We start from the raw sequence: 56,170 nt of genomic DNA on the forward strand, positions 1-56,170 counted from the left end.
CGGTGCGCTCCACCAACCGGTGCAGGGCCGAGAACAGGCCGGGGACCTCGGCGGCACGCTCGCCGACGAGGATCACGGACCCTTCGGCCGTCAGTGCCGCGTCGACGTCCTGCGCGTGCTGCGCGATGCCGTCGATCGCCGCGGCTTCGCTGCCCGGCGCGCAGGCCAGCAGCTCACCGAAGGTCTTGCGGACCGAGGAGGTGGTCCACTGTCCCAAGTGGACGACGCGGGTGCGGTTCTTGCGGGCCGCCTTGCGCAGCCGCAGGAACACGATCGGCGCCTCGTCCTCCGGCTCGAACGCCACGCACAGCACGGTGCGCGCCCGCTCGATCTCGCCGAAGGTGACGCCGCTTTCCGGCGTCGTCCCGACCACGTGCGACGCGAGGAAGCTCAGTTCCTCGGCCGAATGCGGGCGGGACCGGAAGTCGATGTCGTTGGTGCCCAAGGCGATCCGCGCGAACTTCGAGTACGCGTAGGCGTCCTCGACGGTCAGCCGGCCACCGGTGAGCACCGCTGCGCCCTTGCCGTCACGCGCCGCGGCCAGTCCGGCGGCGGCCGCACGCAGCGCGTCGGTCCAGGAAGCCTCTTCCAGGACGCCGTCGGCGTTGCGGACCAGCGGACGGCGGATGCGGTCGTCGGCGGAGGCGTAGCGGAAGCCGAACCGGCCCTTGTCGCAGATCCACTCTTCGTTGACCTCGGGGTCGTCGCCCGCGAGCTTGCGCATGACCTTGCCGCGGCGGAAGTCCGTCCGCTCGGCGCAGCCGGACGAGCAGTGCTCGCACACGCTCGGCGAGGACACCAGGTCGAACGGCCGCGAGCGGAACCGGTACGCGGCCGACGTCAGCGCGCCGACCGGGCAGATCTGGATGACGTTGCCGGAGAAGTACGACTGGAACGGGTCACCGGAGGTCGTCCGGGAGGCCATGTCCAGCACGTCGGCCGTCTCGGCGGTGCCGATCTGCTGGTGGGCGCCGCGTTCGAGCAGTTCGATGAACGGGTCGCCGGCGATCTCACGGGAGAACCGGGTGCAGCGCTGGCAGAGCACGCAGCGCTCCCGGTCCAGCAGCACCTGCGAGGAGATCGGCAGCGGCTTCGCGAACGTCCGCTTCGTGTCGACGAAGCGGGACTCCGCGCGGCCGTGCGCGAGCGCCTGGTTCTGCAGCGGGCACTCGCCGCCCTTGTCGCAGATCGGGCAGTCCAGCGGGTGGTTGATGAGCAGCAGCTCCATCACACCCTGCTGGGCCTTGTCCGCGACGGCCGAGGTCAGCTGGGTCTTCACGACCATGCCGTCGGCGACCGTCATGGTGCACGAGGCCTGCGGCTTCGGCATCGGACGGCCGCCCATTTCGACCTCGACGAGGCACTGGCGACAGGCGCCTGCCGGGTCGAGCAGCGGGTGGTCGCAGAAGCGCGGGATGACCGTGCCGAGCCGTTCGGCGGTGCGGATCAGCAGCTCGCCCTTGGGCGCGATGACCGTTTCACCGTCGATGACCAGCTTGACGTGGCCCTCGGGAACCGGAGTGTCCTCAGTGGACGTCCCGGGCTTGTCGGGTGCGATCGTCATGCCTGCGCCCCCACCAGTTCCTGCTCCTGCTTCGGAGCCTTGTTCTTTTCACACAGCGCCAGGAATTCATCCCGGAAGTACTTGATCCCGCTCTGGATCGGCGAGACCGCGCCGTCACCGAGGGCGCAGAACGAGCGGCCGAGGATGTTGTCGCAGACGTCGAGGAGGGTGTCGATGTCCTCTTCGGTGCCGTTGCCCTCGACCATGCGCTCCAGGATCTGCGCCAGCCAGTAGGTGCCCTCGCGGCACGGCGTGCACTTGCCGCAGGACTCGTGCTCGTAGAACTGCGTCCACTTCATCACGGCCCACGGCACGGAAACGGTCTCGTTGAAGACCTGCACGGCCGTCGTGCCCAGCATCGACCCGGCTTCCGCCGCGCCTTCGAAGTCCAGCGGGACATCGAGGTGTTCCTTGGTGAACATCGGCGTGGAAGAACCACCCGGCGTCCAGAACTTCAGCGGGACGCCGTCCTTCATGCCGCCCGCCATGTCGAGCAGCTCGCGCAGCGTGGTGCCGAGCGGGCACTCGTACTGGCCGGGCTTCTCGACGTGACCGGAGATCGAGTAGATCTTCGGGCCGGGCGACTTCTCGCGGCCCATCTGGCGGAACCAGTCCGAGCCACCGTTGATGATGTACGGCGCGCTGGCGATGGTCTCGACGTTGTTGACCGTGGTCGGCGCGGCGTAGAGACCCGCGGCGGCCGGGAACGGCGGCTTGAGCCGCGGCTGGCCGCGACGGCCTTCCAGCGAGTCCAGCAGCGCCGTCTCCTCGCCACAGATGTACGCCCCGGCGCCCGCGTGCACGGTGATGTCGAGGTCGAATCCGGAGTCGAGGATGTTCTTGCCGAGGTAACCCGCTTCGTAGGCCTCGCGCACGGCCGCGTTGAGACGGCGGATGCAGTGCAGCGCCTCGCCGCGGACGTAGATGAAGCAGTGGTGGGACCGCATCGCGTACGAGGCGATGATGCAACCCTCGATGAGCGAGTGCGGGTCCGCCATCATCAGCGGGATGTCCTTGCAGGTACCCGGCTCGCCCTCGTCGGCGTTGATGACGAGGTAGTGCGGCTTGTCCTCGTTCGGGGGCATGAAGGACCACTTGATGCCCGCTGGGAAGCCCGCGCCGCCCCGGCCGCGGAGGCCGGAATCCTTGACCAGCTGGACGATCTGCTCGGGAGTGCCCTTGAGCGCCTTGCGGATCGCGGTGTAGCCCTCAAGGGCCTCGTAGGACTGGATCGTCCAGGAGTTGGGCGAAAGCCAGCGCTTCGTGAGGACCGGAGTGATGGGGTCTGCCATTACTTCTTCTCCCCTGTTTTAGAGGGCACAGCAGGCAGTGGGACGTCCTTCAGCGCGGGCGCGGTCCAGCCGCGGTCTTGCGCGACCTGCGCTCCCCGCAGGGTTTCGACGGCCTGCGAAGGACCATCGACGTCCGTGCGGTACTGCTGCGCGTCCTCCGGGAAGAACCCGGCGAGCTGCAGTTCGGCACCCTTGAAGTTCGTCAGCGGCGCGCCACGCGTCGGAGCCGGCTTCTTGCCCGCCTGCAACGCGTCGACCAGCGCGACGGCCTTGTCCTCGGTCTGGTTGTCGAAGAACTCGTAGTTGACCTGGATCACCGGGGCGAGGTCGCAGGCCGCGAGACATTCGGCGTGTTCGAGGGTGATCGAGCCCGGCTCGTTCGGCGTCCCCGCGGTCTCGTTGTGTCCCAACGGCTTCTCGTCGGAACCGAGATGCGTCTGGAGCTTCTTGTAGATCGCGTCGCCGCCCATGGCCGCGCACAGCGTGTTGGTGCAGACGCTCACCAGGTGCTCGCCGCACGGGCGGCGCTTGTACATGGTGTAGAACGTCGCGACCGCGCTGACCTCGGCGTCGGACAGGTCCAGCTGCGAAGCGCAGAAGGAGATGCCCTCCTGGCTCACGTAACCCTGCACCGACTGCACGAGGTGCAGCAGCGGCAGCAGCGCCGAGCGCGACTGCGGGTAGCGCGAGATCAGGTTCTGCGCCTTGGCGTGGATGTCGGCGTCGAAGATGTCTTCGGGCTTCGCGTTCTCAAGGATCCCTTCCGCGAGGGCGGGATCCGGCGAGATCGCGATGACGTCGACGTCACCACCGGCGGCGGCGTGGGTCTGCTCCGCCTGACGGGTGCCCGGTTCGGGCGTCGGCGTCTTTTCGGGCTGGTTGCTCAACGGTCCACTCCCCCCATGACGGGGTCGATCGAAGCGATGGCGGCGATGACGTCCGCCACCAGGCCGCCTTCGGCCATCGCGGGCATCGACTGCAGGTTGATGAAACTCGGTTCGCGCACGTGGACCCGCAGCGGCCTGGTGCCGCCGTCGGACACGAGGTGCGCGCCGAGCTCGCCGCGCGGCGATTCCACCGTCGAGTAGGCCTGACCCGCCGGGACCTTGAAGCCCTCGGTGACCAGCTTGAAGTGGTGGATCAGCGATTCCATCGACTGGCCCATGATCTTGCGGACGTGCTCGAGCGAGTTGCCCATGCCGTCGCTGCCGATCGAGAGCTGCGCCGGCCAGGCGACCTTCTTGTCCTCGACCATGACCGGGCCCGGTTCGAGCTTCTTCAGGCACTGCTTGATGATCCGCAGGCTCTGGTGCATCTCCTCGACGCGGATCAGGTACCGCGCCCAGCAGTCCGCGTCGGTCGAGGTCGGGATGTCGAACTCGAACTCGTCGTAGCGGGAGTACGGCTCCGTCTTGCGCAGGTCCCACGGGAGACCGGCACTGCGCAGCACCGGACCGGTGACCCCGAGCGCGAGGCAGGCGTCCACCGGCAGGTAGCCGACGCCCTTGAGCCGGTTGCGCCAGATCGGCTGACCGGTGAAGAGCTTGTCGTACAAGGGAAGCCGCTCGTCCATCGTCTTGACGAACGCGCTGACCACCTCGTGGTAGTCGGCGGGCATGTCCTGCGCGAGACCGCCGGGGCGGATGAACGCGTGGTTCATCCGGAGACCGGTGAGGTGCTCCAGCAGGTGCAGGACCTCTTCGCGCTCACGGAACCCGAGCGTCATCGCCGTGGTGGCACCGAGTTCCATCCCGCCGGTGGCGATGTAGACCAGATGCGAGCCGATGCGGTTGATCTCCAGCAGCATCACGCGCAGCAGTTCGGCGCGGCGCGGGGCCTGGATGCCGAGCAGCTTCTCGACCGCGAGGCAGTACGCCAGTTCCGTGGAGAGCGGCGCGAGGTAGTCCATGCGCGTCACGAACGTGACGCCCTGGGTCCACGTGCGGTACTCGCAGTTCTTCTCGATCCCGGTGTGCAGGTAGCCGATGACCGAGCGGAGCTGGGTGACGGTCTCGCCCTCCATCTCCAGCACGAGCCGGAGCACGCCGTGCGTCGACGGGTGCTGCGGGCCCATGTTGATGACCATGCGCTCGTCGTGGCGCGAGTCCTCGATGACGTCTTCCCAGTCACCGCCGGAAACGGAGTAGACGCGGCCTTCGGTGGTGTCCCGGGAATCGGCTTCGGGGACTTCGGTTGCTTCTTCGTGAATGCTCACGAGTAAGACCTCCGCTGATCCGGCGGCGGGATCTCCGCGCCCTTGTATTCGACCGGGATCCCGCCGAGCGGGTAGTCCTTGCGCTGGGGGTGGCCGTCCCAGTCGTCCGGCATGAGGATGCGGGTCAGTGCCGGGTGACCGTCGTAGACGATGCCGAACATGTCCCAGGCTTCCCGCTCCTGCCAGTCGGCCGTCGGGTAGAGCCCGACCAGCGACGGGACGTGCGGGTCCTCGATGTCGAGGGTGACCTCGATGCGGATCCGGCGGCGGTAGGTCATCGACGTGAAGTGGTAGACCGAGTGCAGCCGCTGCGGGACGTCGACGCCGTAGTCCACGCCGGACAGCGAGCTGAGCAGCTCGAACCGGAGACCTTCGTCGTCGCGCAGGGTCCGCGCGATCTCGACGAGGTGCTCGCGGGCGACGTAGAAGGTGATCTCGCCGCGGTCGACCGTCGTCTGCAGGATCGCGTTCGCCGGAACCTTGTTGTCCGCCAAGGCCGCGTAGAACTCGTCGGCGAACTCGTCGAACCAGCCGCCGTACGGGCGCTCCGCCGGAGGCGGGCTGTACGCCGGGAGCCGGACACCGCCGTAGCCGGAGGTGTCACCGGTGCCGTGCACGCCGAACATGCCCTGGCGCTCTTTACCGGTGACGACCGGCTCGGCCGGGCGGACGCCCTGCGGCTCGAGGCCGCCTTCGGGCCGGTCGGCGCTGGACTGCTCGCCGCCGGTTTCCGGGGTTTCTGGGGTCTCTTCAGGCACGTCGCTCACTTCTTCGCGTACTTGATCGAGGAGGCGATCAGCTCGGTGCGCTCACCGCTGGCGGCGCGGATCGCGGCCCGGCGGGCGTTGATCGGCTCGTCCTGGATCTTGGCGTGCAGCTTCAGGATCGCGTCGAGCAGCATTTCCGGGCGCGGCGGGCAACCGGGGAGGTACATGTCGACCGGGACGATGTGGTCGACACCCTGCACCACGGCGTAGTTGTTGAACATCCCGCCGGAGGAGGCGCAGACGCCCATCGCCAGCACCCACTTGGGCTCGGCCATCTGGTCGTAGATCTGGCGGAGCACCGGCGCCATCTTCTGCGTGACACGGCCGGCGACGATCATCAGATCCGCCTGGCGCGGCGTCGCGCTGAAGCGCTCCATGCCGAATCGCGCGATGTCGTAACGGGAACCGCCGACGGTCATCATCTCGATCGCGCAGCACGCGAGACCGAAGGTGGCAGGCCACATCGAGTTCTTGCGCGCCCAGTTGACCAGGCCCTCAAGACTCGCGAGAAGGATGCCGTTGGGGAGTTTTTCTTCGAGGCCCATGCTTCTCTAGTTCCAATCCAGGCCGCCGCGACGCCACACGTAGGCGTACGCGAAACCGACCGTCGCGATGAACAGCACGATCTCCACCAGGCCGAACATGCCCAGCGCGTCCGCGGAGACCGCGAACGGGTAGAGGAAGACCATCTCGATGTCGAACAGGATGAACAGCATCGCGGTGATGTAGTACGCGACCGGCATCCGGCCGCCGCCGACGACCGGCTGCGGCGACGGTTCGATACCGCATTCGTAGGCCGCGAGCTTCGCCTTGTTGGCCCGGCTCGGGCCGACCAGCGGGCCGAGCAGCACCGACAGCACCGCGAATCCGAGAGCGAGGACGAACAGCAGGACCAAGGGGAGGTACATATCCAGGTTGGGCACCGAAGGGGTGCCGGCCTGGGTCAGCACGGGCAACATCAGCACGGGGTTTTCGCCATCCTTTCCGCGCCGCTGCGGTTTTCGAGTCGGGGTTCACCGCTTCCCTGGTCGGCACCCTAAGTCACCTGGGTCACACCGCCGAGGGTTAGGCAACCCTTACGGGCCGTGCATGACGACCCCCTTGCTTGTGAAATAGTTCACAAGCCTCCCGTCGAGGATGTGAAGCGATTCACAAAGCATGGCCCGAGTGTAGGACGTGACTCACATTCTTGTCCCTAGGCCCCGTGCTATAAGGCTGCCCTAACTTGACCGCACGGCCAGTACGGTTACTTCCTCCGTGCGGTACCGGTGACCTGCGACGTCGTTCCCAAGATCGACTGCGATGAGGGTTTTGACCGGTTGTGTCCTGTGACCGATACCACTGTGGAGGGTGCTCCAGCGCTGGTCCAGACGTGTGGAGACCAGCGCCATCAGTCGCCTGATCGCGGCCGTCTCCAAGCGTGTGAAGGCCTCTTTCCTTCGGCTGAGCCGAGGGAAAGAGGCCTTCACACGCTTGAGTGTGGGTGAGTCGGTGCCTGCCGTCGATGGCCCCGCGGGATGTTGCGAAAGCCACTTTCGCAACCCTCAACGTTGCGAAAGTGGCTTTCGCAACCCCTCGTCCGGGAGAGAGCAGTCGCAAGTAGGTGACTACTTGCGCCGACGGGTCAGCGAGGCGTGGGGGTGGCTCGCGCCAGCGCGGCGATGAGGCGGTCGACGCCGTCCCCGCCCTTGGCGTCGTAGCAGCCCGAGAGTCCCTTGTAGACCAGCGGAAGGATCGAGTTGATCCGCAGCCCGTACTTCGTCGCGGCGTGCATGATCTTCGGCTTCCCGATCAGCTTCGCGAAGACGTTGCCGAGCCGGTAGTAGCCGCCCATCAGCTCCCCGACAGCGCGCGGGTAGCCCTCCAGCGCACGCTCGCGCGAAGGCCCTTCGCGCCGCGCCAGGGCCTGGACGACGAACTCCGACGCCAGCTGCGCGGACTCCATCGCGGCCGAGATGCCCTCGCCGTTGAACGGGCTGACCATGCCGCCGGCGTCGCCGAGGAGCAGCAGGCCGTCGCGATAGTGTGGGGTGCGGTTGAAGCCCATCGGGAGTCCGGCGCCGCCGACCTTGCCGATGGCGTTCTCCTCGCGGTAGCCCCATTCCTCGGGCGTCCCGTCGAGCCACTGGCGCAGCAGCGCGCGGTAGTCGGTGCTGCGGAACGCGGCCGACGTCGACAGCATGCCGAGGCCGACGTTCACCGTGCCGTCGCCGAGCGGGAACGCCCAGCCGTAGCCGGGCAGCAGCTTCGGGTCGCGTGGGTCCGAGCGGTCCCACAGCTCCAGGTGGCCCTCGATGAACGGGTCGTCGTGGCGCGGGCTCTTGTAGTACTGCCGCACCGCGACACCCATCGGGCGCTTCTCGTTCTTCTGGATGCCGACGCTCAGCGCGAGCCGCGCGGAGACGCCGTCGCAGGCCAAGACCAGCGGAGCGCGGTAGCTCACCGGTGTCTTCTCCGGGCCGACCTTCGCCTCGACGCCGATCACGCGGCCTGTCGGGCTGGTGATCGCACCGGTGACGGTGGTGCGCTCGTACAGCCGCGCGCCCGCCTTGACCGCGGTCTTCGCGAGCAGGTCGTCGAAGTCCTGACGAGTACGCGAAACGCCGTACGGCGGGTAGCTGGTCAGGTCCGGCCAGTCGAGTTCGAGCGTCAGCTCGCCGGTGAGGATGCGCAGACCGCGGCTGTGCACCCAGCCCGCGTCCTCGCTGGTGTCGATGCCGAGGTCGATCAACTGCTTGACGCCGCGTGGGGTCAAGCCGTCGCCGCACACCTTCTCGCGCGGGAACTCGGTCTTCTCCAGCAGCAGCACGTCGACGCCCGCGCGGGCGAGGTACGTGGCGGCGGTGGAGCCGGCCGGTCCGGCACCGACGACGATGACTTCGGCGTCGTGGTCAGCGTTGCGACGGGTGGTCATGCTTACGAATCTACAGTCGAGCGAAGCTCGTCCGTTGAGGGTGGCGGCGGGGAGGGAGGCGGAGTTACGGATGGCTTCTTCGCGCGGTGGATGGCGACGACGCCGAACGTGAGGTTCAGCCACTCCACCTCGGTCCACCCGGCGCTCGCGATGATCTCGCCGAGCGTGCGCTGATCCGGCCACGCGAGCATGGATTCGGCCAGGTAGGAGTACGCCTCGGGGTTCGTCGAGGTCCGGCTGCCGACCCAGGTGAGCAGCCGCAGGATGAACTTCCGGTGCAGGAACCGGATCGGCGGGAATGTGGGCGTCGACACTTCGCAGACGACCAGGCGCCCGCCCGGTTTGACCACACGCGCGATCTCGGTGAGCGCGGCCTTGGTGTCGACGAAGTTCCGCAGCGCGAGCGAGATGGTGACCGCGTCGAAGCTGCCGTCGGCGAACGGCAGCTTCAACGCGTCGGCGGCGACCATCGGCACGCCGCGGTGCTTACCCGCCTTGAGCATGCCGACCGAGAAGTCCGCGGCGAGACACCAGGCTCCGTTGCGCGCGTACTCGACGGTGGACACGCCGGTGCCCGCCGCCAGGTCCAGCACCTTCTCGCCGCGTTTGGCGTCCAGCACCCGTGCGGTGGTGGTGCGCCAGCGGCGGTCGAAGCCGAAGGTCATGAACGAATTCGCGCGGTCGTAGCCGTCCGCGACGTCGTCGAACATGGCGGCGACTTCGTGCGGATCCTTGTCAAGACTCGCTCGGGACATGCTCGAACTTTAACCCCGAGCTCCTGAGACACGTCGGCCAAGCGGGAGCAAAGCGGCGCGCCGTAGGGTCACCTGGCCCGGTGAAGCAACGCCGGGGCTCGGTGCGCACCGGCCCCCGCGACCTCGCCGGAGAGGATCCGCCGCTCCAGGAACCGCAGTTCCGGCCCCGGTTCGAGGCCGAGCTGACCGATCGAGACCCGGCGAGCGCGCCGGTAGGCCGCCAGCGCGTCGGACGTGCGCCCGGCCCGCCAGAGAGCGTCCATCAGGAGGTACTGGGCACGCTGCCGCAGCGGATGCCGCCGCACCAGATCCGCGAGTTCGACGGCCGCGCTCGCATACCGTCCGAGGTCGAGTTCCGCCTGGTAGAGCTCTTCGAGCAGGACCAGCCGGTGCTCCGAAAGCCGCATCGTCTCGTCCGAGAGCAGCGGGACGTCCAGACCTTCGTACGGCGCGCCTTGCCAATGCGTGAGCGCCTGCCGGATCAGCGACGCGCGCTGCGCGGGATCCGCGGACCTCAAGGCCTGGCTGCCCAGCGTCTCGAAGGTCTCGACGTCGAGTTCGCCGGGGTGGACCTCCAGGCGGTAGCCGCCGTTGTCGAACCCGAGCCGTTCGCCCTCGGGCAGGGTCTGCCGCAGCTTGTGGACGTGCCAGTGCAGCTTCGGCACGGCCCTCGGCTCCCAGCGGCTTTCCCACAGGGCTTCGGTGAGCACGTCCACCGGAACGAAAGTGTTCGCCCGGACCAGGAGCACCCCGAGCAGTGTTCTTCTCATCCGTCCGCGCAGCGGGACCGACCGCGGACCGGAAGAGATGGTGAACGTCCCCAGTACTTCGAACCTCACGTGCCGTCCTCTCGCTCGATGGCTGAGGGGACGATGAATGCCGGTTGTACAAAAGTGATACAAATGATCTTGGGGTAATCAGACGAGCGCGGAGAGCATTCCCTGAACCGACTTCGGCCAGGCGAATTCCTCGGCCCGCGCCCGTGCGGCCGCACGCCTCGCGTCCTCCGGACCGTCCAGCAGTCCGGTGACGGCGCCCGCGAACGCCGTCGCGTGATCGTCGACGGCAGCACCGCAGCCCGGGCCCACGATCTCCCGCAGCGCGGACGACGCCGAGACCACCACCGGCGTCCCGGAAGCGAGCGCCTCCAACGCGGCCAGCCCGAACGTCTCGTGCGGTCCGGGCGCGAGGGAGACGTCGGCGCTGGCCAGCAGGCGTGCGACGTCGCCGCGACCGGCGAGGAAGCCGAGGAAGGTCACCGGAAGCCCGCGCGCCCGTCGTTCCAGCGCCCGGCGGCGAGGGCCGTCGCCGGCGATCACGAGCCGCACGCGATGCCCGGCCTCGGTCAGCTCGGCGACCGTGTCCACGCTGCGCTCGACGTGCTTCTCCGGCGATAACCGTCCACAGTGGACGATCAGCGCGTCGGCGTTCCCGGACAGCGTGTGCCGCCACCCGTCGTCACGCCGGGCCGGGGTGAACGTCGCGAGGTCGACGCCGAGCGGGACGCGGCGCACGTTCGGCGCGGCGATCCGGTCGAATTCCGCGCGGGCGAACGCCGTCGTGCAGACGACCGTGTCGTAGTGCCGTGCCATCCGCCGGTTCGCGGCGTCGGCGACGCGGCGCGCGAACGGCTCCGGCATCAGGAACTGCTCCAACAGCCTGTCGAGCCGCTCATGCGAGATCACCATGCTGGGCACGCCGTTGCGCTGGGCCCAGACGCCCATTCCGCGCAGCGTGAGCCGGTCGGACACTTCCAGTCTGTCCGGTTCCAGCCGTCTCAGGACCGCGCGGACCCGGTGCGGGTCGACGGCGCGATAGCCGCCCGTACCCGGGATCTGCGGTGCCGGAAGGGAAAACCGGCGGACTCCCGACGGCAACGTCTCGTCCGCGTAGTGCCGTCCAGGCACCACGAGGGTCACCTGATGTCCGCTCGCCACATAGCCCGCGCCGAGGTGGTGCAGCGCCGTCCGCAATCCGCCCGAGCGCGGCCCGTAGAAGTTGGCCAGCTGGACTATATGCATTCGAGCCCGCCTGGTGCCCGGACCGTTCCCAGCCGCTGCATCTTCAGGCCGCGCGAGCGACTTTGCCCTGGACGGCCTCGTAGTGGCCGACCAGTTCCCGGCAGACCGCGGGCCAGGTCCGGCCCAGCACCACCTTGCGTGCCTTCTCCCCCAGCCTGGCGCGCAACGCGTCGTCGCGGAGGTCGTGCACCTTGTCCACCAGCGTCGTCGCGAATCCGGCCCGGTCGGCGGGCAGCAGGAAGCCGGTGCGGCCGGGCAGGACGAGGTCCTTCGGGCCGCCCGCGTTCGGCGCGAGCACCGGCAGCCCGGAGGCCATCGCCTCCTGGATGGCCTGGCAGAACGTCTCGTGCGGTCCTGTGTGGACAAAGACGTCGAGACTCGCGTACGCGGCGGAAAGCTCTTCGCCGTATCGGGCGCCGAGGAACGCCGCTCCCGGGATGCGTTCGCGCAGCATCGGCAGTTCCGGGCCGTCGCCGACGACGACCACGCGGATCCCGTCGATCCCGGCCAGCGCCGTCAGCCGTTCGACCTCTTTTTCGGGCGCCAGCCTGCCGACGAAACCGACCAGCAGCTCACCGTTCGGCGCGAGCTCGGCCCGCAATGCCGGACTCGCGTGCACCGGCGAGAACCGGTCGATGTCGACGCCGCGCGCCCAGCGGTGCACCCGCGGGATCCCGTGCAGTTTCAGCTGTTCCACCGAATCCGACGACGGCGCGAGCGTCCGGTCGGCCCGCGAATGCAGGCGGCGCACCCAGCGCCAGGCCGCGCGGGCCGCGATACCGAAGCCGTACGCGGCGGCGAAACCGGCGATGTCGGTCTGATACACCGCGACACACGGCACACGCAGCCGTCTGGCCGCGGCGAGCCCGCGGGCACCGACCACGAACGGCGACGCGAGGTGGACCACGTCCGGCCCGAAATCGGCGAGGGCGGTCAGCACGGTCCGGGTCGGCACGCCGACCGGGAGCGAGTTCACGCCGGGGAAGTCGAGGGCGGGAATACGCACGACCGGGGCGCCGAGGTACTCCCCGGGACCCGGTCCCGGGGCGATGATCAGCACGTCGTGCGCGCGTTCGCGGAGGTGTTCCACGACGCGGAGCACGGAGTTGGTCACGCCGTTCACCTGGGGCAGGAAACTTTCGGTGACTATCGCGACTCGCACGGCCTCACTGTCGCATCCGGTTGTGACGCCCACGCCAACAAAAACAGAACAGACGACATGTCATCTCATGGTCGTGTTCCGGAAACCAGTTTCGGCCACACTAGGCAGGCATGACCCTCCTGTCGTCAAGGCCGCCGCAGCCCGTCGAGCCCGGGTTGCTGTCGAGGGCCCTCGAAGTGGCCGGGCGGCTGGCCAACGACGCGACCGACGTGATCACCGCGACCGCCGGACGAGGCGCGCACCCCGATCTGAAGGACTCACCCTTCGATTGGGTCACCGACACCGACCGCATCCTCGAACGCCACACCCGCCGCGTGCTGACCGCGGAATTCCCCGGCATCCCCGTCGTCGGCGGTGAATTCGGCGCCGACCACGGGGCCGACGTCGCCGAATACCGCTGGGTCGTCGACCCCGTCGACGGCACCGCGAACTACGTCGCCGGCGTCCCCTGGTGCGCGTACAGCCTCGCGTTGATCGACGCTTCGGGACCGGTGGTCGGCGTCGTCGCCGACCCGTACCGCGCCCAGATCTACGCCGCCGCCCGCGGCCGCGGCGCCCGCGCCAACGGCAAACCGATCCGGCTGACCGACCGCTGCGGGACGGCCGGGGCGATCGTCTGCACCGAACTCACCCGCAAGGGCGTCTGGCCCGGAATGGGCGACTTCATCGAACGCGCCGCCGCCGCGCACGCCGGAGTGCGGGTGCTGGGCTCGGCGGCGCTGTCGATCGCGCAGGTCGCGCTGGGCCACGCGGCCGCCGCGGTGCTGCACAGCTACCGCGAATGGGACGTCGCCGGCTCGGTCGCGCTGGCCATCGAGGCGGGAGCCGTGGTGCTGGACCGGCACGGCGAAGACACGGCACTGCCCGTCGACGCGCTTCTGGTGGCGGCTCCGGGCGTGGCCGACGAGATCCTGGGGTGGTGGCAGACGTCCGTCGGCTGAGTTCACCTTCTGATCACGCGTGACGTCCGTCCGATCACGCGTGCCGTCCGTCTAGTCACGCGTGACGTCCGTCCAGGCACAAGAGCCATACGTGCGGAAACGGCGAACTCGCGTGATCAGACGGACGGCACGCGTGTCTGGATGGACGACTCGCGTGATCAGACGGACGACTCGGCGCGCGAGCGGGCGTTCAGCCGCCGGATCCACCACAGCAGCGGCCCGGCGACCAGCCAGGTGAAGAAGATCATGCTGCCCAGCGGCAGCAGCGTGTTCGACGCCGAGCGCCCGGCCACCCGCGCGAGTTCCGGGTCGCCGACGTCGTACTCGATGTTCACCAGCTGCCCGGCGGCCAGCCCGGCCGGGTAGAGGACGCCGTTGGCCGGGCTGTGCACGATGCCGTCGGGAGTGGCGTAGTTGATGATCGTGCGGTCGAACGTCACCGATTCGACCTGCGCGGTCGCCTGCCCGAGTTCCGCTTCGATCGCGCTGTCGTTGCGGAAGGCGGCGAACAGCAGCGAGACGCCGAGCACGGTGACGAGTGAGGCGACAACGAGGGCGGCATACCACCCGATGCGCCTCACCCGCTCCGCTTTGGCCGTCACGCCGCGAGCGTAGCGCTACCCGTCAGTGGGCGTGTCGCTCGCCGAGGAATTCGTGCGTCGCCTTGATCTGCGGCCAGGACTTGGGCGCGACCGGAGCCGCGGCCGCCCGAAGAGCGCTCGCCGGTGTCCCGTTAGGACTCACCGAGGGCTTGCCCTTGGTGTAGAGCCAGGTCTGGAACAGGTCGTACAGCGGCTTGCCCGAGATCTTCTCCGCCAGCGCGATGAACTCTCCGATCACCGCCGACTTGTGCTTCTTCGCCTGCTGCCAGGTCTTCAGGATCCGGAAGAACGTGTCGTCACCCACAGCCTTGCGCAACGCGTGCACCGCGAGGGCGCCGCGGTCGTAGACGGCCGCGTGGAACTGGTTCTCCGCGCCCGGGTCGGCGGGCAGGACCTGCCAGAACGGGTCGTCGGCCGGAGCCGAGTCGTAGATGTACTGCGCGAGTTCGTCGGCGGTGCCCTCGCCGGTCTCCTCCGACCACAGGAACTCGCCGTAGGAGGCGAAGCCCTCGTTCAGCCAGATTTCGCTCCACTTGCCGAGCGTGACGTTGTCGCCGAACCACTGGTGCGCCTGCTCGTGGGCCACGATCGAGGTGTTCGAGCCGGAGCGGAACGCCCTAGCGCCGTACACCGGCCGGGTCTGGTTCTCCAGCGCGAAGGTGATGCCGGTGGTGACGACGCCGCCCTGTGCCTCGAACGGATAAGGCCCGAACTTCGACGCCAGGACCTCGGTGATCTCCGGCGTCCGCTCGATGCTGGTCTTGGCCGCGCCGAGCGATTCGCCGAGGTCCGCGCCGTAGGCGGTGATGAACGGCTTGCCGTCCGGCGTGGTCTGCTCGTTCACCTCGAACTTGCCGACCTCCAGCGACGTGAGGTACGTCGCCTGCGGTTTGGTGCTGCGCCAGTTCCAGCGCGTCCACCCCGGCCGCTGGACCGTCTTGCGCACGAGCGAGCCGTTGGACAAGGCCGCGACGTCGTTCGGCACCTCGACGGAGATGTCGTAGGTGGCCAGGTCGGTCGGGTGGTCGTTGGACGGGAACCACCAGGCCGCGCTCTGCGGCTCGTCGACGGCCAGCGCGCCGTCCGGGGTCTTCTTCCAGGCGGTGAAGCCGTCGATCTTCACCTTCGACGGCGTGTCCGCGTAGGCCACGACGACGGTCGCGGTCTGGCCCTTCTTCAGCGGAGCGGCCGGGGTGACGCTCAGCTCGCCGGTGCCGTCGGTCGACGTCGCGAACTGCGCGGGCCGGTTGTTGACCCGGACACTCGTCACCTTGAGCCCGAAGTCGAGGTTGAACCGCGAAAGGTCCTGTGTCGCGGTGAGCAGGATCGTCGTGGACCCGGAAAGCAGGTCGGTCGAGGGCTGGTAGGTCAGCCGCAGGTCGTAGTGCCCGACGTCGTAGCCCCCGTTTCCGGCGTGCGGGTAGTACGGGTCACCGACGCCGATCGAGCCGGGCGCGGGTGCGGCGACGGCAGTGCCCACGAGCAGCACCGAGACGACGCCCGCGGTCAAACCGGCGAAGCCGGCGCGAGTCTTCAAGCGCATTGCGAATCCCTCCCAGGATTTGTCTGCGCGCTCGAACGTAGCCAGATGATCAGCACGGAGACACGTCCGAAGGAGGGGTTCCTAGCCTCTGGGACTGAGACGGAAATTCCATCCATGCCCCCGCCACCGCCCTCAACGGACGTGCTTCGCACGCGAATCACTTCATACAGCCCGCACCGCGGAAGACACCGCCGTACGGAGTCGCGCGTGCAGCTCACGGTGGCGCGTCCGGTCCACTCTGACCTCCACCACTCGCAGACCTGGCGCGGGCTTCAGGGCCGCCCGGAACTCGGTGAGCGTCTCCGCGACGACGTGCGGGACGCGGTAGCCCGCGCACAGCGCGCCGAGATCGGCGCCGTGCGGCGTGCCGAAGACGCGTTCGAAGCTGGCGTTGTGCTCGGGCGCGCCCTGCTCCAGGAGCGAGAAGATGCCGCCGCCGTCGTCGTTGAGCACCACGATCGTGAGATCGGGGCGCTGCTCCGCGGGCCCTGTCAGCAGGCCGCTCGCGTCGTGCAGGAACGTGAGATCACCGAGCAGGGCGTACGAATGTCCCCTGTGGACGGTCGCGGCGCCGATCGCGGTCGACACCATGCCGTCGATCCCGGCGACGCCGCGGTTGCGGTGCACCAGCACGTCCGGCCGCAGGCGTCCGGCGAGCGCGACGTCGCGGGTCGGGTTGGACGAGCCGACGACCAGCAGCGACCCCTCCGGAACGGCGTCGATCAGCTCGGAGGCGAGGCGCAATCCGCTCGGCCACGGTTCGCCCGCCAGCGCTTCGGCGACCGCCGACGACGCCGCCTTGTCCGCGCGCTGCCAGCTCGCGAGCCACTCCGGATCGGCGGGTTTGGTCGGCTCGTCGAACCACTGCCCGACCTGGCGGACGTTGTGCGCGGGCGCCGGCCAGTCCGAATCGGGCCGGACCAGCAGCACCTCGACGTCGGGATCGGACAGGACCCGCTGGACCTGCCGGAACACCGTCGGACGGCCGATGCACAGCACCTGCTCGGGCTTGTGCCGCGAGATGAACTCCTCGACACCGAGCAGCCAGGCGCCGTGCGAGATCGCCGTCGCCCCCGCCAGCCCGATGCCGCCGGTCTCCGAGACGACCGGCCAGCCGTGCAGCTCGGCCCATTCACTGGCGGCCTGCACGCCGGTGTCGCACGCGATGACCAGGCCCGAACGAGCCGAAGGCACCACGAAGGACGGAAGCGCGCCGAAGTCGGGAAGTTCGGTCCAGCGAGCGCCGTCGGGACGTCCTTCGAGTGACTCGAACCACTCGCCGGCCTTGTCACCGTCGTCGAGGTCCGGCACGAGCGGTTCGCGGAACGGGATGTTCAGATGCACCGGCCCGCAGCGCCATTCGCCGTACGCGGCGTTCCAGGCGCGGCAGATCTGGCCGCGCCAGTACGAGTTCTGCCCGGCACGGCGTTCGGCGACGGCGAGCTCGTCGAAGTAGCGGATGGCGTTGCCGTAGAGCTGGTGCTGGTCGATGACCTGGCTCGCCCCGGCGGCCCGCAGCTCGGGCGGGCGGTCGGCGGTCAGGACGATCAGCGGGACGCCGGCGCGGTCGGCCTCCAGGACGGCGGGGTGGAAGTTCGCGGCCGCGGTACCCGAGGTGCACAGTACGGCCACCGGACGGCCGGTGCGCGCGGCGATACCGAGGGCGAGGAAGGCGGCGCCGCGTTCGTCGATGCGGACGTGCAGCTGGAGGCGTCCGGCCGCCGCCGCGTCGTACAGCGCGATCGAGAGCGGGGCGTTGCGGGAGCCGGGACAGAGCACGACGTGGGAAACGGTGTTGCGGACGAGCTCGTCGACGATGACCCTGGCCTGCGCGGTGGAAGGATTCACCGGCAGACCTCGGGTTTCACACTACGACTCACAGCCACACGTCCTATTCTCCCAAACGTGGATGACGCCCAGGTTTCCGAGCTGTTCGACCCCGCCTCATGGACGGAAGTCGAAGGTTTCGACTTCACCGACATCACCTATCACCGCTCCTCTGAGAGCCGCTCAGGCAAACGCGTGGTGCGTATCGCGTTCGACCGTCCCGAGGTCCGCAACGCCTTCCGGCCGCACACCGTCGACGAGCTGTACCGCGCGCTCGACCACGCGCGGATGAGCTCGGACGTCGGCTGCGTCCTGCTCACCGGCAACGGCCCGTCGCCGAAGGACGGCGGCTGGGCGTTCTGTTCCGGTGGTGACCAGCGTATTCGCGGACGCTCCGGGTATCAGTACGCGGATGGGGAGACCTCCGACACGATCGATCCGGCCAGGGCCGGACGGCTGCACATCCTCGAGGTCCAACGGCTGATCAGGTTCATGCCGAAGGTGGTCATCGCGGTGGTCCCGGGCTGGGCGGCCGGTGGCGGGCATTCGCTGCACGTGGTGTGCGACCTCACGCTCGCGTCGGCCGAGCACGCGCGGTTCAAGCAGACCGACGCCGACGTCGGCTCCTTCGACGGCGGCTACGGCTCGGCGTACCTCGCCAAGCAGGTCGGGCAGAAGTTCGCGCGGGAGATCTTCTTCCTCGGCCGCGAGTACACGGCCGAGCAGATGCAGGCGATGGGCGCGGTCAACTCGGCCGTCCCGCACGCGCAGCTGGAGGCCGAGGCGCTGGACTGGGCGTGGGCGATCAACGGCAAGTCGCCGACGGCGCAGCGGATGCTGAAGTACGCGTTCAACCTCACCGACGACGGCCTCGTCGGCCAGCAGCTCTTCGCCGGCGAGACGACCCGGCTGGCCTACATGCAGGACGAGGCCGTCGAGGGCCGGGACTCCTTCCTGGAGAAACGCTCCCCCGACTGGTCGGCCTTCCCTTACTACTACTGAGACCCCGCATTTAGTCCTCTCGATGCTGTAGTTGCGTGCGCAACGATCGCATCGAGAGGACTAAACGCGGGCATAGGCTGGCGGGATGCGTGCGATAGGGGTGGACGGGAGTCCGGCGTCGATCACCGAGCTGACCTCGGCGCTGGCCGAGGCGCTCGGGGGCGGCGCGGCCATCCTCCCCTACGCGTCGGAGGCCCTGCGGGACGCGATGGAGCCGACACGCCCGGCCGAGCCCGGGACGGCGGTGATCATCGCCACCTCGGGGTCCACCGGCGAACCCAAGGGTGTCCTGCTGTCGGCCGCGGCGCTGGCCGCGTCGGCGCGCGCGACCCATACGCGGCTCGGCGGGCCGGGCCATTGGCTGCTCGCGACCCCGGCTCAGTACATCGGCGGGCTGCAGGTGCTCGTCCGCTCGCTGCTGGCCGGGACGACGCCCGCCGTGGTGCACGCCGGCGGTTTCCGGCCGGACGACTTCGCCGAAGCCGCCTCGCCGCTCCTCGCGCTGAACGGGACGCGCTACACCGCACTCGTGCCGACCCAGCTCGGCCGTCTGCTCGACGCGGGCGGCCCGGGACTGGCGGCGGCCCGCGCGTTCGACGCGATCATCGTCGGCGCCGCGGCGACCACCGCGGAACTCCGGGAGCGCGCGGCCGAAGCGGGTGTGAAGATCGTGCCCGCGTACGGCATGAGCGAGACGGCGAGCGGCTGCGTCTACGACGGCGTACCGCTGGATGGAGTACACGTCGAACTCGAAGACGAGCGGGTCTGTATCACGGGTGACGTCCTCGCGCATGGCTACCGACTGCGACCCGACCTGACCGCGGAGGCCTTCGAAGGGGGCCGCTTCCGCACCTCCGACCGTGGCCGGTTGTCACCCGATGGGCGTCTGGAGGTCCTCGGGCGGGTCGACGACATGATCAACACCGGCGGGGTGAAGGTGGCCGCAGCGGCGGTCGAACGGATCTTGACCGCGCAGCCCGGAATCCGGGACGCGTGCGTGGTCGGAGTACCTGATCCCGAGTGGGGCGAGGCGGTCGTCGCACTCGTCGTCGGCGCTGGTTGCGACGTCGATTCCCTTCGTGCCGCGTGCCGCGAAGAGGCCGGTGCGGCGGCCGCTCCGAAGCGGGTCGAATTCACGGAAGAACTACCGTTGCGGGGCCCCGGAAAGGTCGACAGGACGGCCGTCCGAAATCTCCTACGAAGGTCGTGAATTCTCCACCGATTACTGGGACGTTGTTGACACGATCATTACCCGCGGGTTTACGTCTAAGGCATGACGCGCTGGACACGCACAGTATTGGCCTGCACCGCCGTCACGATGGGTCTGGTCGCTTTGGCCGGGCCCGCGCTGGCGGACGAACCGGAAACCGCCGTTCCGAACAGCGGCACACTCACCTGGACGCTCGAAGACACCATCAAGGATCTGAAGTAGCGGGATTCGTCGTCCGCTCGCGGTGGCTCGGCACCGCGAGCGGGTGACGAGCCCCGCATACCGGCAGGTGGTCGCCAAGGCCAGAATGGCGGCATGGCGACTGCTGGTGAATGGATCGAAGGGGCGCGCCCGCGGACGCTGCCCAACGCGGTGGCGCCGGTGGTCGCCGGAGTCGGCGCGGCCGTCGCGCTCGACGGGTTCTCGTGGTCGCGCTCGCTGCTCGCCCTGCTGGTCTCTCTCGCCCTGATCGTCGGTGTCAACTACGCCAACGACTACTCCGACGGCATCCGCGGCACCGACGAGAACCGCGTCGGCCCGTTGCGGCTGGTCGGCTCCGGAGTCGCGAAGCCGAAAGCCGTCCTGGCGGCCGCTCTCGCGGCCCTCGGACTCGCCGGAGTCCTCGGACTCGTGCTCGTCGCGATGAGCGGGCTCTGGTGGCTGCTGGCCATGGGAGCGGTCTGCATCCTCGGCGCCTGGTTCTACACCGGCGGCAAAAAGCCTTACGGCTACTACGGTTTCGGTGAGATCGCGGTCTTCGTCTTCTTCGGCCTCGCAGGCGTGCTCGGCACCGTGTACGTCCAAGCCGGACAGATCAGCTGGACAGCGCTCGGCTGCGCCGTCGCGGTCGGCGCGTTCTCGACCGGCGTGCTGACCGCCAACAACCTCCGCGACATCCCGACCGACATCGAGTCCGGCAAGCGCACCCTCGCCACCCGGCTCGGCGACAAGGGCACTCGGCGGCTCTACCTGGCGCTGGTGGCCGTGCCTTACGTCGTCAGCGTGCTGCTCGCCTTCGTGACGCCGTGGGCGCTGGTGGGCCTGCTGACCGCGCCGCTGCTGCTGAAGTCGGTCAAGGCCGTCGGCAGCGGCGAACAGGGACGGGCGTTGATCCCGGCGCTGCGGGACACCGGTCTGGCGATGCTGGGCTGGGCGATCCTGACCGCTGTCGCGCTCTCGATCTAGCGGCTTCCCGGCTACCGGCGGCGCCGTCACCGGACCGCCGGGGAGGGATGAACGGACCGTTCATTCTTTGAGATTTCCGCCTCGGACCACCAGGCGTGCCCCTTCGACGCCTGGGCGACCACTAGATGCGCCCCAGGCGATAGCAAAGGTCCCTTGCTCCTTTGGTGATCCGGTCCCGCCATGCTCAGGGCACCCCGACCGCTCACCCTCCAGAACCCCCGTCACCGGACCTTTGAGGCACGACCGTGTGGATTTCGGGTCATCCAACGTCCCGAAATCCACACGGTGCGGCACGAAAGGGCCGGTCACGACATCCCAGGCTCGGGCAGCGACCGTCAGAGCGAGGGAGCGAACTTCCCGCTCACCAGGAACTCCTGGTACATCTCCCGGTACGGCTCGATGTCGATGCTCTTCTGCGCCAGCCATTCGTCGTTGTAGTACGTGTTGGCGTACCGCTCGCCGCCGTCGCACAGCAGCGTGACGACGCTGCCCGCCTGCCCCTCGGCGAGCATCCGCGAGATCAGCGTGAAGGCGCCGAAGAGGTTGGTCCCGGTCGAGCCGCCCGCCCAGTGTCCGGTGCGTTCGCGCAGCAGCCGGATGGCGGCGAGCGAGCCCGCGTCGGGCACCTGGAGCATCTCGTCGATGACGCCGGGCACGAACGACGGCTCGACGCGGGGGCGTCCGATGCCTTCGATCCGCGAAGGCATGCCGGTCGCGTAGTCGAGCGCGCCGGTCTCCCAGGCGCCGTAGAACGACGAGTTCTCCGGGTCGACGACGGCGATCTTCGTGGTGTGGCGCTTGTAGCGGACGTAGCGGCCGAAGGTCGCGCTCGTTCCGCCGGTGCCGGCGCCGACGACGATCCAGGTGGGCACGGGGTGCCGCTCGGACTGCATCTGCGCGTACACGGACTCGGCGATGTTGTTGTTGCCGCGCCAGTCCGTCGCGCGCTCGGCGTAGGTGAACTGGTCGAGGTAGTGGCCGTTGCACTCCGAAGCGAGCCTCTCGGCCTCCGGGTACATGTCGGGGGCGCGGTCGACGTAGTGACACTCGCCGCCGTAGAACTCGATGAGTGCGATCTTCTCCGGCGACGTGCTTCGCGGCACCACGGTGATGAACCGCAGCCCGAGCATCCGCGCGAAGTACGCCTCCGAAACCGCCGTCGAGCCGCTGGAGGCCTCGACGAGCACGGTGTCCTGCCCGATCTGGCCGTTCACCAGGCCGTACAGGAACAGCGACCGGGCGAGCCGGTGTTTGAGCGAGCCGGTCGGGTGGACGGACTCGTCCTTCAGGTAGAGGTCGATGTTCCAGTCCGCGGGCAGCGGGAAGACGTGCAGGTGCGTGTCGGCGCTGCGGTTCGCGTCGGCCTCGATGATGCGGACGGCCTCGCGGACCCAGCTCCGGCTGTGCAGCCGGCTCACGCCGCCCCGTCCACTCGGTCGCCGCGCAGCTGCGAGCGCAGTTCCGCGCGGGCGCGGGCGCGCTTTTCGTTGCGGCGGGCGAGCCCGGCGGTCACGCGCGCGTTCAGCGGGCGGAACAGGAGCAGGCCCAGCGGGAGCCCCACCACCAGGCCGATCAGCAAGGCGACCAGCAGCGGGACGTTGACCAGCAGCAACCCGCCCGCGATGACACCGACCAGGACGAACCTGGCCAGCACGTACAGCGTCAGGTCACGGGCCAGGTGATCGGCGGTTTCCGGCGTATCGCTCACATCAACGCAGGTTACGCGCCGCCGTTGCGGCCGTCGTCCAGACCCGCGTTGTTGGGTCGCCCCTCGAACCGCGTGGAAAGCACGACGGTGGTGTTGGTCCGGCCGACGCCGGGGATGCGCCGCAGCCGGTTGAGCGCCGCCTCCAGATCGTCGACGGTCGCCACCCGCACCTTGACGACGAACGCCTCGTCACCCGCGACGGCGTAGCAGCTTTCGACCTCGTCGAGCGCTCCGAGCGCCTCCGCTACTTCGTCGTCGGCAGCGGTGTCGGTGGGGTGGATGCCGACGAGCGCCGTCACCCCGAGTCCGACCATGCTGGGATCGACCATGGCGTGGTAGCCGGTGATGACGCCGGAGGCCTCGAGTTTGCCGACCCGCTCGTGCACTGATGACGCTGAGAGCCCGACCGATCGGCCGAGGTCGGCGTAGGTAGCCCGGCCGTTCTCCCGCAATGCCGCGATGATCTTCCGATCCACCTGGTCCACCGCTACACCTTAGGGGCCATGCGCCGATTCGCATGACCAGGGCGCGTTTTCGTACTTCTGTGACAAGACCTGCGGGTTCACCGGCGCATGTCGCGGTTGTCGGTTTTGACCTTTAAGGGCTCTTTACTGTTGGACAACCGTTCGAGTACCTGACGGGTGAGATGCAACGATTGCCGTGTTGGCCACCCGGCACGAAGGCCCGTTTCGGTTTTGGCAGTGAAGCCGGTTTAGCAGTGAAGCCGTGAAGGAGGCGGAAAATGACCGCGACCATGGGCGGAAGGTTGCTCACCCCCGGTGAAGTGGCGGCCCTGTTCCGGGTTGACCCCAAGACCGTGACCCGTTGGGCGACCGCGGGCCGGATCGGCTCGATCCGCACCCCCGGCGGACACCGCCGGTTCCGTGAGGCCGAGGTGAACGAGCTCCTCGCCGAGCTGACCACCGACGCCAGCGAACCCGCTCGCAAGGTCTGACCTGGCATTTCTCTCAGATACGACTCCAGTGACGAAGGGCGCAAACCGGCCCTTCGTCACATTGGGGTATCCGTAGGTCCCCCCGCGCGCGGCAAAGAGGCTAGCCTCGTGGGACTGAGCAACGTCCTCCACGCGGAAAGGGACCGAGCATGATCTATTTGCTCGCGGCCATCGGAGCGCTCACCGTCGCCGTTGTGTTGTGGCGCGCGTTCGGGATCGAGCGCGTCGGGGTGCCCTCGTCGCGGCCGACGCTGGCCCCGGACGACGACCCCGACTTCCTGCGCAAGCTCGGCGAGCAGCAGCGCAAAGGTAAAGAGGACGACAAAGAGTAGGCCCGGGAACGCCGCTCCTCCGTTGAGGGCGGCGGCGGGGCATGGATGGAGTAAGAGCCGCTAGGGCTGGACCTGCCGGTACTGCTGGCCTCCGAAACCGTCGGCGACGGTGGCGGCCAGTTCCAGCAACGCCAGCCGGGTGTCGGCGTCGAGCCGGTCCAGTTCGATCTCCGCGCCCTCTTCCAGGTGCGGGTCGAACGGGATCCGGCAGACCGAGCGGACCCGTGCGCCGAAGTGCGCGGAGAGCTTGTCGAGGTCGACGGAGCCGCCCTTCGGCCGCACCGAGTTGATCACCGCGACAGACCGTTTGACCAGGTCGCCGTAGCCGTGTGCCTCCAGCCAGTCCAACGTCGCCGAGGCACTGCGCGCACCGTCGACGGAGCCTGAAGAGACCACGACCAGCGCGTCCGCGACGTCCAAGACGCCCTTCATCGCCGAGTGCATCAAGCCGGTCCCGCAGTCGGTGAGCACGATGTTGTAGAAATGCTCCAGCAGGTTGACCGTGCGCCGGTAGTCGTCCTCGGAGAACGCCTCCGACACCGCCGGGTCCTGCTCGCTGGCGAGGATCTCCAGTCGGCTGCCGCCCTGCGACGTGTACGAGCGGACGTCGCTGTACCTGGTGATCTTGTCCGCGTCGCGCAGCAGGTGGCGCACGGTCGCGGTGGTCTCGATGGGGATCTTCTGCGACAGCGTCCCGCGGTCGGGGTTCGCGTCGACGGCGACGACGCGGTCACCGCGCAGCGACGCGAACGTCGAGCCCAGCGTGGTCGTCGTGGTGGTCTTGCCGACGCCGCCCTTGAGGCTCAGCATCGCGATCTTGTAGCACCCGCGCAGCGGCTGGTTGATCTGCGCGATCAGTTCGCGCTTGCGGGTGTCGGCCGGGCTCTCACCGGGGTTGATGAGCTTGCCGGTGCCGACGTACAGCGCCTTGCGCCACCCCGACTGCGGTTTGCGCTTCTGTGGTTTGACCAGGCTCGCGGTGGCGAGTTCGTCCGGCAGCGCGTGCCTGCCCTGCGGCTGCGGGAGCCCGGGCGGACCGGGCTGCTGGACCGGCTGAGGCTGCTGCTGCGGCGCGTACTGCTGCTGCGGCTGGTACTGGGCCTGCTGGGGTTGTTGCGGCTGCAGCGGCGGCAGGTTCTGGTCGTAGGGCTGCTGGTACTGCCCCTGCGACGGCTGCGGCAACGGCGGCTGCTGCTGGGCGGGCTGCTGCGCGTACTGCGCCGGCTGCGGATACTCGGCCTGCTGGGGGTACTGCGGCTGCACGGCCTGGGTCGGCTCGGATTCGAAGCCGACCGGGGCCGGGTTCGGGTGCGGGGCCGAGTCCGTCCGGTCCTCGGAGAACAACTCCGAGGGCGGAGCGCTCTCGGTGGGTTCGGGGTGGCCAGGAGCCGATTCTTCACTGGGTCCGGTCACCGCTGAATTCCTCCTCCGCGCACGTCATCCCCCTACCTCAGTATTGACGGTAGTCGGCGACCGTGCAGCGGTGGCGGTCAGCCCCCGGCGTAGGAGTGCAGACCCGAAGTCACCAGGTTCACGAAGAACATGTTGAAGATCGTCGCGGAGAATCCGACGATGTTGATGATCGCGGCCCGCTTCCCGCGCCAGCCCGCGGTCGCACGCGAGTGGAGATACGCCGCGTAGACGACCCACGCCACGAACGCGACGGTCTCCTTGGGGTCCCAGCCCCAGAACCGGCCCCACGCCGCCTCGGCCCACACCGCGCCGCAGAGCACGCCGAAGGTGAAGATCGGGAAGGCGAAGATGGTGGTGCGGTAGGCGATGCGGTCGAGCACGTCCGCGGCGGGAAGCTTCGAGCCGAACTTGGCGAACTTCGCCGGATTGTCGTCGTGAGCGGCGCGGAAAAGGTAAAGGACGCTCGCGACACCCGGCACCAGGAAGACACCCGAACCGATGATCGCCGCGGAAACGTGGATGATCAGCCAGTACGACTGCAGCGCGGGCTGCACCGGCGCGGCCGTCGTGTACAGCATGGTGCCGTTGACGAACATCAGGATCACGACCGGCAGCAGCAGGAAGCCGGTGAGATGGCGGACCGGGAACTTCCGCATGATGACGATCCAGGTCACGACGGCGATGAACGTCGTGGCCATGCCGTACTCGTAGAGGTTGCCCCACGGCGCGCGGTGCACGGCGAGCCCGCGCAGCACGATCGCGGAGAGGTGGAGCAGCGCGGCCAGCACCAGCAGCGCGGCGCCCATGCGGCCGATGCGCTCGGGACGGCCGATCTCGCGCGGGGCTTCGTAGGCCGTCCCAGGCAGCTGCGCCGTCGACGGCGGACCGCCCGCGCCGACCAGTTCGCGCGAGCGCTGGATACTGCGCTCCGCCGCCAGTCGGCCCTTTGCCCCGAAACCCTGCTCGACGAGGGCGAACATCAGCGCGATGACGTAGATCGCCGCCGCGGTGGTGTAGGAGTAGTCGCTGTACTGGGACAGCGTCTCGTTGATCGGCATGATCTCTAGTTGCCTCTCTGCCCCTGGACCAGCTTGTCGCTGATCCGCTGGAACTCTTCGCCGTAGCCCGCCTGATCGGTGCGCGCCAGCCCGGCGACCTCGATCACGGTACCCGTCTCACCTTCACGTGCCGGGGTCACCCGCACCCATATCCGACGGCGTTTGACCAGCAACGATCCCGCCAGCCCGATCAGCATCGCGACCGCGCAGACCAGCACCCAGCCCTGCACCGGATCGTGCGAGACCTGGATCGCGACCCATTCCTGGACGCCGTCGAAGCGGACCTTCGTGCCGTCGTCCAGCACGGTCTCCTGACCCTGGTCCAGGTTCTGCCGGGTCAGCTTCTTGAGCCTGCCGTCCTCGACGAGCGACTGGTCGATCTGGAAGATCGACTGCCCGCGGCCGGCGTCGAGCCCGAGGTCGCCGCGGTAGATGTCGACGGCGACCGCCGGTTTCTTCGCCTCCGGCCTCGACGACGTCAGCACGTTGCCGTGCAGGAACGCCGTCGGGGCGAGGAGGCCGGTGATCGCGAGCTGCCGGGTGCGGCGCTCGACCGGGTCGGTGATGCCGGGCTGGTCGATCTTCGTCGCGCCTTCGGAGAGCTTCGTCGGCTCGTCGGCGGGACGCCACGGCGTGATGTTGGTGCGCACGGTGCCGTCGGGGAAGGTCACCGTGAACTTCGGCGAGTAGCCGAAGTTCAGCAGGTAGACGCGGTCTCCCGCGGTGCGCAGCGGCGAGTTGACCTCGAGTCCGTACGGCTTCCACGCGCCGGTCTGCAGGTCTTCGCCGGACTGGTACTCCATGTTGGAGTGGTAGAAGTTCGCTTGCCCGGCCTGGGTGTAGCGCGCTTCGAAGTCCTTCAGGCGGATACAGAAGGGGTTCAGGTCTGTGCCGTCGACGCGCAGCCCGGCGTTGAAGGTGTCGTAGCCGAGGATGCCGGAGTTGCACCACTGGCTGTTGTCGGCCTGGACGATGACCTGGCCTTCGTAGCCGAAGAGCTTGCCCAGCGCGAAGAAGATGATGAGGCCGAGCATCCCGAAGTGGAAGACGAGGTTGCCGGTCTCGCGAAGGTACCCGCGCTCGGCGGAGATGCTTCGCACGCCGTCGGCCTCTTCGCGCTCGACGCGGCGCCAGCCCTTGAGCAGCGCGTGAGTGTCCTTCATGACCGTCTCGGGCGTCCGGTCGGTCGTGGTGGACAAGTGGTGCGGCATCCGCGAAAGGCGGCGCGGGGTGATCACCGGCTTGGCGCGCATCGCCTTCGCGTACTCGAAGCTGCGCGGCGCGAGACAGCCGATGAGCGAGATCATCAGCAGGATGTAGATCGCGGAGAACCAGACGCTGCCGTAGACCTCGAAGAACTGCGTGCGGTCGAGCAGTTCGCCCCACCAGCCGTGCGCGGCGATGTACTCGTCGGTCTTGGCGACGTTGAGGTTCCGCTGCGGCAGCAGGGCGCCCGGCATCGCGGCGAGCGCGAGCAGGAACAGCAACACGAGCGCGGTGCGCATCGACGTCAGCCCGCGCCAGGTGTTGCGCAGGAACGCGAGGACGCGCTTCAGCGGCGTCGAACGATATTCGTTCTTGGGCGGAGCGTCAGTGGTGGTCACAAGGGCAGCCTGAGTTCGGTCACGAGGGTGTTCCGGATCCAGCCGGTCATGTCGCCCCACAGTCCGGTTACCAGCAGGACGCCGACGATCAGCAGCAGGACGCCGCCGAAGACCTGGACCTGGCGGCCATGGCGGCGCAGCCAGTCCGTCGCGCGGACGGCCCAGCGGGCCCCGAACGCGATGAGGAGGAAAGGCACGCCGAGACCGAGGCAGTAGACCAGGATCAGCACGTACCCGCGCGCCGCCGCCCCGCCGGTGGCGCTGGCCATGGACATGACCGCGGACAGCGTCGGCCCGATGCACGGCGTCCAGCCGAGGCCGAAGACGGCGCCGAGCACCGGCGCGCCCCAGAGTCCGCCGCGCGGCACATGATGCGAGCGGAACTCGCGCTGCAGACCGGGGATCCAGCCGAGGAACACCAGCGCCATCGCGATCGTCAGCACGCCGCCGAGTCGCTGGAGGAGGTCCATGTTGAGCTGGACGACGTCGGCGATCCACACCAGCGTCCCCAGCGTCACCACGAAGACGACAGTGAACCCGAGTACGAACAACGCCGCCGCGCCGACGACGGCGTAGCGGCCCTTCTTGCGCTCCTCGTCGGCGCTGACCGCGGGGGCGTCCGCGCCGACCAGCGCCGCCAGGTACGCGAGATACCCGGGCACCAGCGGCACGACGCACGGAGACGCGAAGGAGATCGTCCCGGCCAGCAGCGCGACACCCGCGGCGAGCAGCAGCGGCCCGGAGAGCGCCAGCTCGGTAACGGAGTTCACGCAAAGGAGCGTAGGCAGTGTGGTCGAGGTGAAAACGCCGGGGCGCCCTCAACGGGACCTACGTCGCACCCGGTCAGGACGTTGGTCCCGTCCCCTTCCCCGCGTTTAGTCCTCTGAATGCGGTAGTTGCACGCGCAAGGACCGCATTCAGAGGACTGGACGCGGCTACTTGAGGGTGTCGGGAGGGGTCAGCGGGATGGTGGGGAACGCGGGTGCGGTGACCTCGGGCTTGGGACGCCGGTCCCGGAACACCCAGCCGCCGGCCAGGCCGCCGAGGAACCCGAAGAGATGCGCCTGCCAGCTGACCCTCGCGTCCTGCGGGAACAGGTTCGCGAACTGGTAGGCGAAGCACAACGCCATGACCAGGCCGATCATGATGTCGATCTTGTGCCGGTCGAAGATCCCGCGCACGAGGACGTACCCGAAGTACCCCATGACCAGGCCGCTCGCACCGACCCCGACCGTGCCGGAGTCGTGCAGGGCCCAGGCACCGAGACCGCTCGTCACCGCGATCAGGACCGTGACGCTGAGGAACTTCTTCACCCCGCGATACGCCGCGAGGAACCCGAAGATGAACAGTGGCCCGGAGTTGAACTCGATGTGCCCCCAGCTCGCGTGCATCAGCGGCGCGGTGAGCACGGTGGGCAGCGAGCTGATCTCCCTCGCCCGCGTCCCGTATTCGTACACGAGGCTGTAGCCGTCCACCGCGTTGTAGATCTGGATCAGCCAGAGGACCACCAGCACGCCGACCATGACGAAGAGGGCCTTCTTGGCCTCGGCGATCATCGCCTCGGCGTCCTGTCGCCCGGATCTGGGCACGTCTGAAGCAGTCGTCATTCCTTCTCCCCAGTTCAGAGCCGCTCCAAGCGGCGAGTCCGAGGAGGATAACCAGCTCGGCGCGATTAGTCCTCTGGATGCGGTAGTTGCAAGCGCAAGGACCGCATCCAGAGGACTGAACGCGCAAAGGGTCAGGCGGGTTCGGCGGCCAGGCGCTGGACGACGGGCAGCAGGTCGGAGGCCAGCAGGTCCCGCAGGAAGACGGCGGCGACGCGGTGCTGTTTGTCGAGCACGATCGTCGACGGGATGATGTTGCGCGGGTAGCCCGAGAGCTGCAGCAACGTCCGCCCCGACGGGTCGTAGATCGACGGGTAGGTCAGCTTCCGGTCCCGCACGAAGTCCTGCGCCGGCGCGCGGTCGTTGTCGCGCAGGTCGATACCGACCACCTGGACGCCGGACGCCTTCGTCTGGTCGTAGACCTTCTGCATCTCCGGCGCCTCGACGCGGCACGGCCCGCACCACTGACCCCACAGGTTCAGCACGATGACCTTGCCGGGGAAGTCGGCGATCGAGAGCTGCTTGCCCTCGTTCATCAGGTCGTCCCCGGACAACGTCGGCGACTGCTGCCGGTCGGCGACGTCGTAGGTGATGTCGACCTTCCCGCCCGGCGACACGAAGTTGAACGAGCCGCCGGTGACGACGGCGTCCTTGCCTGTGGTGCAGCCCGTGACGACGAGCAGCAGCACCGCCATGGCCGCCAGCGCGCGCTTCATGCGCCGGTCACCTTCGGGTCGGTGGTGCCGGCGGGCTCGCTGTAGACGATCCGTACGAGCTCTTCGCCCTCGAAGACCAGGCTGGTCAGCGAAGCGAGCGAGCACTGCCGGACACGAGGGTCGTGCCAGAGCCGCTTCGCCTCCAGGAACCGTCGCACGGTCCAGATCGGCAGCTGGTGCGAGACGCACAGCGCCTCATGTCCCTCGGCCGCCTGTCGCGCCCGGTAGATCGCGCCGAGCATGCGGTGCGCGATCTCGACGTACGGCTCGCCCCACGACGGCTTGAACGGATTGACCAGCTTCGGCCAGTGCTTCGGCTGACGCAGCGCGCCATCACCGACGGCCACCCGCTCGCCCTCGAACTGGTTGTCCGCCTCGATGAGCCGCTCGTCGGTGTCGACGTCGAGCCGGTGCGCGGCGGCGATCGGCGCCGCGGTCTCCTGCGCGCGCTGAAGCGGCGAAGCGACGACGTGCGTGATGTCGTGCGTCGCGACGGCTTCGGCGACTGTCAGCGCTTGGCGCTGGCCGCGATCCGACAGTTTGAAGCCGGGCAGGCGGCCGTACAGGATCTTGTCCGGGTTGTGCACCTCACCGTGGCGGAGCAGGTGCACGATCGTCGTCTCGCTCACGCCTTGACCGCCTCGGCCGCGGCACGAGCGGCCACGCGCAGCGCGGACTCGATGATCTCGAACTCGGCGTCGCCCATGGCCGCGTTGACGAACCATGCCTCGTAGGCGCTCGGCGGCCCGTAGACCCCGTTGTCCAGCAGCGCGTGGAAGAACGCCGGGAACCGCCAGGTCTCCGAGGCCTGCGCGCCCGGGTAGTCCGTCACCGGGCCGTCGCCGAAGAACACGCTGACCAGGTTGCCCGCGTACTGCACGTTGTGCGCGACGCCGGCCTCGGTCAGCGACCGGTCGAACAGGTCGCCGAGGCGCTTCGCGTTGGCGTCGAGGGCGGCGTACACGGCGTCGTCGGCCGCACGCAGCGTCGCGAGCCCGGCGGCGACGGCGACAGGGTTCCCCGACAGCGTCCCGGCCTGGTAGACCGGCCCGCCCGGGGCCAGCTTCGCCATGACGTCGGCGCGACCACCGAAGGCCGCGGCCGGCAGTCCGCCGGACATCACCTTGCCGAAGGTGTACAGGTCACCCGCGACACCTTCGAGGCCGAACCAGCCCGCCTTCGAGACGCGGAACCCGGTCATCACCTCGTCCATGATCAGCAGCGCGCCGTGTTCGTGCGCGAGCTCCTTGAGCCCGGCGTTGAAGCCTTCGATCGGGGCGACGGCGCCCATGTTGCCCGCGGCGGCTTCGGTGATGACCGCCGCGATCGAGTCCGGGTTGTCCACAAAGGACTTCCGGACCGCGTCGAGGTCGTTGTAGGGCAGGACGATCGTGTCGGCCGCCTGCGCGCCGGTGACACCGGGCGACGTCGGGAGGCCGAGGGTCGCGACGCCGGAGCCCGCTTCGGCGAGCAGCGCGTCGACGTGACCGTGGTAGCAGCCCGCGAACTTGATGATCTTCGCGCGGCCGGTGAACCCCCTGGCGAGCCGGATGGCGCTCATCGTCGCCTCGGTGCCGGAGTTGACCAGGCGGACCTGCTCGACCGGCTCGACGCGGCCGATGATCTCTTCGGCCAGTTCGACCTCGCCGCGGGTCGGCGTGCCGAACGACAGCCCGTGGACGGCGGCATCGCGCGCGGCGGAGACGACGGCCGGATGCGCGTGCCCGAGGATCATCGGGCCCCACGACGAGACCAGATCGACGTAGCGGTTGTCGTCGGCGTCCCAGAGATACGGGCCCTCGCCGCGCACCATGAACCGCGGGGTGCCGCCGACGGAGTTGAAGGCCCGCACCGGGGAGTTCACCCCGCCCGGGACCACGGCTTTCGCTCGTTCGAACCATGCCTTGGACTGATCGACTCCGGTAGCCACGTCCCCAGTCTCGCAAATCCACCGATGACACCCACCGCCGAGTCCTCGCGGTTCCGGGCGTGGCGTGACCGGCCCCACTAGGGTGGGAAGTACTCCTGTCGAACCCTCGCGGAGGAATCCACGTGTCCACGGTGCCCTCACCGCCGACCCACCACCGTCGCCTGCGCTGGCAGGCGCTGGCCGGATTCGTCGCGATGTCGGCGATCGTGGGGGTGGTGGCCGCGCTGGCCGTGGCCACCCGGCCGGAGTCGAACAGGCTGCTCGCGCGCCCGTCGTGGGCGCCGCCGGGCTGGCTCTACGGTCCGATGTGGTCGGTCCTGCTCCTGGTGGTCGCCTTCGCGGGCTGGTACTACTGGCGGACCGACGGCGAAACGCGCGGCTTCGCCTTCTACGGCGTCTGCCTGCTGCTGACGCTGCTGTGGACGCCGTTGTTCTTCGCCGGCAGCGCGCACGTCCTGGCGCTGGCCGACGTCGTCGTCCTGGACTTCGTCGTACCCGTCACGATGATGGAATTCGCGCGCCGGTCGAAACTCTCGGCCTGGCTGCTCGTGCCGTATCTGCTGTGGCTGCTGTATTCGACCGCGGTCAACGCCGCGGTCGTCTGGCTCAACTGACTTTCGGTTCCTTGGGCTTGCGCCCCTTGGCCCGGACGGCGAGCAGGAACTGGCGGATCGCGTCCACCAGGAGGATCGCCGCCAGCACGCCCAGCCCGATGGCACCGGCGAGCGGGCCGCCGAAATACCGCTGCGATTCGAGCGTCGTGTCGCCGTAGGTGATCACGACGGGGACGACGCCGGCCTTCCAGCACGCGAAGACACCCCACACCGCGAGCGCGGCCAGGATCAGTTCGACGACCCCCACCAGAGCGCGCAGGGGCTTGTGCAGCCGGGCTTCTCGCCGGGTCTCCTCCGGCGGCCACAGTTCGGCCCCGGTCGGCTGGGGAAGGTCGATCACAATGAGCAGCTTCTCATGACTCTGTGGTGCGAGCACGCACCAAACCCGCCAGGGCCTCGCGCAAGGCGTCCGGATCCTTGGCCCAGGCGCGGACGAACACGCCGTCGTCGAGCTTCAGGCCGACCTCGTCATACTTCTTCGGGATCGTCCAGTTACCGCCGAGCACCCGCGAGCCGACCGGCGCCTCGTCTTCGAGAACCTCCGCGATCCGAGCCGCTTCCAGCGTTTCCCGGCCCTGCCGGTAGCCGTCGGCGGTGACTTCGAGCGAAAGGTACCGGCGGCGGGCGTACACCCACGGCACGGTGATCAGCACCAGCCCGGCCGCGATCAGGATCCAGGCGAGCCAGTGCACCGGCCCGCCGGTCAGCAGTTCGGCGAGCAGCCCGGCGAGGGCGAACAGCGGTGCCCACAGCAACGCCGTCCAGCCGACGCCGGGTTCGTCGTAGAGGGCCGGCTCGGACGTCATGGCAGCTCGCGCCCGACCTTCGGGAAGTGATGGGACACGCTGGGCAGGTACATCAGGATCAGCGCGATCGCCACCAGCAGCGTGGCCACGAGCAGGAACACGTTGAGCGTGCCGCGGAGGACGAACAGTTCCACCAGCACCAGGAAGACCGCGCCCACGGTCAGCACCGTCCTGGCCGAACGCGTTCCCTCGCGGGCCTTGTAGGCGAACAGCGCGAACAGGAGCGCGAAGGTGACCGCCCCGCCCAGCAGCGTATAGAGCAGCACCTCGACCCCGGAAGCGATCTGCGCCGGGTCGACCGGCTGGCCCGGGACCGGGTTGGCGGTGATCTGCTTGAGGATCCCGTCGGTCAGTTCCTGCTTCAGCACCAGCAGGGCGATCTGACCGGCCACCAGGATGACGCCGGCCGCGATCCACAGCCAGAAGGAGACCGCCACCGGCGTCGGCACGTCGATCTTCGGGGCCTTCTGTCCGGGGAGGAGCGGATCCGGTGCCCTCCCCCGTGCGCGGCGCTCGTCGTCGGTCTCGTCGGCTGTGCTGTCACTCACGCCGGGCAGCCTACGTGGTTCCGCAGGCCAGAGCGTTGCCGCCCAGGTAGCTTGTGCGCGAATCGACACGAAAACTGGGGAAACCGAATGACCATGAACACTCCGCCCGGCGGCGGGCCATGGCCGCCACAACAACCCTGGCAGCACCAGGCCTACCCGCCACAGCAGTACGGCTATCCGCAACAACCGCCACCCCCGCCGCCGAAGCGGAAGAAGTTCCTCTTCTGGCTGATTCCGCTCGTCGTGGTGGTCGTCGCCGCGGCCGTCGTGATCCCGATCGCGCTGACCGGCGGGGACCCGCCCCGGGATCAGGCCGCGCAGCAGCAGCCGCCGAGCAGTTCGGCGCCGATGGCCCAGAAGGTGAAATGGCGGCTGTCCGGGCTGGAGGGGGACGTCCCCGAGTACAAGCAGGGTGTCACCACCTGGCTGTACGAGGACACCATCGTCGTCGTCCGCGACAAGTACGTGGCCGCGTTCGCCAGGGCCGACGGCAAGCAGCGCTGGCTCACCGAGGTACCGGACGGGAAGCGGGCGTGCGGCGCCTCCGTGGAACCGGTCGACGGGAAGATCGCCTTCGCCTACGGCGAGGAGAAGACCTGTGACAACGCGGCCGTCCTCGACTTGAAGGACGGGAAGCTCGGCTGGCAGCAGCCGCTCGACATACCTCAGAAGCTCAAAGGCGACCGGCCGCCCAAGTCCGCGATCCTGCAGATCGCCGGTGACGCCGTCTTCGCAACGCAGGGCGAGGGCATGGGCGCGCTCGACCTCGCCACCGGGGCGAAGAAATGGGCGAAGACCCATACGCGCGAACCCGACCGCGCCGACGACCCGACGTGCGCCGGACAGGACGCCGTGCCCAGGGACGGCAAGGTCGTCGTCGTGATGACCTGCCTCACCGGGAACTACGGCCTCAGCATGCTCCGGGTCGACGCGTCGACCGGGACCATCGAGGCCGAAGAACACCTGCCGAAGGAGAGCTCCTCGCTCGGCAGTGTCGGGGTCCTTTCGGTGAAACCCCTGCTGGTCTACGGCAAGACCACCGATGCGGGCACGTTCTTCCTCTTCGGGGACGATCTGAAGCTCAAGTCGAAGATCGACGGCGGCGACCCCTTCACACCGGACGGTCTCAACGGCACGGACGGCCAGGGCTTCGACAGCGACGCGTCCGGCACCGAGCATGCGGTCAGCCCGGTCCTGGTCACCGAAGAAGTGCTCTACACCATCACGATGCCTCAGGCGGGCACGGTGAACGCGCTGGTCGCGGTGGATCTGAAGAACGGGCAGCGCAAGTGGTCGGCGAAGGTCCCCGAGGGCACGGTGATGGCCCCGCTCGCGATCGAGGACGGCCAGGTGATCACCGAGGTCGCGCCGGTCGAAAGGACCGGGCCGCAGCGAGTGGTCAAGGTCGCCGTCTCGGACGGCGCCGTGACGCCGATGGTCGAGGCCCAGATCGAGAACGCCGACAACGACAAGAACGGGCCGATTTCGGGCCTCTACCGGTATCTCTGGGCGGACGGCCGCGTCTACGCCGTTTCCGGCCGTTTTCCGAAGTTCAGCCTGGACATCTACACCGTCGAACCGTAGTCCGAGTAGCTTTTCCGCGATCGTCATCCAGTGACTGGGGAACAGAATGACCAGACCTACTCCGCCGGGCGGCGGGCAATGGCCGCCGCAACAACCCTGGCAACCGCAACAACACCAAGGCTGGCAACAGCCGCAGCCCTACCCGCAGCAGCAGTACGGCCCCCCGCCGCAGGGACCGCCCCCGCCACCGCCCAAGGGCAAGAAGTTCCTCTTCTGGCTGGTACCGCTGGTCGTCGCGGTGGTCGCCGCGGCGGTGATCGTCCCGATCGCGCTCAGCGGCGACGGAGACGCGAAGCAGGACCAGGCCGCCCAGACCTCCGCCGCCCCCGGGGCTTCGGGCGGATCGGCGAAGACCAAATGGGAACTGTCGGGGGCGAAGGACGTCCCGGAGTACAAGCACGGCATCACCACCTGGCTGCACGAAGAAGACCTCGTCGTCGTCCGCGACCAGTACGTGGCCGCGTTCACCAGGGCCGACGGCAAACAGCGCTGGCTGGCCAAGGCACCGGACGGCAAGGTCTTCTGCGGCACCGGGGTCGAACCGGTCGCGGGCAAGATCGTCCTCGCCTTCGGTAAGGCGAAGGCCGACAAGGAGGACGGCAGCTGTGACAACGCCACCCTCCTCGACCTGAAGGACGGGAAGTTCGGCTGGCAGGTGCCGATGGCCGTCCCGCAGAAGATGCAGGACCGGGTGGTCTCGGTGGAGGCCGTCGTCACGCAGATCATGGGCGACGTCGTCTTCGTCACCGCGGACCAGGGTTACGCGGCGCTCGACCTGGCCACCGGTGCGATCAAGTGGACGAAGACGTTCTCCCGCAAGGCCGACGGCGAGGACACCTGCGCCGGGCAGGACATGATGCCCAGGGACGGCAAGGTCGTCGTCGCGGTGTCCTGCGTCACCGGCGACTTCTCGGTCACCGCGATGCAGATCGACCCGGCGACCGGGAACGTCGAAATGGAGGACAGCGTCCCCCACACCGGCTACACGATCTCCGGGATCGGTCTCCTGTCGGTGAAGCCCGTGCTGATTCACGGCGCCAACACCGAGGAAGGCACGTATTTCCTCTTCGACGACAACATGAAACTCAAGTCGAAGATCGACGGCGGTAAACCCAACTCCGAGGAAGAGCTCGACGGCGCCTCGTCGCAGGGCTTCGGGCACAGCACCTCGGGGACCGAACACCATCCGAGCGCCATCATCGTGGAAGGCGACACGTTCTACACGCCGACCAGGACGATCGGCGGACAGGTGAACGCGCTCGTCGCGGTGGATCTGAACACCGGGCAGCGCAAGTGGAAGGCCTCGGTTCCGGAGGGCACGATCCAGGCGCCGATCAAGATCGTGGACGGCCAGATCCTCGCCCAGGTCGGCCCTCTCTACAACACCGGACCGCAGCGGACGGTCAAGATCGCGGTCGCGGACGGGAAGGTGACCCCGTTCCTGGAGGCGCAGATCCGGAACTCCGAGCAGGACGAGACCGGGCCGATCCCGGGGTTCTTCCGGTACCTCTGGGCCGACGATCGCGTCTACGCCGTGGCAGGCAAGTGGTCGAACCTCAGCGTGGACGTCTTCCTGCTCCAGGCCGAGTAGCTGGTCCGAAGTCCGTGAAGGCCTCCTTGAAGGACTCTGGGTCCCTCAAGGAGGCCTTCACGGACTGGGCACAGGCGCGGCGTGGCTGCGAGTCAGTCCAGCCAGGCGGCGGCTTCGGCGGCCCAGTAGGTGAGGATCATGTCCGCGCCCGCGCGGCGGATCGACGTCAGCACCTCGAGGATCGTGCGCTCGCGTTCGAGCCAGCCGTTCGCCGCAGCGGCCTCGACCATCGCGTACTCGCCCGAGATGTTGTACGCCGCGACAGGAACCGTCGACGCTTCGGCCGCGGCCCTGATGACGTCCAAATAGGACAGTGCGGGCTTGACCATGATCATGTCCGCACCCTCGGCGATGTCCAGCTCGATCTCGCGCAGCGCCTCACGCACGTTGCCCGGATCCTGCTGGTACGTCTTGCGATCGCCCTTCAGCTGCGAATCGACGGCCTCGCGGAACGGGCCGTAGAACGCGCTGGCGAATTTCGCCGAGTAGGCGAGGATGCCGGTGTCGGTACGCCCCGCGCGGTCGAGGGCGGCGCGGATGACGCCGACCTGGCCGTCCATCATCCCGCTGGGCCCGAGCAGATGCGCGCCCGCTTCCGCCTGCGCCAGACCCATTTCGGCGTACAAGCGCAGGGTCGCGTCGTTGTCGACACCGCCGTCGGCGTCGAGGACGCCGCAGTGACCGTGGTCGGTGAACTCGTCGAGGCAGGTGTCGGCCATCAGGACCGTCGCGTCGCCGAGTTCGGACCGCAGGTCGCGCAGGGCGACGTTGAGGATGCCGTCCGGGTCGACGGCGCCGGAGCCCTCGGCGTCACGGGTCTTCGGGATGCCGAACAGCATCAGGCCGCCGACGCCGGCGTTGACCGCGTCGACGGCGGCTTTGCGCATCGTGTCGCGGGTGTGCTGGACGACGCCGGGCATGCTCGAGATCGGGCGGGGCGAGTCGATGCCCTCCGCCACGAACATCGGGAGGATCAGCTGGCGCGGGCGCAGCGTCGTCTCACCGACCAGCCTGCGCATGGCCGGAGTGGTACGGAGCCTGCGGGGACGATGCTCTGGAAACACCCTTACGACGGTACTCCCGCCCGCTTGAGAAGCGGTCCGCAGGCGCGATGAACGGCTCATTGGTCCGGTCGGGCGGCGATTCCTAAGGGACGGCAAAGAATCACCTTTGCCCGTTTTGCGGGCGGTGTGACGCGGGTTACCTTCCACCCCATGTCGAGTTCAACGGTGACCGACCAACTGGAAGAACCGCCCGTCGGCTGGCGCGCACGGCTGCGCCAGGTCGGGCCCGGGATCATGGCCGCGGCGACCGGCGTCGGCGCGGGCGACCTCGTCGCGACGATGGTGGCCGGATCGCGCTTCGGGTACACGCTGCTGTGGGCGGTGCTCGTCGGGACGATCTTCAAACTCGCGCTGGCCGAGGCCGTCGGCCGCTGGCATCTGACGTCGGGGCGGACGATCCTGTCCGGCTGGCGGACGCTGGGGATCTGGGCGCTGATCTACTTCGGGATCTACGCGGTGATCTGGGGCTTCGTCTACGGCGCGACCGCGATGTCGGCGTCCGGGCTGCCGCTGAACGCGCTCTTCCCGGCGCTTTCGGTGCGTTATTGGGCGATGATCTGCGGCCTGCTCGGCTTCGCGCTGGTGTGGTTCGGGCGCTACGCGATCATCGAGAAACTGATGACGATCCTCACCGGCATCATGTTCGTCACCGTGGTCGGGACCGCGATCCTGGTCGTGCCGAACTTCGCGGAACTGTTCAAGGGCGCCGTCCCGACCCTGCCCGACGGCTCGCTCGTCTACGTCCTCGGCCTGGTCGGGGGCGTCGGCGGCACGATCACGATGGCGGCCTACGGCTACTGGACGCTCGCGAAGGGCTGGCGCTCGGCGAAATGGCTGCCGATGATGCGCACCGACAACGCCGTCGGGTACGTCATGACCGGCATCTTCGTGATCGCGATGCTGATCGTCGGTGCGGAACTGTTGCTGGGACAGAAGATCATCTCGGGCGACAAGGGCCTGCTGTTCCTCGGCGACACACTCGCCGCGGATTACGGGCAGTGGGCGCGGATTCCGTTCCTCATCGGGTTCTTCGCGGTTTCGTTCACCTCCGTGATCGGCGTCTGGCACGGCGTCAGCCTGCTCTTCGCGGACTGGTGGCGCATTCTGCGACTGCCCGCGAACACGACGGAAAGCGTTGAGGCGTATGAAAAGAAGGCCGGGGAACGCAGCCCCGCGTATCGGGGTTACGTGCTGTGGCTGACCTTCCCGCCGATGGCGTTGCTGTTCCTGGACCAGCCCTTCCAGCTCACCGTGATCTACGGGGTCCTGGGGTCGCTGTTCATGCCGTTCCTGGCGGGGACGTTGCTGGTGCTGATGAACACGTCGCGAGTACCCCGGGAGGGTCGGTCCGGATGGATCTCCAACGGACTGCTGGGGATCTGTCTCGCGATGTTCGCTTACCTGGCCTACACGGAAGTCGTGAAGTTCTTCAGTTGAGCGGGAAGGCGAACGCGGCGTGGTCGGTACAGCTGGTCGTGAGTGGCGATTCGGGTTAGAACCCGAATCGCCACTCACGACCCACTGGCACTAAAGCGGCACTGTCACCGTGTTGCAGCCGCCGGACCCGCCGCCGGTGGCGCAGGCGCTCACGCCCAGCTCGGTGAAGGCGTCCGGCGCTGTGATCACCTGCCGCTGCGTTCCGTTGTCGGCGACGACCTGCTGCATCACGGAATGGGGCCCGCGCAGGACGAATACGGCGGTGAGCGACGCGTTCGGCGAACTGTCGGTGACGGTGGCGATCACCCGCGTCTGGCCCGCGGTCGTCTCGACGGTGCCCTGCACGCTCTGCACCGCGCATCCGAGCGGGCTGCAGACCTGGAACGGCGTGGGCAACGCCGCGCTGGCGGTACCCGTGAGCCCGGCGAAACCGAGCGCCATGACGCCCAGAGCGGTACTGATCCTGGCGGCATGAACCAGTGATTTCATGATCACTCCCCAGTGATTTGTCCGGTGGACCACCGACGCTAGCGTCCGCCGCTGGACGCCCGCCAAGGTTTCACCAAGGAATGAAAAGGCCCCCTCACTCCGCGAGAATCGCGGCGTGAGGGGGCCTTTCGAAAGAACGAACCGTCAGGAGCGACGGGCCCGCTTCGCCTTGCGCGGCGGCGGAAGCGCACCTTCGGCGCGCAGCCGGGCGGCGTGCTCGGCGAGCGCGTCGACCAGGTGGGGGACGTCGGCCTTCTCGGGCTGGACGTCGACCCGCAGCCCGAACTCCACGGCGGTTTCCGCGGTCTTCGGGCCGATGCACGCGACCAGCGTGCGGGTGTGCGGCTTGCCGGCGATGCCGACGAGGTTCCGCACGGTCGAGGACGAGGTGAAACAGACCGCGTCGAAACCGCCGGTCTTGATCATCTCGCGGGTCTCGGCGGGCGGCGGCGCGGCCCGCACGGTGCGGTACGCGGTCACGTCGTCGATCTCCCAGCCGCGTTCGCGCAGGCCGGCCGAAAGGGTCTCGGTGGCGATGTCCGCCCGCGGCAGCAGCACGCGGTCGACGGGGTCGAGGACGTCGTCGTACGGCGGGAACTCGGCCAGCAGGCCCTCCGAGGACTGCTCGCCCTCCGGGACCAGCTCGGGGATGATGCCGAAGGAACGCACCTTCGCCGCGGTCGATTCACCGACGCAGGCGATCTTCACGCCGGAGAACGCGCGGGCGTCCAGGCCGAACTCTTCGAACTTCTCCCACACCGCGCGGACGGCGTTGGTCGAGGTGAAGACGATCCACTGGTAGCGGCCGTCGACGAGACCCTTGACCGAACGCTCCATCTGGGCGGGGCTGCGCGGCGGCTCGACCGAGATGGTCGGGACCTCGTGCGAGGTGGCGCCGTGGCCGCGAAGCCGCTCCGCCATCTCACCGGCCTGCTCCTTGGTGCGCGGCACCAGGACCTTCCAGCCGTACAGCGCGCGCGACTCCCACCACGACAGCTTCGACCGCTGGCCGACGGCCTGGCCGATCGTCACGATCAGCGGGCCGACGAGCTCGCCCGCCTCGTTCGCGACGGTGGCCAGCGTGGTGTCGAGGGTGCGCTGGGTGTTGATGGTGCCGTTGGAGGTCACCGCGACCGGGGTGGTCGCCGGCAGCCCGTGCTCGGTCAGCGCGGACGCGGCCTCGGCGAGGTGCGCCGAAGTCGCGTGCAGCACGATCGGGCCCGGGGTGGCGGCCAGCGCGGCCCACTCGACGTCGCCGCGGACGTCGACCTCGGTGTGCGTGCCACCGAGCGCGACACCGGCGTAAGCCGGGACGGCCGCGCCGGGCGAGACGCCCGGGATGATGTCGAAGACGGCGCTGGTGCGGGAAACGGCCTGCACCTCGGCGACGACGGCGGGCTGGGTCAGCGGGTCACCGGCGATCAGCCGGAGCACGAGCCGTCCGGCCTTGGCCTCGTTCACCAGGTCCTTGGCGACCTCGGTGGCCTCGCCGACGGCGGGGCGCACTTCGGCGCCTTCGGCGGCGAAGGCCAGGACGCCCGAAGGCACGTCCGGATCGGTCACCACGACCTCGGCCTTGGCGAGCAGCTCCTGAGCGCGGACGGTCAGCAGACCGGCGTCACCGGGGCCCGAGCCCACGAAGGCGACACGCCCGGTGGTCTTACGCGCGGGGGTCATCTGTGCGTTCTCCTCTTAAGCGACCGCAGTCCTTCGCGGCCGAACCTTGCAAAACGTTCTGGCTTGACTCACTGAGCGGGGCCGGAAAGCGCTCCGGCCCCGAGGTCCAGCAGTTCGGCGGCCAGTGCCCGGCCGAGCTGCTCAGCTTCGTGCTTGTCGGCGAGCGCGATCGCGCGCACCATGTCGACCGCGTCCCCGTCTCCTTCGACGGCGGCGGTGCCCCGCAGCGAGATCCGCTCGACGACCCGCCCTTCGGCGTCCAGGTCTTCGACGATCTCCGCCAGCGCTCCGACCGGCGCACTGCACCCGGCTTCCAGCGCCGCGAGCAGTGCCCGTTCGGCGGTCGCCGTCGCACGGGTGCCCTCATCGTCCACTGTGGACCCGAGCAGGTGCTCGAGGTCCACGTCTTCGGCCCGGCATTCCACCGCCAGCGCACCCTGCGCGGGAGCGGGCAGCATCTGGATCGGGTCGAGGGTCTCGGTGATCTCCCCGGCCCGGCCGATCCTGGCCAGTCCGGCACGCGCCAGGACGACGGCGTCGAGCTCTCCGTCGGTCACCTTGCGCATGCGGGTGTCGATATTGCCTCGGATCGGCACGATTTCCAAACCGAGACCGAGCGCGCGCAGTTGCGCGGTGCGCCGCGGCGACCCGGTGCCGACGGTCGCGCCCGGCGGGAGCTCACCCAAAGTCAGCCCGTCACAGGCGATCAGCGCGTCACGCGGGTCCTCGCGGCGCGGCACGGCGGCGAGCGTGATGCCCGGCTCCGGCTTCGTCGGCAGGTCCTTGTAGGAGTGCACGATGACGTCGACTTCCTTGCGCAGCAACGCTTCGCGCAGCGCGGAAGTGAAGACGCCGACCCCGATCGTGGGAATCGGCGCGGACGACTTGTCGCCCGGCGTCGTCACGGTGACGAGTTCGACCTCGGCCCCGGTGGCGCGCAGGGCGTCGGCGATGGTGCCGGTCTGCGCGAGGGCGAGTTTGCTGCCGCGCGTCCCGATCCGGATGACTCTGCTCACTGGTGATCACTGTCTTTCGGTGTGGCGGTGGGACTCGCCACGGCGGCGGGCGCCTGCGGGTCGAGGCAGAACAGCTCGCGCAGCGCGTTGGCGTAGTCGGTGTCGGCCGTCTCGGCGGCCAGCTGCTTGACCCGCACCGTCGGCGCGTGCAGCAGCTTGTCGACCACCCGGCGGACCGTGCGGCCGACCTCCTCGCGGACCCCGGCTTCGAGGTCCGGCAGGCGGTTGTCCAGGCGCAGCAGTTCGGCGTCGACGACCTCGGCCGCCCGGCGCCGCAGCGCGGTGACCGTCGGGGTGACCTCGGCGCTGCGCTGACCGGCGAGGTATTCACGCACCTCGTCGAGCACGATGCCGGTGGCCTTCGCGGTCTGCCGGTCGGTGGTCGGGGTGCCCTTTTCGCGCATGCGGCGCTGGATGGTCTCGAGGTCGACGACGGCGACGTCGGCCAGCGCGGCGACATCATGGTCGACGTCACGCGGGAGACCGAGGTCGCAGACGACCAGCGGACGTCCGGCGCGGACCGGGACGTGCTCGGCGGTGAAGACCGCTTCCTGCGCGCCGGTGCAGCAGACGACGACGTCCGCCTCGGCGACCGCGGCCGCGATGCCGCTCATTTGCACGGCTTTGGCGGGCACTCCCTGTTCGACGCTCGCGGCGGCGAGGCGGGCGGCCCTTGTCTCGGTGCGGTTGGCGATGGTGATCTCGCCGATTCCGGTTTTACGCAGGTGGGAAGCGGTGAGCGCGCCCATCGAACCGGCGCCGATGATCAGTGCGTGCTTGCCGGAGATGTCGCCGGCGGCGGCCAACGCCTCGGAGACGACCGAGGCGCCGAGCTGGTCGAGGCCGGTCTCGGAGTGGACGCGTTTGCCGACGCGCAGTGTGGTCTGGATCAGTTCGTGCAGTGTGCGGCCGACGGTGCCGGCGTCGCGCGCGGTGGCGTAGGAGGACCGGATCTGGCCGAGGATCTGCGTCTCGCCGACGACCATCGAGTCCAGGCCGGAGGTGACCGAGAACAGGTGCTCGATCGCCGCTCCGGCGTAGTGCACGTACAGCGAGTCGTAGAGGTCCGCGGGCTCCATCCCGGCCTGGCGGGCCAGCACGTCGGAGACGTCGTTCAGACCACCGTGGAAGGTCTCGACGACGGCGTAGACCTCGATGCGGTTGCAGGTGGAGACCAGGATGGCCTCGCTGATGTGCTCGGCCTGCTGCAGTTCGTGGAGCACCTTGGTCACTTCGGTCGCGGGCACCGCGACGCGTTCCAGGGTGTTCAGCTCGGCACTGCGGTGCGAGAGCCCGACCGCCAACACGCTCATCTCAGCGCACCACCATTCCATTGCCGTGGCCGTTCACGCTGCCATTCTCGGCTCCCCCGGGGCCAGCGTCTCCTCCGCCGTTGCCATTAGCGGCCAGATCCGCGCGACGAGCGACGTGGAACGACAGGATCTGCAGCTCGACGGCGAGATCCACCTTGCGGACCTCGATATGTGCCGGAACCTGCAGCACGACCGGGGCGAAATTCAGGATGCACTGCACGCCACCTGCGACGAGCCGGTCGCAGACCGACTGCGCGGCGGTGGGCGGAGTGGCGATGACGCCGATGGAGATCTGCCGTTCGGCGCAGACTTTGGGGATTTCGTCGAGATGTGACACCGGAAGGCCGCCGACCGGCACCCCCACCAGATCCGGGTCGAGGTCGAACAGCGCCTCGACCGGGAAGCCGCGGCCGGGGAACCCGCCGTAGTTGGCCAGCGCGTGGCCGAGGTTACCGATACCGACCACGGCGACCTTGTGCTTGCGGGTCAGGCCGAGGATCCGCTCGATCTGGCTGACCAGCACCTGGACGTCGTAGCCGACGCCGCGGGTGCCGTACGAGCCGAGGTAGGACAGGTCCTTGCGCAGTTTCGCCGAGTTGACGCCCGCGGCCTGCGAGAGTTCCTCACTGGAGATCGTGGTCGCGCCCTGCTCGGCCAGCCCGGAGAGCACCCGCAGGTAGACGGCGAGGCGGGCGACCGCGGCCTCGGGGATCGACTTCGCGCGGACCGCTTCGGGCTCGGCGGCGGCCTCGACGGCCGGCATCTCCGCTGTGGGCGCGTTGTCGGCGTCCGGTGTCACCCGGGTGCGCCGGCCTCGTTGCGACACCACGCTTGTCCGCTCCTCTGGCTCCTGCTGAGTACATGAGTCGCCCGAACCAGGAAACCGGCTCTTGACCCGAAGCGCTGAGTCCGGTTCGATGCCGGGCGCTTTCGGAAGCGACGTATCTACGGTAGCCACTTGTGAACGCAGGCACAAAGTCACAGGTGAGCGCTGTGTTCAAGCTCGCGTCAGCGCGCGTTGACCGACACCGTATGCCAACCCGTCGCGCCATCGGGCACGGTTCCGACGCGCCGATCGGTCTGCGTGTAGCCGGACCGGTCCGTCGCCCGGACGGCGACCTCGTGCTGACCTGGGGCGACGTCGACCTCGGTCCACCACATCCGCCAGGTGTCCTTCGAAGTCTCGGCCGACAGGACGGTCTCCTGCCACGGCCCCTGGTCGACGCGGATCTCGACCTTCGCGACACCGGTGTGCTGTGCCCACGCGATCCCGGACACGACGACCTTGCCCGAGGTCACCGCCGAACCCGGCGCGTCGATCCGCGATTGTGTCTTCACCGGGCCTTCCCGGCCCCAGCCGCGGTCGAGCCAGTACGCCTCACGTGCCTGCCAGGTGGTGATCTCCAGGTCGGTGACCCATTTCGTGGCGGACACGTAGCCGTACAGGCCGGGGATCACGATCCTCGCGGGGAAGCCGTGTTCGATCGGCAGCGGTTCGTCGTTCATGCCGATGGCGAGCATCGCGCCGCGTCCCGGGTCCAGGGCGGCTTCGACCGGGGTTCCGCAGGTCCAACCGTCGACGCTGGTGGCGAACATCTGCTCGGCGCCGGGTTTCACGCCCGCTTCGTTCAGCAGGTCGCGCAGGTCGATGCCGATCCAGCGGGCGTTGGAGATGTACGGGCCGCCGACCTCGTTGGAGACGCAGCACAGCGTGACGTCGCGTTCGAGTAGCGGGCGTGAGCGGATGTCGTCATACGTATAGGTGACCTCTCGGTCGACCATCCCGTGGATCTTGAGGCTCCAGTCCTCGGTGCGGACCTGCGGAACGACCAGAGCGGTGTCGATCCGATAGAAATCCTTCGATGGTGTGACGTACGCCGGGGTCCCGAACTTCACGAAATCCGCGTCCGGAGGAATCGGCGGCGCGGTCCTGGTCACTACGAGCCTGCCGACGGCGTCGCGTGATTCCGCGGCGTTCTTCCTGGTCCCGAAGATCTCTCCGGCCAGCGCGGCGACACCGGCCCCAGCGGCGACGGAAGCCCCGGTGATCAGCACCTTCCGCCGGTCCGGGCCCTCGCCTTCGCGGTCGTCGAAGAACACCCGCGGGCGGAAGAACGAATGCATCCGGGTGAAGACGACGAGACCGGCGACCGTCGCGAGCACCGGCGCCAGCAGCGCGATCTGCCCGAGGTCGGTGCGCACGAAGACGGCGGCGACCCCGGCCGCGCCGAGGACGCCGACCAGCACCTGGCCCGGGAGCGGCTTGCGCCGCGAGAGCTGCCCGGCGAGCAACGCGAAGAGCACCAGCACCACGGCCAGGCCGAACTTGAGAACGGGTTTGTCCCAGGTCTCCAGTGTCCGCTCGGCCCAGGCCACGACGGCGTGCGGGCTGTGGTCGATGACGAAGTTCGCCACCGCGACGAACGGCGAAGCGGTGTACCCGACGAAGCCCGCGACGAGATGCCCGACGCCGAGCGCGGCGACAAGCGCGAGCAGTCCGGTCAGCGCGGCTTGCGGGAGGGTGAGCCTGCGTTCTTCGTCCACGACTCCATCTTCGGAGCGAAAGCGGCTTCGGGTCGGCCGTTCGCCCCTTACGAGTGTGTTACGCCAGTGCTTTGCGGAGCCTGTCCTCTTCGACCCGCCAGTAGCCGTGCTCGGCGTCGTCGATCAGGATCACCGGCACACGGTCGCCGTATTCGGCCCGCCATTCGGGGTCGGTGTCGACGTCCTGAGCCGACCAGGCGACCCCCAGCTCGCCGCAGATCCGCTCGATGTCCTGTTCCGCGACCTCGCACAGATGGCAGCCGGCGCGGGTCATGACGGTCACATGGTGGGCCATGCCGTCAATCCTTACCTGGCCCGAGGCACTCTTTCCCGCCGAGGGCCCCTTAGCGCAGCCGCAGGCGCCGGAGCTTCCCGGTGGCCGAATGCGGCAGGGACTCCGCGAACTCGACGGTGTGCGGCACCTTGTATCCGGCCAGGTTGGCCGCGCAGTGCTCGACGACCTGTTGTTCCGAAAGGGAAGCGCCGGACGCGGGGACGACGACGGCCTTCACCGCCTCACCGGTCCGCTCGTCGACGACGCCGACGACGGCCGCCTCGACGACCTCGTCCAGCATCGCGATCACGTTCTCGACCTCGTGCGGGAAGACGTTGAAGCCGTTGACGATGATCAGGTCGTTGGCCCGGTCCACCAGGTGCAGGTCACCGTCGGTGTCGAGGTAGCCGACGTCGCCGGTGCGGAACCAGCCGTCTTCGTCGGGGCCGTGCGAGCCGTCGGGCCAGTAGCCGGAGAAGAGGTTCGCGCCGCGGATCGACACCAGGCCGGTGCCGCCGTCCTCGTCGAAGGCGTCGCCGAGTTCGTCCGGGTCCTGCGGGACGGGCGTCGCGTCGCCGTCGCTGTCCACCAGCCGGACCTCGACGCCGGGCAGTGGCCGCCCGACCGAACCGGGTTTCGGATAGCCGGTGACCAGCGTCGTGGTGACCACCGGCGCGCATTCGGTGAGGCCGTAGCCCTCGTAGACGTCCAGGCCGGTGGCGCCGCGGATCGAGGTGAGGATCTTGGGGTGCAGCGGCGCCGCGCCCGACGTCATCCGCCGGACGGTGGAGAGGCCGTTGCCGAGCTCCTCCGGGTCCATCGCGGCGAACTCGGCGTACATCGCGGGTACGCCGGCGATCGAGGTCACCCGGAGCTCGGCGCAGTCGGCGAGGGTCCGCTCGGCGAGGAAGCGCTCGGACAGGATCGCCGTGGCGCCGACCGACGTGGTCTGGAGCAGGCCGGGTCCGAGGCCGTAGACGTGGAACAGCGGGATGGTGATGAGCACCCGGTCGCCGTGCACGAGCGGTGTCGGGACGATCTGGCTCAGCTGGTCGAGGTTCGCCAGCAACGCCCGGTGCGACAGCATCACGCCGCGCGGCGGACCGGTCGTGCCGGAGGTGTACGAAATGACCGCTATGTCTTCACCGGCTCCGGCGGACTCGACCGGCTCGACTGCTCCATCCGAGGTAACACGTGGTGAGAGACTCGTCACCCCATCGGGGAGTCCGTCGGTCGTTTCGCGTTCGAGCAAGATCCGCGCGCCGCTGTGCTCCAGCAGTCCGGTCAGCTCCGCCACCGGCGCCTGCGGCGAGAGCGGGACGACCACCGCGCCCGCCCGCAACGCCCCGAAAAGCGAAACGGCGAAGGCGGCCGACGTCGGCAACCGCAACGCCACCCTGTCCCCGCGCTCGATTCCCGCGTCGAGCAGGGCGCGGGCCAGCGCATGGGCGGCTTGATCGACTTCCGCCCACGTCAGTGCGACCCCGCCGCCGGTCTCGTGGACGGCCGTCTTGCCGGGCCACTGCCGGGCGGCCTCGGCGAGCAAGGTGGGCACGCTTCGTTCGGCAACCTGCTCCGCGCTCAACTGCGAACCTCTTCCCTCGGTGAACGGCGTTGCCAGTTTGTCATCTCGACCACCGTCATGGGTGTCACTCGCTTTCGTCGCAGTTCCGTAACCCCGGCACCGCTACCTACTTCGCGGTAACTACACGTATGCTGCTGGTCGTCGTCGAGTGGTGTTGATCACTCGATGGTGAGAAAGGGAGTCCGGACGTGCAGATCTTGCAGGCCCACGCGGCGGTGGGACATGCGGGCCGGTCTTCGGAGTCCGGAACGGGAGGTGCCCCATGACCCTTCCCGTGTCGAAACCCGTCTCGATGCTGGCGGGCCACATCCTCCGCCGGAGCGGCCTCACCCCGGTGCCGTCTTCGCGTGCGAAGACGGAAGAAACGACCGACGCGGCCGCTGAAGCCGCGAAGGCCGAGGCGTGGGACCTGGTCAGCGCCGCTCAGGGCGGCGACACGTCCGCCTTCGGCCGGCTCTACGACCGCTACGTCGACGTCGTCTACCGCTACGTCCTGTTCCGCCTCGGCGACCGGGACCTCGCGGAGGACGTCACCAGCGAGACGTTCCTTCGCGCGCTTCGCCGCATCACCTCGGTCAGCTACCAGGGACGTGACGTCGGCGCGTGGTTCGTCACCATCGCGCGCAACATCATCCTCGACCACGTGAAGTCGAGCCGGTTCCGCCTCGAGGTGGTGACCGACGAGGTCGCGGAGCCCAACGGGGCACCGATCGGGAACGTCGGCGTGCAGGCCGTCGCGGGTCCCGAACAGCAGGCGATCAGCCGCGCCACCCGCGCCGAACTGCTGCGTTGCGTCGCCGAACTCGGCGAAGACCAGCGCGAGTGCATCGTGCTGCGGTTCATGCAGGGACTCTCGGTGGCCGAGACCGCGGCGATCATGAAGCGCAACGAAGGCGCCATCAAGGCCCTTCAGCACCGCGCGGTACGCCGTTTGGCACAACTTCTCCCGACCGGATTGCGTTAAAGTCCCATCTTTCGGTTGACACCGGCAGCTTCCGTAACCCCTGGGCGTCCCCGCTCGTTTTCCCAGCCAGACCGGTGTCAGGACCGGGCTGAGCAGATGGAGACTTCGCCGTGGGCGTGCCGGGATGGTTCGCACGGGAGCGAGCGGACGGTGACCGCTTCGCGGACCTTGTCGACGGCACCGCACCGCAGGACGACGAATTCGAGCTCGAACTCGCGCTCGTCGGCGGTTTACGCGACCTCGGCGCGAGCGGTGCCCCCGACGCCGAGACGCGGAAGCGGATCCGCGACGAGATCGCCGGACGTCTCGCCGAAGCCGAAGCCCCGCCGAAGCGTCGCGGGCACGCCGTCGCCAACCTCTCCGCGGCCGCCGTCGCGCTCGTCCTCGCGCTGGGCGGCATCACACTGCTGCTGTCCAAGGACGCGCTGCCGGGCGATCCCCTCTACGGCATCAAACGGGCGGGTGAATCGGCCGCACTCGGGCTCACCTTCGACGAACAGGACAAGGCGAAGAAGCACTTGGAGTTCGCCACGAGCCGCGTCGGAGAGCTCGACGAGCTGACACGGCAAGGCGCCGACACGGGGGCCTACTTCAGAGGGCTCACCGATTTCGAAACCGATCTGCGCGCCGGGGTCACGCAGCTGACCGCGCTCGTCACCGACCAGGGCGGACAGACCCGGCTGGCCGAACTCCGCAGCTGGGCACGGCAGCAATCGGACCGGCTCGGCCTCCAGGTCGACCACGCGCCCGCCGAGGCGCGGAACAAGTTCGACGCCGCCCGCGTCCTGCTCGACAAGGTCCAGGCCCGGACGACGGATCTCGGATCGCGCCTGATCTGCTACACGATCACCACCGGCTCGTCCGACGATCTGGGCGCCGTCCCGGCGGCCGGCGAATGCGTCCGCAACCCCGACTCCCCCAACGCCGTCGTGCCCCCGGTGACGTCGCCCGTACCGTCGTCCGCGCCGACAGGATCGCCCGCACCGACTTCGGTGCCGCCGACCACGGTCGTGGACACCGCGAACCCCACCGGACCGCTCGCGCCGCCCACCGGCGGCACGCCGCCGCCCGTCGTGGCCACGCCTCCCCAGACGAAGACGCCACCACCGCCGACGACCACGACGCCACCACCGCCGCTGATTTCCATCCCGCCGCTCATTCCGGGATTACCGCCGATCACCATCGGCTGACACGGTGTGAATGAGGCAGGCGCCACACCCGGGACAGCTCGGTTGAGCGCTCGCTACGCTGTGCACAGGCACCTGGGATTCCGGAGGCGGTGTGCGTGTCAGTTTGGCGGGGCAAGGATAAGAGTCAAGAGCTCGAACGGCTGGCCGCGCTCGCGGGCGAGGCGTCGGCCGAGGCCGCGATGGCGACCGCGTCCGCCGCGGCCCTCGAGCCGCCCGCGCCGCCCGCTCCACCGGACCTGACAGCGGCCGCGTTCTTCGACGTCGACAACACCATGATGATGGGTGCGTCGATCTTCTACTTCGCCCGCGGCCTGGCCGCGCGCAAGTTCTTCACGTCCGCCGATCTGGCCGGATTCGTCTGGCAGCAGGTGAAATTCCGGCTCGGCGGCCGGGAGAACAAGGAGGACATCAAAACCCACCGCGAACGCGCACTGTCCTTTGTGGCCGGTCGCACGGTGCAGGAACTGACCGACATCAGCGAAGAGATCTACGACGAGCTGATGGCGGACAAGATCTGGTCCGGCACCCGGGCCCTCGCGCAGATGCACCTCGACGCCGGCCAGCGCGTCTGGCTCGTCACCGCGACCCCGATCGAACTCGCGGCCATCATCTCGCGGCGTCTCGGCCTCACCGGCGCGCTGGGCACCGTCGCGGAGACCAAGGACGGCGTCTACACCGGCCGTCTCGTCGGCGACCTCCTGCACGGCCGCGCGAAAGCACACGCCGTCCGTGCGTTGGCGTCACGCGAAGGGCTGAATCTCAAGCGCTGCACGGCGTATTCGGACTCGCAGAACGACGTACCGATGCTTTCCGTCGTCGGGACCGCGGTCGCGGTGAACCCCGACGGCGGCCTTCGCGACGTCGCACGGGCCCGCGGCTGGGAGATCCGCGACTTCCGGACCGGACGGAAAGCCGCGAAGATCGGTGTTCCGTCGGTGCTCGGAGTCGGCGCCGTCGCCGGTGCCGTCGCCGCCGGCATGGCCTACCGCCGCCGCTAGCGCCTTCCCGCGTTTAGTCCTCTAGTTGCGGTCCTTGCGCGTGCAAGTACCGCAACTAGAGGACTAAACGCGAAGGAGGTCAGCCCTTGAAGACGCTCTTCCGCTGCGAAAGGCGTTTGTACAGCGACTGCTGGATCGACTCGCGCACCTGGTCGGTCAGCGTGAACACCAGCATCGGGTCGTCGACGGCGTCCGCGTCGTAGGAGTCGGTCCGGATGGGCTCGCCGAACTCGATGCTCCACTTCGTCGGCAGCGGGATCGCGCCGAGCGGGCCGAGCAGCGGGAAGAACGGCGTCACCGGGAAGTACGGCAGGCCGAGCAGCCGCGCGAGCAGCTTGATGTCGCCGACCTTCGGGTAGATCTCCTCCGCGCCGATGACCGACACGGGGATGATCGGCACCCCGGTCCGCAGCGCCGCGGAAACGAAACCGCCGCGGCCGAACCGCTGCAGTTTGTACCGCGACGAGAACGGTTTCCCGATGCCCTTGAAGCCTTCCGGCCAGACACCGACGAGTTCCCCGTTGCGCAGCAGGCGTTCCGCGTCGGCGTTGCAGGCCAGCGTCTGCCCGGACTTGCGGGCGAACGAGCCGATCAGCGGCACCTGGAACACCAGGTCCGCACCGAGGCCGCGCAGGTGGCGGGCGCCGGGGACGTGGTCGTGCACGGCGACGGCGGTCATCAGCGCGTCGAGCGGCAAGGTGCCGGAGTGGTTGGACACCAACAGCGCGCCGCCGTCGGCAGGCAGGTTCTCGACGCCGAAGGTGTCGACGCGGAACCACTTCTCGTAGAGCGCGCGCAGCGGCGGCAGCAGCAGGGTTTCGGTGAGCTCGGCGTCGAAGCCGAACTCGTCCACGGTGTAGTCGCCGGTCAGCCGGTCCCGCAGGAATCCCAACGCCGTCCGGAGCGACGAGGGGAGGGAGTCCAGGGCGTCCACAGCGGGTCGCGTCCTGGCGGGCGAGACCCGCGCCGAGCCGGGGAACTCGACGACGGGAGCGTCCGCCCGGCGCTCCTGCTGCTTCAAATGGTCTTGAGCCTCTTCGGACTCGCGAAGATCCCGATCCGCCTGGGTGGCCGAGTCCGGCTTCTCTCTGCCGGGGCCGTGCAACGGGATGACCTGCGCTTCAGCGCCGCTCACGTCTTCCGCCTCGCCTTCATGAGAGTTCTCGTAGGGCCTGCTCACCGGTGCGCCGCCTGCCCGGTCGCCGCGGCGACCAGCACCTTGCCGGCGAGGCCGGCGAGCCTGCCACCGTCCACCACGGGCCTCAGCCCGCGGCCGGTGATGTAGTCGTCGAACGCCTCACGCGTCGTCCAACGCGGTGTGTAGCCGAAGTCCTTCTTGAGCTTCGTGATGTCCACGACCCGGCCGAAGTTCAGCAGCCGGACCTGGTCGGCGGAGAAGTCGACCACGCGAGCGCCGCGCAGGACCTTCCCGACCGACGGCACGACACCACTGGGCATCGGCAGCTCGACCCGGCCGGCTCGCCGGATCGCCTGAGACAGGGTGAGTACCCCTTCCGAGCCGACATTGAACACACCGGGCTTGTCTTCCAGCGTCGCCTGCTCGAAAACGGCCAGCGCGTCCGAAGCGTGCAGCAACTGGATCCGTGCGTCGTAGCCGAAGACGGTCGGGACCACCGGTAGCGCGAAGTAGCGCGAGAGCACGGTGTCGATCTCGGGGCTGATGATGTTGGCGAACCGGAACAGCGTCGTCGTGATGTCGGGACGACGGCGCATGAGCCCGCGGACGTAGCCCTCCATCTCGACGGCGTCCTTGGCGTAGCCGCTGGTCGAGGTGGGGATGAGTTCGGAATCCTCGGTGAAGACCGCCTGCGAGCGCGCCCCCGCGCCGTAGACCGCGGCGGTGGACTTCACCACGAGCTTGCGCACGAGCGGCGAACGCTGGCAGGCCGCCAGGAGCCGCATCGTGCCGATGACGTTGACCTCTTTGATCGCCGTGCGGCGAGCGGGCCCGGCCGGATGCGCGGTGCACGAGGCGTGCACCACGGTGTCGACCTTGGCCGTGCTGATCACCTTCGCGATCAGCGGGTTGCGAATGTCCGCGCGGACGTATTCAGCGCGACCCATGCGCTGCAGAACCGACTTCTGCGGAGGCGTGGTGTCGACGCCGATCACCCGCTCGAACTCCGGATTGTTGCCGAGTCTGGCGAGCAGCTTCCCGCCAAGGTCTCCCCCGACCCCGGTCACGAGCACGATGTTCGACGGCATAGGACTCCCTGCGGCTTTGGGCTGTTCTCGGTCTTGTGATCACGGGGTCCTGATGACCTTGAGCGCGGCGAAAACGATCCACCGTGTGTGCGCGTACCTGCACTCACTGGAAGCATCGCGCGGCTGCCCTTGAGATGTTACCGCTCATTAGGGGTAGTCGAGTCAGCCCTTACATGCTATTAACCCGCTGCTCGCAGAGGGGATGCACGTCTCACTCGAATGGGCGGACAATGTCCACTAAATGGGAGTGGCCCGCCCAGAAACTGGACGGGCCACTCACCGGCAGTGTCTTACTTGCCGGCCTTCCTACGCTGAACGCGCGTCCGGCGCAGCAACTTGCGGTGCTTCTTCTTCGACATGCGCTTACGGCGCTTCTTGATCACAGAGCCCATCGTGAGCGCTCCTCTCCTAGTCGTCGGTCACGCTGCCCGGCGCAGCGTCCAACGGGTGGAGCGCACAGGCACGAGCGGTCTTCCAGGGTACTCGCGCCCCGGAAGACGCCCGTCGGCGGGCACGCCGTCCTCGCGAAACGGGCCTCAGCCCACGTCGAAGTAAGCGCCCTGAAGGTATTCGTGAACGGCCTTTTCGGGCACTCTGAACGACTTCCCCACGCGTACCGCGGGCAACTCGCCCGAGTGAACCAGGCGATAGACGGTCATCTTGGAGACCCGCATCAGCGTGGCCACCTCGGCGACCGTCAGGAACTGGACCTGACCTACCGTGTTCACCTTGGGTAGGTCTTCTTTCTTGTTCGGCGGCATGTTTCACCGTGTCCTTCGACACGTGTCGCGCCACGAGGCTTCCCCACCTGTGGTATCGACACGCACGTGCTCTCCTGAGAGTAGCGGGACACGTGTGGCTAAAGCGACGCGAGTCACCGAGATGGGCCCGTCCGATTACGCATTTCGTCCTCTGGATGCGGTGGTTCGACGTCGAACCACCGCATCCAGAGGACTAATTGCGAGGTTCGTGAGCGGCGCCCAGTTCGGTCGACCGGTCCTTCGCCGCTTCGATGGCGGCCAGGAGCGCCGCGCGGACGCCGTGCTTCTCCAGCTCGCGGATGGCGTTGATGGTCGTTCCGGCGGGTGAGGTGACCGCTTCACGCAGCAGCACCGGGTGCTCGTCGGACTCCGCGAGCATCTTCGCGGCGCCGACGGCCGACTGGATGATCAGCTGCCCGGCGAGCGCACGCGGCAGGCCGAGCAGGATCCCGGCGTCGATCATGGCCTCGACCAGGTAGAAGAAGTAGGCGGGCCCGGAGCCGGACAGCGCGGTGACGGCGTCCTGCTGCGACTCCGGCACCTCGACGACCTGTCCGACGTGCGAAAGCAGGTCCTTCACCACCGCGATGTGCTCGGCGGTCGCGTGCGCACCCGCGGACACCGCGCTCATCGCCTCTCCGACGAGCATCGGGGTGTTCGGCATGACCCGCACCACGGGGACGCCCGCGGCCAGCCTGCGCTCGTACAGGGCGGTCGGCAGGCCCGCGCACAGCGAGACCACCAGCGACTTCTCCCCGAGCAGCGGCGCGAGGTCGTCCAGCACCTGGTCGATGTCCTGCGGTTTGACCGCGACGACCAGCACGTCGGCCCGGCGCGCGGCGTCGGCGACGGTGACCCCGTGCACGCCGTAGCGTTCGGTCAGCTCGTCCACGCGCGCCGGATAGCGTTCGGTGAACAGCAGGTCGTCGGGGCTGTGCCCGCCCTGCAGCAGGCCCGAGAGCAGGGCCTCCCCGATCTTTCCGGCACCCAGCACCGCGATCACACTCATGCGGCTCAGCGTGCCAAACCGCCGTCAGCCCCCGGGCGCCGGGGCGAGTGCCAGCTGACGGGACTGGCAGACCAGCCTGCCCTGGGAATCCACCACGACGGCGTCGGAGTCGAACCAGGCCTCGTGCACCGACTGGGCCTGCACGATCACGCGCAGCCAG

General features: G+C 68.7%; 58 protein-coding genes (1 of these 58 cut by a window edge). 14 read left to right on the forward strand and 44 right to left on the reverse strand.

Features of this window, described 5'->3' with window-relative positions:
• The 12 genes from H5J31_RS24990 to H5J31_RS25045 form a co-directional block, all read right to left on the reverse strand.
• Positions 1–1,564, reverse strand: a 1,564-nt coding sequence (locus H5J31_RS24990) for an NADH-quinone oxidoreductase subunit G (RefSeq protein ID WP_181775077.1), incomplete at its 3' end; no start/stop codon positions are given.
• The gene (nuoF, locus tag H5J31_RS24995; RefSeq protein WP_181775078.1) at positions 1,561–2,856 is read right to left on the reverse strand and encodes an NADH-quinone oxidoreductase subunit NuoF; all 1,296 of its coding nucleotides are present in this window, start codon (positions 2,854–2,856) and stop codon (positions 1,561–1,563) included. The genes nuoF and H5J31_RS24990, both read right to left, overlap by 4 nt.
• Positions 2,856–3,743, reverse strand: a complete 888-nt coding sequence (nuoE, locus tag H5J31_RS25000) for an NADH-quinone oxidoreductase subunit NuoE (protein ID WP_181775079.1) — start codon at positions 3,741–3,743, stop codon at positions 2,856–2,858. The genes nuoF and nuoE overlap by 1 nt, the downstream gene beginning before the upstream one ends.
• Entirely contained in the window at positions 3,740–5,071 is a 1,332-nt protein-coding gene (locus H5J31_RS25005) for an NADH-quinone oxidoreductase subunit D (protein WP_181775080.1), read from the reverse strand. The genes nuoE and H5J31_RS25005 overlap by 4 nt, the downstream gene beginning before the upstream one ends.
• On the reverse strand, positions 5,068–5,829 hold the full coding sequence (locus tag H5J31_RS25010) for an NADH-quinone oxidoreductase subunit C (protein ID WP_181775081.1): 762 nt from the start codon (positions 5,827–5,829) through the stop codon (positions 5,068–5,070). Before H5J31_RS25010 ends, H5J31_RS25005 begins: the two co-directional genes overlap by 4 nt.
• A gap of 5 nt (positions 5,830–5,834) precedes the next feature.
• The gene (locus tag H5J31_RS25015) at positions 5,835–6,383 is read right to left on the reverse strand and encodes a NuoB/complex I 20 kDa subunit family protein (protein ID WP_005151847.1); all 549 of its coding nucleotides are present in this window, start codon (positions 6,381–6,383) and stop codon (positions 5,835–5,837) included.
• 6 nt (positions 6,384–6,389) lie between these two features.
• Entirely contained in the window at positions 6,390–6,797 is a 408-nt protein-coding gene (locus tag H5J31_RS25020) for an NADH-quinone oxidoreductase subunit A (protein WP_181775128.1), read from the reverse strand.
• Between the two features lie 665 nt (positions 6,798–7,462).
• Positions 7,463–8,752, reverse strand: a complete 1,290-nt coding sequence (locus tag H5J31_RS25025) for a geranylgeranyl reductase family protein (protein WP_181775082.1) — start codon at positions 8,750–8,752, stop codon at positions 7,463–7,465.
• 2 nt (positions 8,753–8,754) lie between these two features.
• Complete coding sequence (locus H5J31_RS25030) at positions 8,755–9,507, reverse strand: demethylmenaquinone methyltransferase (protein WP_236005375.1); 753 nt, start codon at positions 9,505–9,507, stop codon at positions 8,755–8,757.
• A 68-nt stretch (positions 9,508–9,575) separates the two neighbouring features.
• Positions 9,576–10,346, reverse strand: coding sequence for an AfsR/SARP family transcriptional regulator (locus H5J31_RS25035; protein WP_181775083.1), 771 nt, complete (start codon positions 10,344–10,346; stop codon positions 9,576–9,578).
• Positions 10,347–10,424: 78 nt separating this feature from the next.
• Positions 10,425–11,528 (reverse strand): glycosyltransferase family 4 protein, encoded by a 1,104-nt coding sequence (locus H5J31_RS25040; RefSeq protein ID WP_181775084.1) that lies wholly within the window; start codon positions 11,526–11,528, stop codon positions 10,425–10,427.
• Between the two features lie 43 nt (positions 11,529–11,571).
• On the reverse strand, positions 11,572–12,690 hold the full coding sequence (locus tag H5J31_RS25045) for a glycosyltransferase family 4 protein (RefSeq protein ID WP_181775085.1): 1,119 nt from the start codon (positions 12,688–12,690) through the stop codon (positions 11,572–11,574).
• A gap of 110 nt (positions 12,691–12,800) precedes the next feature.
• Here H5J31_RS25045 and H5J31_RS25050 point away from each other — a divergent pair, with 110 nt between their 5' ends.
• Positions 12,801–13,631 (forward strand): inositol monophosphatase family protein, encoded by an 831-nt coding sequence (locus H5J31_RS25050; RefSeq protein ID WP_181775086.1) that lies wholly within the window; start codon positions 12,801–12,803, stop codon positions 13,629–13,631.
• Between the two features lie 158 nt (positions 13,632–13,789).
• On the opposite strand, the gene H5J31_RS25055 is transcribed toward H5J31_RS25050, so the two are convergent.
• The 3 genes from H5J31_RS25055 to menD all read right to left on the reverse strand — a co-directional run bounded on the left by H5J31_RS25055 (position 13,790) and on the right by menD (position 17,624).
• Positions 13,790–14,233: a DUF3592 domain-containing protein gene (locus H5J31_RS25055; protein WP_181775087.1), complete on the reverse strand. Its 444-nt coding sequence runs from the start codon at positions 14,231–14,233 to the stop codon at positions 13,790–13,792.
• Positions 14,234–14,255: 22 nt separating this feature from the next.
• A complete protein-coding gene (locus tag H5J31_RS25060; RefSeq protein ID WP_181775088.1) occupies positions 14,256–15,776 on the reverse strand; it encodes a M1 family metallopeptidase in 1,521 nt (506 codons plus the stop codon).
• A gap of 162 nt (positions 15,777–15,938) precedes the next feature.
• Positions 15,939–17,624 carry a 2-succinyl-5-enolpyruvyl-6-hydroxy-3-cyclohexene-1-carboxylic-acid synthase gene (gene menD / locus H5J31_RS25065; protein WP_181775089.1) on the reverse strand — a complete coding sequence of 562 codons (1,686 nt, stop codon included), beginning with the start codon at positions 17,622–17,624 and terminating at the stop codon, positions 15,939–15,941.
• Positions 17,625–17,681: 57 nt separating this feature from the next.
• Here menD and H5J31_RS25070 point away from each other — a divergent pair, with 57 nt between their 5' ends.
• The 4 genes from H5J31_RS25070 (at position 17,682) to H5J31_RS25085 (ending at position 21,000) form a co-directional block, all read left to right on the forward strand.
• Positions 17,682–18,605 (forward strand): 1,4-dihydroxy-2-naphthoyl-CoA synthase, encoded by a 924-nt coding sequence (locus tag H5J31_RS25070; protein ID WP_181775090.1) that lies wholly within the window; start codon positions 17,682–17,684, stop codon positions 18,603–18,605.
• An 85-nt stretch (positions 18,606–18,690) separates the two neighbouring features.
• On the forward strand, positions 18,691–19,815 hold the full coding sequence (menE, locus tag H5J31_RS25075; RefSeq protein ID WP_181775091.1) for an o-succinylbenzoate--CoA ligase: 1,125 nt from the start codon (positions 18,691–18,693) through the stop codon (positions 19,813–19,815).
• Positions 19,816–19,878: 63 nt separating this feature from the next.
• Positions 19,879–20,037: a hypothetical protein gene (locus H5J31_RS25080; RefSeq protein ID WP_168214479.1), complete on the forward strand. Its 159-nt coding sequence runs from the start codon at positions 19,879–19,881 to the stop codon at positions 20,035–20,037.
• A gap of 93 nt (positions 20,038–20,130) precedes the next feature.
• Positions 20,131–21,000, forward strand: a complete 870-nt coding sequence (locus H5J31_RS25085; RefSeq protein WP_181775092.1) for a 1,4-dihydroxy-2-naphthoate polyprenyltransferase — start codon at positions 20,131–20,133, stop codon at positions 20,998–21,000.
• Between the two features lie 335 nt (positions 21,001–21,335).
• Here H5J31_RS25085 and cds1 read toward each other — a convergent pair whose 3' ends face one another.
• Genes cds1 through H5J31_RS25100 form a run of 3 tightly spaced genes read right to left on the reverse strand, consistent with a single transcriptional unit; the run spans position 21,336 to position 23,193 of the window.
• Positions 21,336–22,418: an L-cysteine desulfhydrase Cds1 gene (gene cds1, locus H5J31_RS25090; RefSeq protein ID WP_181775093.1), complete on the reverse strand. Its 1,083-nt coding sequence runs from the start codon at positions 22,416–22,418 to the stop codon at positions 21,336–21,338.
• A complete protein-coding gene (locus tag H5J31_RS25095) occupies positions 22,415–22,708 on the reverse strand; it encodes a DUF4229 domain-containing protein (protein WP_181775094.1) in 294 nt (97 codons plus the stop codon). Before H5J31_RS25095 ends, cds1 begins: the two co-directional genes overlap by 4 nt.
• A gap of 11 nt (positions 22,709–22,719) precedes the next feature.
• Positions 22,720–23,193 (reverse strand): Lrp/AsnC family transcriptional regulator, encoded by a 474-nt coding sequence (locus H5J31_RS25100; RefSeq protein WP_181775095.1) that lies wholly within the window; start codon positions 23,191–23,193, stop codon positions 22,720–22,722.
• A gap of 257 nt (positions 23,194–23,450) precedes the next feature.
• Here H5J31_RS25100 and H5J31_RS25105 point away from each other — a divergent pair, with 257 nt between their 5' ends.
• On the forward strand, positions 23,451–23,663 hold the full coding sequence (locus H5J31_RS25105; protein WP_005151795.1) for a BldC family transcriptional regulator: 213 nt from the start codon (positions 23,451–23,453) through the stop codon (positions 23,661–23,663).
• Between the two features lie 149 nt (positions 23,664–23,812).
• Entirely contained in the window at positions 23,813–23,995 is a 183-nt protein-coding gene (locus tag H5J31_RS25110) for a hypothetical protein (protein ID WP_181775096.1), read from the forward strand.
• A 60-nt stretch (positions 23,996–24,055) separates the two neighbouring features.
• Here H5J31_RS25110 and H5J31_RS25115 read toward each other — a convergent pair whose 3' ends face one another.
• The 8 genes from H5J31_RS25115 to hemL all read right to left on the reverse strand — a co-directional run bounded on the left by H5J31_RS25115 (position 24,056) and on the right by hemL (position 32,320).
• Positions 24,056–25,408: a MinD/ParA family ATP-binding protein gene (locus H5J31_RS25115; protein ID WP_181775097.1), complete on the reverse strand. Its 1,353-nt coding sequence runs from the start codon at positions 25,406–25,408 to the stop codon at positions 24,056–24,058.
• A gap of 77 nt (positions 25,409–25,485) precedes the next feature.
• The gene (gene ccsB / locus H5J31_RS25120; protein WP_181775098.1) at positions 25,486–26,466 is read right to left on the reverse strand and encodes a c-type cytochrome biogenesis protein CcsB; all 981 of its coding nucleotides are present in this window, start codon (positions 26,464–26,466) and stop codon (positions 25,486–25,488) included.
• Between the two features lie 5 nt (positions 26,467–26,471).
• On the reverse strand, positions 26,472–28,070 hold the full coding sequence (resB, locus tag H5J31_RS25125; protein ID WP_181775099.1) for a cytochrome c biogenesis protein ResB: 1,599 nt from the start codon (positions 28,068–28,070) through the stop codon (positions 26,472–26,474).
• Complete coding sequence (locus H5J31_RS25130; RefSeq protein ID WP_181775100.1) at positions 28,067–28,840, reverse strand: cytochrome c biogenesis CcdA family protein; 774 nt, start codon at positions 28,838–28,840, stop codon at positions 28,067–28,069. Before H5J31_RS25130 ends, resB begins: the two co-directional genes overlap by 4 nt.
• A 165-nt stretch (positions 28,841–29,005) precedes the next feature.
• Positions 29,006–29,677 carry a rhomboid family intramembrane serine protease gene (locus H5J31_RS25135; protein WP_181775101.1) on the reverse strand — a complete coding sequence of 224 codons (672 nt, stop codon included), beginning with the start codon at positions 29,675–29,677 and terminating at the stop codon, positions 29,006–29,008.
• Positions 29,678–29,808: 131 nt separating this feature from the next.
• Complete coding sequence (locus H5J31_RS25140; RefSeq protein WP_181775102.1) at positions 29,809–30,390, reverse strand: TlpA family protein disulfide reductase; 582 nt, start codon at positions 30,388–30,390, stop codon at positions 29,809–29,811.
• On the reverse strand, positions 30,387–31,019 hold the full coding sequence (locus H5J31_RS25145; RefSeq protein WP_181775103.1) for a histidine phosphatase family protein: 633 nt from the start codon (positions 31,017–31,019) through the stop codon (positions 30,387–30,389). The genes H5J31_RS25140 and H5J31_RS25145 overlap by 4 nt, the downstream gene beginning before the upstream one ends.
• Positions 31,016–32,320 (reverse strand): glutamate-1-semialdehyde 2,1-aminomutase, encoded by a 1,305-nt coding sequence (gene hemL, locus H5J31_RS25150; RefSeq protein WP_181775104.1) that lies wholly within the window; start codon positions 32,318–32,320, stop codon positions 31,016–31,018. Before hemL ends, H5J31_RS25145 begins: the two co-directional genes overlap by 4 nt.
• Positions 32,321–32,442: 122 nt before the next feature.
• Between hemL and H5J31_RS25155 the strand changes: the two genes are divergently transcribed.
• Positions 32,443–32,934 (forward strand): tryptophan-rich sensory protein, encoded by a 492-nt coding sequence (locus H5J31_RS25155; RefSeq protein ID WP_181775105.1) that lies wholly within the window; start codon positions 32,443–32,445, stop codon positions 32,932–32,934.
• Here H5J31_RS25155 and H5J31_RS25160 read toward each other — a convergent pair.
• From H5J31_RS25160 to H5J31_RS25170, 3 genes are read right to left on the reverse strand one after another with little or no spacing between them, the layout of a single operon-like run.
• Complete coding sequence (locus tag H5J31_RS25160; protein WP_181775106.1) at positions 32,927–33,310, reverse strand: hypothetical protein; 384 nt, start codon at positions 33,308–33,310, stop codon at positions 32,927–32,929. The two genes, H5J31_RS25155 and H5J31_RS25160, sit on opposite strands and share 8 nt — an antisense overlap.
• Complete coding sequence (locus H5J31_RS25165; RefSeq protein WP_181775107.1) at positions 33,288–33,740, reverse strand: hypothetical protein; 453 nt, start codon at positions 33,738–33,740, stop codon at positions 33,288–33,290. The genes H5J31_RS25160 and H5J31_RS25165 overlap by 23 nt, the downstream gene beginning before the upstream one ends.
• Positions 33,737–34,288 carry a hypothetical protein gene (locus H5J31_RS25170; protein ID WP_181775108.1) on the reverse strand — a complete coding sequence of 184 codons (552 nt, stop codon included), beginning with the start codon at positions 34,286–34,288 and terminating at the stop codon, positions 33,737–33,739. Before H5J31_RS25170 ends, H5J31_RS25165 begins: the two co-directional genes overlap by 4 nt.
• An 87-nt stretch (positions 34,289–34,375) precedes the next feature.
• Between H5J31_RS25170 and H5J31_RS25175 the strand changes: the two genes are divergently transcribed.
• Positions 34,376–35,872 carry an outer membrane protein assembly factor BamB family protein gene (locus H5J31_RS25175; protein WP_181775109.1) on the forward strand — a complete coding sequence of 499 codons (1,497 nt, stop codon included), beginning with the start codon at positions 34,376–34,378 and terminating at the stop codon, positions 35,870–35,872.
• Positions 35,873–35,918: 46 nt separating this feature from the next.
• Positions 35,919–37,463, forward strand: a complete 1,545-nt coding sequence (locus tag H5J31_RS25180) for an outer membrane protein assembly factor BamB family protein (RefSeq protein ID WP_181775110.1) — start codon at positions 35,919–35,921, stop codon at positions 37,461–37,463.
• 92 nt (positions 37,464–37,555) lie between these two features.
• Here H5J31_RS25180 and hemB read toward each other — a convergent pair whose 3' ends face one another.
• On the reverse strand, positions 37,556–38,527 hold the full coding sequence (hemB, locus tag H5J31_RS25185) for a porphobilinogen synthase (protein WP_181775111.1): 972 nt from the start codon (positions 38,525–38,527) through the stop codon (positions 37,556–37,558).
• A 165-nt stretch (positions 38,528–38,692) separates the two neighbouring features.
• On the opposite strand from hemB, the gene H5J31_RS25190 reads away from it, so the two are divergent.
• Positions 38,693–39,964: an Nramp family divalent metal transporter gene (locus H5J31_RS25190; RefSeq protein ID WP_407925058.1), complete on the forward strand. Its 1,272-nt coding sequence runs from the start codon at positions 38,693–38,695 to the stop codon at positions 39,962–39,964.
• 90 nt (positions 39,965–40,054) lie between these two features.
• On the opposite strand, the gene H5J31_RS25195 is transcribed toward H5J31_RS25190, so the two are convergent.
• From H5J31_RS25195 to H5J31_RS25230, 8 genes are all read right to left on the reverse strand, one after another.
• Positions 40,055–40,453, reverse strand: a complete 399-nt coding sequence (locus tag H5J31_RS25195) for a hypothetical protein (protein WP_181775113.1) — start codon at positions 40,451–40,453, stop codon at positions 40,055–40,057.
• 144 nt (positions 40,454–40,597) lie between these two features.
• Complete coding sequence (locus H5J31_RS25200) at positions 40,598–42,130, reverse strand: bifunctional uroporphyrinogen-III C-methyltransferase/uroporphyrinogen-III synthase (protein ID WP_181775114.1); 1,533 nt, start codon at positions 42,128–42,130, stop codon at positions 40,598–40,600.
• A gap of 68 nt (positions 42,131–42,198) precedes the next feature.
• Positions 42,199–43,146 (reverse strand): hydroxymethylbilane synthase, encoded by a 948-nt coding sequence (gene hemC, locus H5J31_RS25205; protein ID WP_181775115.1) that lies wholly within the window; start codon positions 43,144–43,146, stop codon positions 42,199–42,201.
• Positions 43,143–44,459 (reverse strand): glutamyl-tRNA reductase, encoded by a 1,317-nt coding sequence (locus H5J31_RS25210; protein WP_181775116.1) that lies wholly within the window; start codon positions 44,457–44,459, stop codon positions 43,143–43,145. Before H5J31_RS25210 ends, hemC begins: the two co-directional genes overlap by 4 nt.
• 1 nt (position 44,460) lies before the next feature.
• Positions 44,461–45,288 (reverse strand): redox-sensing transcriptional repressor Rex, encoded by an 828-nt coding sequence (locus H5J31_RS25215; protein WP_407925059.1) that lies wholly within the window; start codon positions 45,286–45,288, stop codon positions 44,461–44,463.
• 179 nt (positions 45,289–45,467) lie between these two features.
• Complete coding sequence (locus tag H5J31_RS25220) at positions 45,468–47,003, reverse strand: molybdopterin-dependent oxidoreductase (protein ID WP_181775117.1); 1,536 nt, start codon at positions 47,001–47,003, stop codon at positions 45,468–45,470.
• A 58-nt stretch (positions 47,004–47,061) separates the two neighbouring features.
• Positions 47,062–47,298, reverse strand: coding sequence for a glutaredoxin family protein (locus tag H5J31_RS25225; protein WP_181775118.1), 237 nt, complete (start codon positions 47,296–47,298; stop codon positions 47,062–47,064).
• Between the two features lie 49 nt (positions 47,299–47,347).
• The gene (locus H5J31_RS25230; RefSeq protein WP_407925060.1) at positions 47,348–48,862 is read right to left on the reverse strand and encodes an AMP-binding protein; all 1,515 of its coding nucleotides are present in this window, start codon (positions 48,860–48,862) and stop codon (positions 47,348–47,350) included.
• A 262-nt stretch (positions 48,863–49,124) separates the two neighbouring features.
• On the opposite strand from H5J31_RS25230, the gene H5J31_RS25235 reads away from it, so the two are divergent.
• From H5J31_RS25235 to H5J31_RS25245, 3 genes are all read left to right on the forward strand, one after another.
• On the forward strand, positions 49,125–49,826 hold the full coding sequence (locus tag H5J31_RS25235; protein ID WP_181775119.1) for a sigma-70 family RNA polymerase sigma factor: 702 nt from the start codon (positions 49,125–49,127) through the stop codon (positions 49,824–49,826).
• A gap of 110 nt (positions 49,827–49,936) precedes the next feature.
• Positions 49,937–51,016: a DUF5667 domain-containing protein gene (locus H5J31_RS25240; RefSeq protein WP_181775120.1), complete on the forward strand. Its 1,080-nt coding sequence runs from the start codon at positions 49,937–49,939 to the stop codon at positions 51,014–51,016.
• Between the two features lie 95 nt (positions 51,017–51,111).
• Entirely contained in the window at positions 51,112–52,014 is a 903-nt protein-coding gene (locus H5J31_RS25245) for an HAD family hydrolase (RefSeq protein ID WP_181775121.1), read from the forward strand.
• 79 nt (positions 52,015–52,093) lie between these two features.
• Here the strand turns inward: H5J31_RS25245 and H5J31_RS25250 are convergent, their stop codons facing one another.
• From H5J31_RS25250 to H5J31_RS25275, 6 genes are all read right to left on the reverse strand, one after another.
• Entirely contained in the window at positions 52,094–53,194 is a 1,101-nt protein-coding gene (locus tag H5J31_RS25250; protein ID WP_181775122.1) for a lysophospholipid acyltransferase family protein, read from the reverse strand.
• Positions 53,191–54,240 carry an NAD-dependent epimerase/dehydratase family protein gene (locus H5J31_RS25255; protein ID WP_181775123.1) on the reverse strand — a complete coding sequence of 350 codons (1,050 nt, stop codon included), beginning with the start codon at positions 54,238–54,240 and terminating at the stop codon, positions 53,191–53,193. The genes H5J31_RS25250 and H5J31_RS25255 overlap by 4 nt, the downstream gene beginning before the upstream one ends.
• Positions 54,241–54,530: 290 nt before the next feature.
• Positions 54,531–54,632: a 30S ribosomal protein bS22 gene (locus H5J31_RS25260; RefSeq protein WP_007030867.1), complete on the reverse strand. Its 102-nt coding sequence runs from the start codon at positions 54,630–54,632 to the stop codon at positions 54,531–54,533.
• A gap of 144 nt (positions 54,633–54,776) precedes the next feature.
• Positions 54,777–55,001 (reverse strand): helix-turn-helix domain-containing protein, encoded by a 225-nt coding sequence (locus H5J31_RS25265; protein WP_181775124.1) that lies wholly within the window; start codon positions 54,999–55,001, stop codon positions 54,777–54,779.
• A gap of 193 nt (positions 55,002–55,194) precedes the next feature.
• Positions 55,195–56,010, reverse strand: a complete 816-nt coding sequence (proC, locus tag H5J31_RS25270; protein WP_181775125.1) for a pyrroline-5-carboxylate reductase — start codon at positions 56,008–56,010, stop codon at positions 55,195–55,197.
• Between the two features lie 24 nt (positions 56,011–56,034).
• Positions 56,035–56,170: the 3' end of a thioesterase family protein gene (locus H5J31_RS25275; protein ID WP_181775126.1), read on the reverse strand. 695 nt of this gene lie beyond the right edge of the window; the window shows 136 of its 831 coding nt (coding positions 696–831); its start codon lies off the right edge, out of view — the gene reads right to left on this strand; it ends in the stop codon at positions 56,035–56,037.

Source organism: Amycolatopsis pittospori, from assembly GCF_013870525.1.
GTDB lineage: Bacteria > Actinomycetota > Actinomycetes > Mycobacteriales > Pseudonocardiaceae > Amycolatopsis > Amycolatopsis pittospori.

What these genes read in the sequence shown, in the direction of transcription:
- nuoF (WP_181775078.1), bottom strand. Translation starts at nt 2,856, where the DNA reads ATGGCAGACCCCATCACTCCGGTCCTCACGAAGCGCTGGCTTTCGCCC.
- H5J31_RS25015 (WP_005151847.1), bottom strand. Translation starts at nt 6,383, where the DNA reads ATGGGCCTCGAAGAAAAACTCCCCAACGGCATCCTTCTCGCGAGTCTT.
- H5J31_RS25020 (WP_181775128.1), bottom strand. Translation starts at nt 6,797, where the DNA reads ATGTTGCCCGTGCTGACCCAGGCCGGCACCCCTTCGGTGCCCAACCTG.
- H5J31_RS25025 (WP_181775082.1), bottom strand. Translation starts at nt 8,752, where the DNA reads ATGACCACCCGTCGCAACGCTGACCACGACGCCGAAGTCATCGTCGTC.
- H5J31_RS25030 (WP_236005375.1), bottom strand. Translation starts at nt 9,507, where the DNA reads ATGTCCCGAGCGAGTCTTGACAAGGATCCGCACGAAGTCGCCGCCATG.
- H5J31_RS25040 (WP_181775084.1), bottom strand. Translation starts at nt 11,528, where the DNA reads ATGCATATAGTCCAGCTGGCCAACTTCTACGGGCCGCGCTCGGGCGGA.
- H5J31_RS25050 (WP_181775086.1), top strand. Translation starts at nt 12,801, where the DNA reads ATGACCCTCCTGTCGTCAAGGCCGCCGCAGCCCGTCGAGCCCGGGTTG.
- H5J31_RS25060 (WP_181775088.1), bottom strand. Translation starts at nt 15,776, where the DNA reads ATGCGCTTGAAGACTCGCGCCGGCTTCGCCGGTTTGACCGCGGGCGTC.
- menE (WP_181775091.1), top strand. Translation starts at nt 18,691, where the DNA reads ATGCGTGCGATAGGGGTGGACGGGAGTCCGGCGTCGATCACCGAGCTG.
- H5J31_RS25080 (WP_168214479.1), top strand. Translation starts at nt 19,879, where the DNA reads ATGACGCGCTGGACACGCACAGTATTGGCCTGCACCGCCGTCACGATG.
- H5J31_RS25085 (WP_181775092.1), top strand. Translation starts at nt 20,131, where the DNA reads ATGGCGACTGCTGGTGAATGGATCGAAGGGGCGCGCCCGCGGACGCTG.
- H5J31_RS25105 (WP_005151795.1), top strand. Translation starts at nt 23,451, where the DNA reads ATGACCGCGACCATGGGCGGAAGGTTGCTCACCCCCGGTGAAGTGGCG.
- H5J31_RS25110 (WP_181775096.1), top strand. Translation starts at nt 23,813, where the DNA reads ATGATCTATTTGCTCGCGGCCATCGGAGCGCTCACCGTCGCCGTTGTG.
- ccsB (WP_181775098.1), bottom strand. Translation starts at nt 26,466, where the DNA reads ATGCCGATCAACGAGACGCTGTCCCAGTACAGCGACTACTCCTACACC.
- H5J31_RS25135 (WP_181775101.1), bottom strand. Translation starts at nt 29,677, where the DNA reads ATGACGACTGCTTCAGACGTGCCCAGATCCGGGCGACAGGACGCCGAG.
- H5J31_RS25140 (WP_181775102.1), bottom strand. Translation starts at nt 30,390, where the DNA reads ATGAAGCGCGCGCTGGCGGCCATGGCGGTGCTGCTGCTCGTCGTCACG.
- H5J31_RS25165 (WP_181775107.1), bottom strand. Translation starts at nt 33,740, where the DNA reads ATGACGTCCGAGCCGGCCCTCTACGACGAACCCGGCGTCGGCTGGACG.
- H5J31_RS25175 (WP_181775109.1), top strand. Translation starts at nt 34,376, where the DNA reads ATGACCATGAACACTCCGCCCGGCGGCGGGCCATGGCCGCCACAACAA.
- H5J31_RS25180 (WP_181775110.1), top strand. Translation starts at nt 35,919, where the DNA reads ATGACCAGACCTACTCCGCCGGGCGGCGGGCAATGGCCGCCGCAACAA.
- H5J31_RS25195 (WP_181775113.1), bottom strand. Translation starts at nt 40,453, where the DNA reads ATGAAATCACTGGTTCATGCCGCCAGGATCAGTACCGCTCTGGGCGTC.
- H5J31_RS25200 (WP_181775114.1), bottom strand. Translation starts at nt 42,130, where the DNA reads ATGACCCCCGCGCGTAAGACCACCGGGCGTGTCGCCTTCGTGGGCTCG.
- H5J31_RS25210 (WP_181775116.1), bottom strand. Translation starts at nt 44,459, where the DNA reads ATGAGCGTGTTGGCGGTCGGGCTCTCGCACCGCAGTGCCGAGCTGAAC.
- H5J31_RS25225 (WP_181775118.1), bottom strand. Translation starts at nt 47,298, where the DNA reads ATGGCCCACCATGTGACCGTCATGACCCGCGCCGGCTGCCATCTGTGC.
- H5J31_RS25235 (WP_181775119.1), top strand. Translation starts at nt 49,125, where the DNA reads ATGACCCTTCCCGTGTCGAAACCCGTCTCGATGCTGGCGGGCCACATC.
- H5J31_RS25255 (WP_181775123.1), bottom strand. Translation starts at nt 54,240, where the DNA reads ATGCCGTCGAACATCGTGCTCGTGACCGGGGTCGGGGGAGACCTTGGC.
- H5J31_RS25260 (WP_007030867.1), bottom strand. Translation starts at nt 54,632, where the DNA reads ATGGGCTCTGTGATCAAGAAGCGCCGTAAGCGCATGTCGAAGAAGAAG.
- H5J31_RS25265 (WP_181775124.1), bottom strand. Translation starts at nt 55,001, where the DNA reads ATGCCGCCGAACAAGAAAGAAGACCTACCCAAGGTGAACACGGTAGGT.
- proC (WP_181775125.1), bottom strand. Translation starts at nt 56,010, where the DNA reads ATGAGTGTGATCGCGGTGCTGGGTGCCGGAAAGATCGGGGAGGCCCTG.